37 protein-coding genes and 1 tRNA gene are annotated in these 41,221 nt (G+C 31.1%); 20 read left to right on the top strand and 18 right to left on the bottom strand.

Annotated features, from left to right (window positions below; all coding sequences use genetic code 11):
- A partial coding sequence (locus RMO70_RS09025) for a reprolysin-like metallopeptidase (protein WP_310556109.1) occupies nt 1–2,399 on the bottom strand: 2,399 nt, incomplete at its 3' end.
- Between the two features lie 243 nt (nt 2,400–2,642).
- Here RMO70_RS09025 and RMO70_RS09020 point away from each other — a divergent pair.
- Nucleotides 2,643–4,706 (top strand): T9SS type A sorting domain-containing protein, encoded by a 2,064-nt coding sequence (locus RMO70_RS09020; RefSeq protein ID WP_310556108.1) that lies wholly within the window; start codon nt 2,643–2,645, stop codon nt 4,704–4,706.
- A 97-nt stretch (nt 4,707–4,803) separates the two neighbouring features.
- On the opposite strand, the gene RMO70_RS09015 is transcribed toward RMO70_RS09020, so the two are convergent.
- The gene (locus tag RMO70_RS09015) at nt 4,804–5,178 is read right to left on the bottom strand and encodes a helix-turn-helix transcriptional regulator (RefSeq protein WP_310556107.1); all 375 of its coding nucleotides are present in this window, start codon (nt 5,176–5,178) and stop codon (nt 4,804–4,806) included.
- 146 nt (nt 5,179–5,324) lie between these two features.
- On the opposite strand from RMO70_RS09015, the gene RMO70_RS09010 reads away from it, so the two are divergent.
- The 5 genes from RMO70_RS09010 to bioB all read left to right on the top strand — a co-directional run bounded on the left by RMO70_RS09010 (nt 5,325) and on the right by bioB (nt 12,702).
- The gene (locus RMO70_RS09010) at nt 5,325–6,293 is read left to right on the top strand and encodes a hypothetical protein (RefSeq protein WP_310556106.1); all 969 of its coding nucleotides are present in this window, start codon (nt 5,325–5,327) and stop codon (nt 6,291–6,293) included.
- A 1-nt stretch (nt 6,294) separates the two neighbouring features.
- On the top strand, nt 6,295–9,912 hold the full coding sequence (locus tag RMO70_RS09005) for a PKD domain-containing protein (protein ID WP_310556105.1): 3,618 nt from the start codon (nt 6,295–6,297) through the stop codon (nt 9,910–9,912).
- Nucleotides 9,913–10,003: 91 nt separating this feature from the next.
- Nucleotides 10,004–10,933, top strand: a complete 930-nt coding sequence (locus RMO70_RS09000) for a bifunctional riboflavin kinase/FAD synthetase (protein ID WP_310556104.1) — start codon at nt 10,004–10,006, stop codon at nt 10,931–10,933.
- Nucleotides 10,934–11,022: 89 nt separating this feature from the next.
- Entirely contained in the window at nt 11,023–11,466 is a 444-nt protein-coding gene (locus tag RMO70_RS08995) for a hypothetical protein (protein ID WP_310556103.1), read from the top strand.
- A gap of 138 nt (nt 11,467–11,604) precedes the next feature.
- Nucleotides 11,605–12,702 carry a biotin synthase BioB gene (bioB, locus tag RMO70_RS08990; RefSeq protein WP_310556102.1) on the top strand — a complete coding sequence of 366 codons (1,098 nt, stop codon included), beginning with the start codon at nt 11,605–11,607 and terminating at the stop codon, nt 12,700–12,702.
- Nucleotides 12,703–12,739: 37 nt separating this feature from the next.
- On the opposite strand, the gene RMO70_RS08985 is transcribed toward bioB, so the two are convergent.
- The 4 genes from RMO70_RS08985 to mce form a co-directional block, all read right to left on the bottom strand.
- The gene (locus tag RMO70_RS08985) at nt 12,740–12,946 is read right to left on the bottom strand and encodes a PID-CTERM protein-sorting domain-containing protein (protein ID WP_310556101.1); all 207 of its coding nucleotides are present in this window, start codon (nt 12,944–12,946) and stop codon (nt 12,740–12,742) included.
- A 222-nt stretch (nt 12,947–13,168) separates the two neighbouring features.
- Nucleotides 13,169–13,456, bottom strand: a complete 288-nt coding sequence (locus RMO70_RS08980; RefSeq protein WP_310556100.1) for a GIY-YIG nuclease family protein — start codon at nt 13,454–13,456, stop codon at nt 13,169–13,171.
- A 53-nt stretch (nt 13,457–13,509) separates the two neighbouring features.
- Nucleotides 13,510–13,583: transfer RNA gene (locus tag RMO70_RS08975), tRNA-Ile, on the bottom strand.
- A gap of 45 nt (nt 13,584–13,628) precedes the next feature.
- A complete protein-coding gene (gene mce, locus RMO70_RS08970; protein WP_310556099.1) occupies nt 13,629–14,033 on the bottom strand; it encodes a methylmalonyl-CoA epimerase in 405 nt (134 codons plus the stop codon).
- 107 nt (nt 14,034–14,140) lie between these two features.
- Here mce and rbfA point away from each other — a divergent pair, with 107 nt between their 5' ends.
- The 3 genes from rbfA to RMO70_RS08955 all read left to right on the top strand — a co-directional run bounded on the left by rbfA (nt 14,141) and on the right by RMO70_RS08955 (nt 16,869).
- Nucleotides 14,141–14,533: a 30S ribosome-binding factor RbfA gene (gene rbfA / locus RMO70_RS08965; RefSeq protein WP_310556098.1), complete on the top strand. Its 393-nt coding sequence runs from the start codon at nt 14,141–14,143 to the stop codon at nt 14,531–14,533.
- Between the two features lies 1 nt (nt 14,534).
- Nucleotides 14,535–15,734, top strand: a complete 1,200-nt coding sequence (locus tag RMO70_RS08960; RefSeq protein ID WP_310556097.1) for an FtsX-like permease family protein — start codon at nt 14,535–14,537, stop codon at nt 15,732–15,734.
- A gap of 151 nt (nt 15,735–15,885) precedes the next feature.
- The gene (locus RMO70_RS08955; protein WP_310556096.1) at nt 15,886–16,869 is read left to right on the top strand and encodes a glycosyltransferase; all 984 of its coding nucleotides are present in this window, start codon (nt 15,886–15,888) and stop codon (nt 16,867–16,869) included.
- Here the strand turns inward: RMO70_RS08955 and RMO70_RS08950 are convergent.
- Genes RMO70_RS08950 through RMO70_RS08940 form a run of 3 tightly spaced genes read right to left on the bottom strand, consistent with a single transcriptional unit; the run spans nt 16,841 to nt 19,696 of the window.
- Nucleotides 16,841–17,854, bottom strand: coding sequence for a glycosyltransferase family 2 protein (locus RMO70_RS08950; protein ID WP_310556095.1), 1,014 nt, complete (start codon nt 17,852–17,854; stop codon nt 16,841–16,843). The two genes, RMO70_RS08955 and RMO70_RS08950, sit on opposite strands and share 29 nt — an antisense overlap.
- Before the next feature lie 22 nt (nt 17,855–17,876).
- Nucleotides 17,877–18,692 (bottom strand): glycosyltransferase, encoded by an 816-nt coding sequence (locus RMO70_RS08945; protein ID WP_310556094.1) that lies wholly within the window; start codon nt 18,690–18,692, stop codon nt 17,877–17,879.
- A gap of 17 nt (nt 18,693–18,709) precedes the next feature.
- A complete protein-coding gene (locus RMO70_RS08940; RefSeq protein ID WP_310556093.1) occupies nt 18,710–19,696 on the bottom strand; it encodes an acyltransferase family protein in 987 nt (328 codons plus the stop codon).
- Nucleotides 19,697–20,228: 532 nt separating this feature from the next.
- Here RMO70_RS08940 and RMO70_RS08935 point away from each other — a divergent pair.
- Nucleotides 20,229–21,656: an MATE family efflux transporter gene (locus RMO70_RS08935; RefSeq protein WP_310556092.1), complete on the top strand. Its 1,428-nt coding sequence runs from the start codon at nt 20,229–20,231 to the stop codon at nt 21,654–21,656.
- Nucleotides 21,657–21,748: 92 nt separating this feature from the next.
- Here RMO70_RS08935 and RMO70_RS08930 read toward each other — a convergent pair whose 3' ends face one another.
- Nucleotides 21,749–22,102, bottom strand: coding sequence for a helix-turn-helix transcriptional regulator (locus RMO70_RS08930; protein WP_310556091.1), 354 nt, complete (start codon nt 22,100–22,102; stop codon nt 21,749–21,751).
- A 135-nt stretch (nt 22,103–22,237) separates the two neighbouring features.
- Here RMO70_RS08930 and RMO70_RS08925 point away from each other — a divergent pair, with 135 nt between their 5' ends.
- From RMO70_RS08925 to RMO70_RS08915, 3 genes are read left to right on the top strand one after another with little or no spacing between them, the layout of a single operon-like run.
- The gene (locus RMO70_RS08925; protein WP_310556090.1) at nt 22,238–22,432 is read left to right on the top strand and encodes a hypothetical protein; all 195 of its coding nucleotides are present in this window, start codon (nt 22,238–22,240) and stop codon (nt 22,430–22,432) included.
- Between the two features lie 53 nt (nt 22,433–22,485).
- Complete coding sequence (locus RMO70_RS08920; RefSeq protein ID WP_310556089.1) at nt 22,486–23,232, top strand: GLPGLI family protein; 747 nt, start codon at nt 22,486–22,488, stop codon at nt 23,230–23,232.
- Nucleotides 23,233–23,235: 3 nt separating this feature from the next.
- A complete protein-coding gene (locus tag RMO70_RS08915) occupies nt 23,236–25,920 on the top strand; it encodes a TonB-dependent receptor (RefSeq protein WP_310556088.1) in 2,685 nt (894 codons plus the stop codon).
- 5 nt (nt 25,921–25,925) lie between these two features.
- On the opposite strand, the gene dusB is transcribed toward RMO70_RS08915, so the two are convergent.
- From dusB to RMO70_RS08900, 3 genes are all read right to left on the bottom strand, one after another.
- Complete coding sequence (gene dusB / locus RMO70_RS08910; RefSeq protein ID WP_310556086.1) at nt 25,926–26,918, bottom strand: tRNA dihydrouridine synthase DusB; 993 nt, start codon at nt 26,916–26,918, stop codon at nt 25,926–25,928.
- A gap of 78 nt (nt 26,919–26,996) precedes the next feature.
- Complete coding sequence (locus tag RMO70_RS08905) at nt 26,997–27,947, bottom strand: hypothetical protein (protein ID WP_310556085.1); 951 nt, start codon at nt 27,945–27,947, stop codon at nt 26,997–26,999.
- Nucleotide 27,948: 1 nt separating this feature from the next.
- Nucleotides 27,949–28,539, bottom strand: coding sequence for a hypothetical protein (locus RMO70_RS08900; protein ID WP_310556083.1), 591 nt, complete (start codon nt 28,537–28,539; stop codon nt 27,949–27,951).
- A gap of 72 nt (nt 28,540–28,611) precedes the next feature.
- Here RMO70_RS08900 and RMO70_RS08895 point away from each other — a divergent pair, with 72 nt between their 5' ends.
- From RMO70_RS08895 to thiL, 6 genes are all read left to right on the top strand, one after another.
- Nucleotides 28,612–29,166 carry an alpha-ketoglutarate-dependent dioxygenase AlkB gene (locus tag RMO70_RS08895; RefSeq protein WP_310556082.1) on the top strand — a complete coding sequence of 185 codons (555 nt, stop codon included), beginning with the start codon at nt 28,612–28,614 and terminating at the stop codon, nt 29,164–29,166.
- Between the two features lie 370 nt (nt 29,167–29,536).
- Nucleotides 29,537–31,333, top strand: coding sequence for a translation elongation factor 4 (gene lepA, locus RMO70_RS08890; RefSeq protein ID WP_310556081.1), 1,797 nt, complete (start codon nt 29,537–29,539; stop codon nt 31,331–31,333).
- Between the two features lie 91 nt (nt 31,334–31,424).
- The gene (locus tag RMO70_RS08885; protein WP_310556080.1) at nt 31,425–32,942 is read left to right on the top strand and encodes a hypothetical protein; all 1,518 of its coding nucleotides are present in this window, start codon (nt 31,425–31,427) and stop codon (nt 32,940–32,942) included.
- Between the two features lie 29 nt (nt 32,943–32,971).
- Complete coding sequence (locus tag RMO70_RS08880) at nt 32,972–33,193, top strand: hypothetical protein (RefSeq protein ID WP_310556078.1); 222 nt, start codon at nt 32,972–32,974, stop codon at nt 33,191–33,193.
- An 8-nt stretch (nt 33,194–33,201) separates the two neighbouring features.
- Nucleotides 33,202–33,504: a type II toxin-antitoxin system RelE/ParE family toxin gene (locus RMO70_RS08875; RefSeq protein WP_310556077.1), complete on the top strand. Its 303-nt coding sequence runs from the start codon at nt 33,202–33,204 to the stop codon at nt 33,502–33,504.
- 87 nt (nt 33,505–33,591) lie between these two features.
- Nucleotides 33,592–34,638, top strand: coding sequence for a thiamine-phosphate kinase (gene thiL, locus RMO70_RS08870; protein ID WP_310556076.1), 1,047 nt, complete (start codon nt 33,592–33,594; stop codon nt 34,636–34,638).
- A 65-nt stretch (nt 34,639–34,703) separates the two neighbouring features.
- On the opposite strand, the gene trpS is transcribed toward thiL, so the two are convergent.
- Nucleotides 34,704–35,678, bottom strand: a complete 975-nt coding sequence (trpS, locus tag RMO70_RS08865) for a tryptophan--tRNA ligase (RefSeq protein ID WP_310556075.1) — start codon at nt 35,676–35,678, stop codon at nt 34,704–34,706.
- 73 nt (nt 35,679–35,751) lie between these two features.
- On the opposite strand from trpS, the gene RMO70_RS08860 reads away from it, so the two are divergent.
- Nucleotides 35,752–36,495 (top strand): lysophospholipid acyltransferase family protein, encoded by a 744-nt coding sequence (locus RMO70_RS08860; RefSeq protein ID WP_310556074.1) that lies wholly within the window; start codon nt 35,752–35,754, stop codon nt 36,493–36,495.
- Nucleotides 36,496–36,581: 86 nt separating this feature from the next.
- Here the strand turns inward: RMO70_RS08860 and RMO70_RS08855 are convergent, their stop codons facing one another.
- The 4 genes from RMO70_RS08855 to recA all read right to left on the bottom strand — a co-directional run bounded on the left by RMO70_RS08855 (nt 36,582) and on the right by recA (nt 40,963).
- Nucleotides 36,582–38,903 carry an outer membrane beta-barrel protein gene (locus tag RMO70_RS08855; RefSeq protein WP_310556073.1) on the bottom strand — a complete coding sequence of 774 codons (2,322 nt, stop codon included), beginning with the start codon at nt 38,901–38,903 and terminating at the stop codon, nt 36,582–36,584.
- A complete protein-coding gene (locus RMO70_RS08850) occupies nt 38,900–39,439 on the bottom strand; it encodes a sigma-70 family RNA polymerase sigma factor (protein ID WP_310556072.1) in 540 nt (179 codons plus the stop codon). The genes RMO70_RS08855 and RMO70_RS08850 overlap by 4 nt, the downstream gene beginning before the upstream one ends.
- A gap of 12 nt (nt 39,440–39,451) precedes the next feature.
- Nucleotides 39,452–39,865, bottom strand: a complete 414-nt coding sequence (locus RMO70_RS08845) for a hypothetical protein (RefSeq protein ID WP_310556071.1) — start codon at nt 39,863–39,865, stop codon at nt 39,452–39,454.
- A 93-nt stretch (nt 39,866–39,958) separates the two neighbouring features.
- Complete coding sequence (gene recA, locus RMO70_RS08840; protein WP_310556070.1) at nt 39,959–40,963, bottom strand: recombinase RecA; 1,005 nt, start codon at nt 40,961–40,963, stop codon at nt 39,959–39,961.
- Nucleotides 40,964–41,221: the final 258 nt, after the last annotated feature.

Genomic DNA, 41,221 nt, shown 5'->3' with positions numbered 1-41,221 from the left:
GCAGCCCAAGTTAAACTCAAAACCGTATTTTGACCTACAGCATTGTTTGCAGGAGTAGTCAAACTTGCACCTGCAAAATTCGGACTAAATACCTCCAAATACATAGGAGCTGTTTTTGTAACGGCTCCAGATGTACCCGTTACAATAATGTTCGCTATACCAATTGTTGTACTTGCAGTCGTATTTACTGTCATTGTTACTACACCAGAAGCAGTTAGTGAAGACGGTGAGAACGATACTGATGTATTGGCTGGAATTCCAGTGGCTGTAAACGTTGTTGTTCCTGTAAATCCTGCTAATGCGGTATAATTTATTGGATAGGTAATCGTTGAAACACCTTGACAAACAGGTTTATTTTGTTGTCCCGCAACTCCGTTAAATGCAACTGCAAATGAAGCTGCAGCTGTAGTTGTAGTAAAATTAGCATTGGATACATCTAAAAAAATATTATTGTGGCCACGAACCATTATTCTACTTGTACTCCCAGAGTTATTAGGCATTGTTATAGTTTCGCTTCCATCATTTGGTACTTTACTAGCTAATAAAGTGGAAAATGTGGTTCCTCCATTACTGGAAAAATAAATATCAACATATTTTGTATTTACTATGCCTATATCTGTGTTGGCTTTGTTCCAAGTAACGGTTTGGTTGCTTCCTGGAGCCCATGAAACGTTTGTGTTTGGAGCTGTCATAATAAATGGTCCCGCAGCAGAACTTACTGTTACTTTCTTTAAGTCTGAAGCGGTTTGTCCACCAGTAGCTATATTATCTCTAACGGTCAAAGAAAAATTCAAATCTCGAGATACAGAGGAACAAAATTCCATTGTAGTTGATGTTTGTCCTGTTAAAATATTTGCCAATGGAGGCATAAATCGATTTGGTGAAATTGTTGAATTTTTTGATCTAAACGTAGGCCCAACTAATCTTGCAGCTGTCGGAGCGGTTGCAGAATTGGGATCTTCGGGATCGTTTTGTTCCCAATTATAGGTTATAGCATTACCATCTGGATCAGTTCCTATCCCTTCAAGAATAAATGGTGTAGATCTTGGAATTATATAATCTGCACCCGCATTAGCTGTTGGTGGATTGTTTGAAAAATTAGCAATTTGTGACGCAGGAATATTTGAACTTATTCCAAACTGAACATTGTCTGAAATGTCTCTAATGTTTACATAAGCAAAATAAGCATCACTATTGTTTTGAACACTTGGGTCGCAAATACCTGCATACCCCATAATAGTGGAACCTGATCCTGGCTCAACTTCGGTTAAGCCGCTTCCTGATCGGCAATCTGAGCTGCTTTGGGTGTGAAAACCGCCAAACTGATGTCCCATTTCATGCGCCACAAAATCAATATCAAATGGATCTCCAGTTGGGTTGGGACTTCCTGTCATACCAGTTCCTTTGTGTTCTCCAGAAGGCGGATCTGTATTTGGTCCTGCAACACAACCAATGCATCCAGCATTTCCTCCACCAGAAGTATTAAAATTATGACCAATGTCATAGGACGAAAAACCCACATTAGCATCAATAGTAAATCCCGTTTGATCGTTATATTCTCCGCTCCAAGGGTCCGCATTTACATCACCAAAATAGATCAAAGCATCATTGTTTGCTATAAAAATCATAGTAATTGACAAATCTTTTTCATAAATACCATTTACTCTAGTCATAGTAATGACCATTTGCGCCTGAATGTTTGCCTTTTTTTGAACATCAGTTCCAGTTCCAGCAAAAATATTTCCATATTCTGCAGTGCAAGATTGTGCTAATCGATACGTTCTCAATTTTTTATCGTTTGTGTTTAATCTTTGATTTGGATTTGAGTTTCTATCCTTTGTAATAGAAGGAAGTTTAACATCTGAACCAGTTAAACAATTGAAATCGTCAAGCGGTTTTGTTAATGAAGCTTTATTGTAAACAATGTAAGTCTGCCTGTCTTCCGTGAAAGGATCAATAAAAACGGTGCTTTTTTCTCCAGACAAAATCATTGAATGCAAACCTAATTGTGTTACCGAGAACCGTGCTACAGCTGTTGGATCATCTATACCTTGTGCTGCATACGATTTTATCATAGGAAATTTTGCTTCAAGAGCTGCTTCCATAATTGGCATTTCATAAACTGTGTAGCGTTCTAAGCCTCCTTCCGCATTAGGCAATTCGATTATAATCGATGAGGTGGAACGGGCATCAGTACTTTTTTTAGCGCCAACAAGTTGGCTTTTAAGCAATGCACTATTCAAATTAAAGAGCTTGTATTCCTTGGGTGTGGAATTTCTTTTTATTTTTTTAATTCCTTTGGATTGGCCTTCGTTTACAACACTCCAAATACTTGAAGTTTGTGCTTGTGTTATTACAAAAGTCCATAAACTAATGATTATTAGTACTGTTTTTTTCATTGTGAATAATTTTTAATCTGTAAATTATGAGCTAAATTAGTGTTTTTATAAAAATACACAACTTATTTAACAAGATATAAATGAATCTACTGTATTTGACTGTTGATTTTTAGTTAATTGTCAATCTAAGGTGATAAAACTTAATTTTAAACAATGCTTTTCCTACGTAAAGTCACTTATTAATCAATAAATTTTACGTTTATTCAATTATATATTATATTCGTTGTCTAAAAATTATTCACAATGAAAAAAAATATCTTACTTGGAACATTATTTTTTTGTTTGGTTAACTCAATAACTGCTCAAAAAATCACCAAAGAAAAACCAGTTTTTGAAAAAAACACAAAAAGCATTTCGAATTCGGGATTTGTTAGATGCTCTTCTAATGAATATGAAGAAATGCTCCGAAGCCAATATCCAAAAATGGAAACTAGAGCGCAATTTGAGACTTGGATTTCTAAAAAAATAGAAGAACAAAAAGCGTTTCAAACTGTTTCTTCACAATCGGGAGGAATTATTTATATTCCTGTTGTTGTCCATGTTATTCATAATGGTGATGCCTATGGAGTGAATGAAAATATTACAGACGAGCAAGTAGAATCACAAATCACTGTAATGACTCAAGATTTTAGAAAAATGACCGGAACTCCTGGTTTTAATACCAATCCAGTAGGAGCGGATACACAAATTGAATTTGTTTTGGCTAAAGTAGACCCTAGTGGCAATCCAACTAATGGTATTAATAGAGTAAATCTATGTCAAGAATCTTGGAGCAGAACAGGTATTCAATCTACGGTAAAACCATCTACAATTTGGGATGCAACACAATATATGAATATGTGGTCTGTTAATTTTACAGATACAACCCTCTTAGGTTATGCTCAGTTCCCATCTTCATCTGGTTTGACAGGCTTGAATGCAAATGGAGGTTTATCTACTACTGACGGTGTGGTTGCAAATCACAACACATTTGGTTCAAGAATTCTTGTACCAAGTGGAACTTATGGTGGAACGCAATATGACGAAGGAAGAACTATGACACACGAAGTAGGACATTATCTTGGGTTAATTCACTTATGGGGAGATGGTGATTGTACGGTTGATGATTTTTGCAACGACACTCCAAACTGTAATGGTCAATATTTTGCTGGAGAAGGAACAGGAGGATGTACCAAACCAATACAGTGCGATGGTCTTCAAAGACAAACTGAGAATTATATGGATTATTCAGATGATTCTTGTATGAATATTTTTACAGTAAATCAAAAAACAAGAATTACAACTGTTATGAATAATTCTCCTAGAAGATTATCTTTGAAAACATCTACAAAAGATCTTCCAATTGCACTTTTTGCAAATGATGCAGAAGTAAAAATAGATGCTTATTGTTCTTCTGCTGATGCTACTTGTATCCCTCCAGTTAACCAACATCGCGTTTTTTTATATAACAGAGGAACTGCTAATTTAACATCTGCTGCTATTAGTCATAATGAAGGAGGTGCTAGCGCAATAATAAACTGGACAGGTAATTTAGCACCAAATAAATACGCAACTATAGTTATAAATGCAGTATTAACTACTGGTACTTTTAACGCTTCTGTTTCAACGACAAATGGAGTTACTGACCAAAGAACTACGAACAATACTGCATCTAAAACATTTGTATTTACACCATTCTTAACACCTCCTGATTATTTGTATACAACCTATAATTTTACACTAGTTGGAGATAGATATGGCGAAGAGACCACTTGGAATATTAAAAATGCTACAGGAACAACATTGTACAGTGGTGGACCATACACAAGGTTAGCAGCATCTGGAACACAACCTTTAGTTACCAATGTAGCTTGGAATTTGCCTGCAAATGGCTGCTACACCTTTACAATAAACGATAGTGCAAATGACGGTATTAACTCAACTCCAACCAATTACGGAGCAGGTTTTTATAACTTGAAAGCAAATGCCGGAGCCGTTACTGTTTTTTCTAATACAACTTTTTCAACAGCTACAACTAAACACACTTTTACTAACGGAACTTTATCTACAAATTCATTTGACTTGTTAGATGCGACTGTTTTGTATCCAAATCCAACAACCGACATTTTAAATATTTCCATTTCAAATGGAGTTGGATTACCTTACGATTATGAAATATTTAATAGTATTGGTCAATCCATTCAAAAAAACAAAATCACAAAAGAGTCTGACTTATCGTTAAGTACTTTGCAATTTTCAAGCGGAATCTATTTCCTTAAAGTAAGCAAAGACAATAGCTCAAAAACATTACGTTTTTTTAAAAACTAATTTTTAGCAAATAACAAAAAGGATTGATTTTAGATTGCCCCCAAAAAGTTACACACTATTTGGGGAACTTTTACTCTGTTATCATTACCTGTGTTTGTTATTTCGAGGAACGAGAAATCTCATCCAATTTTCCTCTCAAATACACCACTTCCTCCTTCAAACTCTGAACTTGATCTTGATACGACTTACGTTCGTGCTCAAAAGTCTCATTAATAAACTTTTTGACATTAAAAAATCCTTTTGAATCTTGATTGAACGTATTGTTAAACACCTGACTTTCATCAAAATTAATCAAGTCGTTGGCGCTTATATCAAAAATAGTAGCTAGTTCTTGAATAGTATCTATACTTACTTTGGTTTTGCTGTTTTCAATATCAGAGTAAGCAGGTTGCGAAATCTTAAGTTTTTCTGACATATATTCTTGAGAAAAACCTTTTAACGTTCTTATTTTTCTAATTTTTTCTCCTATCATAGTTATTTATTTTATTTCAAAAATAAGCATAATTTATCAAATAACCTGATACTTTATAAGGATGCGATTTTTATAAAGCTACAATATAATACTAAATTTGCACAGAAATATAAAATATATCAGATAAATAATAATAAAAAGGCTTTATGACAACAACAAAAATGATTTTTTTAGGGATTTTAGGATTGAGTAGTTTATTAAATAATGCTCAGAATGTACAATCAGATGCATTTGCAACTAGTGGAGGATTAAATGCTGGAACCGCAACAGGAAGTACTAACAATACTTTTTATGGGTACAATTCTGGTGCAATTACAATAGGCGGATCAAATAATGCTTTTATAGGATATGATACTGGGAAGCAAAACACTACTGGTTCTCAAAACACATTTGTTGGAGCCGTAGCTGGAGTTTCGAATACAACAGGCTTCTCAAACGTATTTATTGGAACAGGTGCTGGAGCTCTTTCGCAAGACGCACAAAAAAACACTTTTGTTGGAAATTCATCTGGGAGTAGATTAAGAGGAAGTAATAATGTTGCATTAGGTTGGGATGCAGGCTTTAATACAAATGAAGCATCAACTGGAAATATATTTATTGGCGCAAATTCAGGTTTCAATAATAGAACTGCTTTTGAAATTAGCAACAAACTTTTTATTGATAATTCAAAAACACTTACTCCATTAATTTGGGGAGATTTTGCAAACGACGAATTAAAACTAAATGGGAAAGTGGGAATTGGAGCTGTTGCAGTTTTCCCAACTACGGCAGGAACCGTAAATGTGTCAAATTATAAACTTTTTGTAACTGGCGGTATTCTCACAGACGAAATAAGGGTTAATTTAAGTAATGCAGGTACTTGGGCAGATTACGTTTTTGCTAAAAACTATAAACTCCCTACATTACTTGAAGTAGAAAAACAAATACAAGAAAAAGGACATTTAGCCAATATGCCAAGTGCTGAAGAGGTTGCAGCAAACGGAATAGAGCTTGGGGAAATGGCAAAATTGCAACAAGAAAAAATTGAAGAATTAACACTCTACCTGATACAGCAAAATAAAGAAATTAATGAACTCAAAGCAATGGTAAAAACTCTTATTGAAAAAAATAAGTAAAATGAAAAACTTATATATTTTTCTGCTTCTTTTATTAGGAGTAGTTGGGTTTGGGCAAAACAATACGTATTCTTCTGATATTTGCGGAACCGATGAGGTAATGAAATCAATAATTGGTAAAAATCCTGAAATAAAAAAGCAAATGGATTTGCTAAATTTAAAAGTTAGTAATTTAAATCACAAAGCTAGAACTGTAACGCCTTTAAAGCTAACAATACCTGTAGTTGTAGGTGTTGTTGAGGTTTTGGGCGATGGTAGTGATATAGAAAACATCACAGACCAACAAGTAAATAGCCAAATTGCAGCACTAAACATCTATTTTGAACCCGCTGGTATAAATTTTTGCTTGGCAAAAAAAAATGTTGACGGATTTGCTAGCACAGGAATTATCAGAATTCGATCATATGAACAAAACACAAACTTGGATTCAATGGTAACTTTAAACCGAAATATAATTGGATTTGATAATTGTCTTAAAATATGGGTTGTTAAAAACATTGTTGGTTTGGATAATTCATCATCCGTTCAAGGTTTTTCAACTTTTCCTAATACGACAAGTATTTTTGATGGAATTGTAATGAAATATACAGCCTTTGGCGATTTTAATACTTGTGGTTGTAATACACTAGATCCATTTAGTTCAAGTGGAAAGATTTTAGCGCATGAAGTTGGGCATTATTTTGGTCTTTATCATACATTTGAAGGAGGTTGTTCAGGTGCAAATTTAGCAACTTGTTCCACAAGTGGTGATTTAGTTTGTGACACTCCTCCTGTAATTCAGCCCAATAGAGGTTGCCCTATTGGAATTGATACTTGTTCAGACTATTTGAATCGTCCCGATGACATAAATAATTATATGGATTATGTTAATGAAAACTGCATGCTAGGTTTTACAACTGGTCAAATACAGAGAATGAAAGACATAATAAATTTGAGCAGACCACTACTAGTGGACCCAGCTAATATTATTGCAACTGGAGTTCAATGCATATCTACTCAATTAACTGCTAATTTCTCGGCTAGTAAATATTCTGCTTGCTCTAACAATGGTTTAGTCAATTTTTCTGGAAGCAATAATAATCCCGTTGGCTCAACATATTCTTGGGTTTTTGGAGATTCTTCATCAACACAAAATTCATCAACATTACAAAATCCATCTCATCAATTTAATACCGCAAACAGTTTGCCATATAATGTAACTTTATCGGTATCCGATGGATTAAATACGGTAAGTAATACTAAACAAATATTTGTATCTAATTGCTCTCCAATATTAAACACTGAAACCAATTGGACTTTTGGTGTTAGTGCAGGTCTTAACTTTAGTTCTGGAGTTCCCGTGCCAGTTATTACAAACAGAAGATTTAACTATTATTTAGAAGCTTATGGTAGCCAATCAGACAGTCAAGGAAATTTTTTGTTTGATTGCAATGGTGAAGAGATAACAGATAGTAATAACATTAATTCAATAGCACCGTCAGTTAGTGACGGTAAAAGTGCTTATGATGGAGTAGTTATTGTTCCTCACCCATCTGATAGTAGTAAATATTTTACATTTTATCGTTCAGAAGCATCTTCAAGATTATTTGAAAATGGGTTTAGATATAGTGTTGTAAATGTAAGTGGAACTTCTGTAACATCTAATCCCACAAATGTCCTAGTTTCATCTCCAACAGGATTAAATTATATTTCATCTAACGTAGTAGGTAATGGAGTTATAGGAGGGGAAGGAATTGCTGCGGCAAAAGGATGTGACGGTTATTGGATTGTTACTTCAGGAAAAACTACAATAGGATACAATATTTTAGTTTACAAGCTCAATCATTTGGGAGTTGTATCTCTTGCTAAAGAAATACCTATTACTGCTATTGATAATACTCCACCTAATAGCTTATACCCATCATATCTTATAAGTTTTGAATTTTCTCCTGACGGTAATAAATTACTTTTGAATACAGCTGGTGGAATTAATTTACCACATACTTTATTATATGATTTTAATAAATTTACAGGAGACGTTAGCAGTAATTTTTTAGAATTGGGTAACTTTAATGGTTTTGGTATGAGTAATTTTTCATTTAGTCCCAATTCTAAAGTTCTCTATCTTTGCGATAGATTCGGTTTGTATCAATACAATCTGAATAATTCTGATATTTTGGCTAGTAAAAAAACTGTAATGTCAAGCAGGACTCAATCTATTCAAAGAGGTCCTGATGGAAAATTATATATAATAGTCAGACAAGATTCCAAAAAAATGGGAGTAATACATAAACCTAACAATATTATTACTAATTTGGATCCGAATGCTTGTTTTTTTAGTAATGACGGTCCTACTTTTGAGTCTTTTACAACAAATAATGTAAATATAGGATTTAATTTACCTAATATGATTGATGCAAGTACATCAACAGTATTTAACAATACTATAAGTAGTTATGCTAATGGATGCAACAGCTATAAGTTTTTCCCCAATGTATGTGAAACTTCTTTTAATTGGAATTTTGGAGATTCAGCTTCAGGCTCAAATAATACCTCATCATTAACAATACCTGAACATACCTATAGCATACCAGGAACTTATACTATTACTCTTTTGAATAGTGTAACTAATCAATTTATAGCAAGTACATCAGTAATAATCAGTAATGTTAGCACCCCTTTAATACTTGGAAATACTACTGTTAGCATTGGTCAAGAAAGCATTACTAATAATTCTGTTTTATTACAACAAGGTGAAACCATTGTTTGGAGTGCTACAGGTGGAAATATTATAGGATTCAACAATGAATCAAATGTAAGTATAAATTGGAATTCCTTACCTGCAAATCTTGTTGCAACTATAACAAATGCTTCTGGCTGTATTAAATCGAGTACAATTACAATTACTAATATTCCATTGATTACAACAACTTTTAACGCTATTGCGCCAATTTGTTCAGGATTGACAATGTCTCCTTTGCTTACGACATCGACTAATGGAGTTTCTGGATCTTGGTTTCCAGATTTTAAAAATCTCGTTACAACTAGCTATCTTTTTACACCAGCTGCAGGGCAAAATGCTACAACCGCTAATTTAACAATAACGGTATTGCCAATTAGTGATCCTAGTTGTTTAGCAAATTCTTGTTTGCCAAATTTAACATTGTCAGCACCAGAAGCTAATTCAGCTATAACTTACAAACGTGTGAATTGGATTGAGACTATGGCTAATTACACAACCGCTATTAGTCAAAACATTACAATGAAAGCAGGAGATTTTATTAGCTTAAAATCTGGAACACATATAAAATCTGGCTCGCTCTTTTTAGGAAAAACAGAAGCTTGTGTAGCAATTGCTACAAGAATAAGTACACAGGAAAAAGATAATTTTAATAGTAAATCATCGATTATAAATATTTATCCTAATCCTACAAGAGATTATGTAACAATTGGTTCACCTACTTCAATCTTAAAATCAATAATTATTACCTCGTTAGAGGGTAAAATAATCTTTACTAATAATTTTGTTAATAATAACCAGATTGATATTGATGTAAAATCATATGGCAATGGGCTTTATATAGTCTCAATACTTACACAAGACGGTATCATTACAAATCAAAAGCTTCTTAAAAACTAATTTTTTATAGCACATAACTAAAAGGATTGATTCATTTCAATCCTTTTTTTTTGAATAATAACTTAACTTTGCACATCTAAATAAAAACATTTTGAAGGTATTTCAATCCATTTCGGAATTTAATTGTACTAAAAAAACAGTAGTAACTCTTGGTACATTTGACGGTGTTCACTTAGGGCATCAAAAAATAATAAATAGACTTTTAAATAGTTTAGAAAACCAAAATTTAGAAAGCGTTGTATTAACATTTACACAACATCCAAGAAATGTGTTGTATACTGAAACTAAAATTAAACTTTTAAACACCAACGAAGAAAAAGTACAACTGTTAGAAAAAAAAGGGGTTAACAATTTAATTATTCAAAATTTTGACACTGCCTTTTCTGAACTCTCTGGCGAAGAATTTGTAAAAAATATTCTAGTCGAAAAACTTAACATTCAAAAAATAATTATAGGCTACGACCATCGATTTGGAAAAAACAGATTGTCTGATATTCACGATTTGATTTATTTTGGAAAAAAGTATCATTTCGATGTAGAGCAAATTTCTGCACAAGAGATAAACGACATATCCATAAGTTCAACGCAAATTAGAAAATCAATCTCTGAAGGGAATATAAAATTAGCAAACCAATATTTAGGTTATAATTATACTTTTTCAGGCATAGTAGTCAGTGGAAGGCAATTAGGTCGTACCATAAATTTTCCGACAGCAAATCTAGTTTTGGAAAACAATCAAAAAATAACACCTAAAATTGGGGTTTATATCGTGGAAAGCGTCATTCAAAATAAGAGAATTGAAGGGATGATGAACATAGGATATAAACCTACAATAGATGGAAAAGAAATTAGCATTGAAGTACATTTTTTTGATTTCAATCAAGACATTTATGATCAAAAAATAACCGTCTCTCTTTTAGAATACATCCGAGACGAAATTAAATTTGATTCTTTTGAAGAGTTACAAGTACAGCTTCAAAAAGACAAAAAAATTTCATTTGAGTATTTTAACAAAAAATAATTTTTTTGTTAAAAACTTGTTTTATATTGCTTTTTTAAATAAATTTGATAGACACTTTTTAATTATTTAACAATTTAAATTTTAAAATTATGAGTCTTTCTAAAGAATTTAACAATGGAATATTAATATTTATTTCAATAGGAATATACTTTTTACTTATGGAACTCCTTGGTTTATCTGATGTGTTTTACCTAAGACTATTAAACATATTTATTGTGATTTATTTTCTAAACAAAACCATCAAATCTAATTTTAATGAAGGTAAAACGGAGTATTTAGACAACCTTATTTCCGGAACTTTAACCTCGCTAATTGGTGTTGTATTAAGTGTTGTAGGTTTATTAATCTATATTTCTATGAAAGGTGGCGATGAATATATGAAAAAACTGTCTGCAAATTTTTTGTTTGGTGGTGGTGAGCCCTCAATGAACCAATATTGTATAGGATTGCTTTTTGAAGGAATTGCTTCATCTATAATTATAACATTTACCTTGATGCAATACTGGAAAGACAAACCTGTAAAAGGATTTTAATTCGATTTTAGAGTAGTTAGTTATGTTAAAAATGTTTTTAGAAACTAAAAATTCTAAAAACATTTTTTAGTTTAAGTGCTTATGATAATATAGTTTAAAATGAAATTCCTATTTTTGAAGAATATTTAAGATTTCATTATGGGTATGCAAAAAAATAATTGGACAAAAGAAGAAATAATTTCAATATACAACAAACCGTTGATGGATCTGCTTTACGAAGCGGCTTCAATACATAGAGTAAATCACGATCCAAATGTAGTTCAGGTTTCTACACTCCTTTCTATAAAAACAGGAGGTTGCCCGGAAGATTGTGGTTATTGTCCACAAGCTGCAAGATATCACACAGATATTGAAGGAAATGATTTAATGAGCGTTCAGCAAGTTAAAGCACAAGCTTTGCGAGCGAAATCATCAGGATCCTCAAGAGTTTGTATGGGTGCTGCTTGGCGAAATGTGAAAGACGGTCCAGAATTTGATCAAGTTCTTGAAATGGTCAGAACAATAAACAAGCTAGATATGGAAGTGTGTTGTACACTTGGTATGATAACCGAGAACCAAGCACACCGTTTAGCCGAAGCTGGATTGTATGCCTACAACCATAATTTAGACACCTCTGAAGAGTACTATAAAGAAGTTATTTCAACTCGAGGATTTGAGGATCGTATTCAAACCATCGAGAACGTTCGTAAAACCAATGTAACAGTTTGCAGTGGTGGAATTATTGGTATGGGAGAAAGCATAGAAGATAGAGCTGGAATGCTAGTGGCATTGTCTACACTAAATCCACAACCAGAATCGGTGCCTATAAATGCATTAGTTGCCGTTGAGGGCACACCAATGGAAGAAGAAAAACCTGTAGAAATTTGGGAAATGATTCGAATGGTTGCCACTACCCGTATTGTTATGCCAGAAACTCAAGTTAGACTATCGGCCGGTAGAATGAATATGAGTAGAGAAGGTCAGGCAATGTGCTTTTTTGCTGGTGCAAATTCGATTTTTGCGGGAGATAAATTATTGACTACTCCCAATCCTGATGTAAATGAAGATATGAAAATGTTTGAAATGCTTGGATTAATTCCTCAAAAACCTTTTGTGAAAGTATCCCAACCTGAAACAATTGAAGCAGTTGATTCAAAATTTGAATCTCTAGGAGAAAAGCCTAAGTGGTCAAGACCAAATCATACAATTGAAAAAAATATTGAAATTTCCACAAAAAACAGAAATGAAAAAGTATAAAATAAAGAAAAAGCTTCCTGAAACCAGGAAGCTTTCTTTATTTAGATTGTAATTTAAATTTTTTTATAGAATAAAAACCGTAAATTAATCCTACAATTAGCAAGACCACTACGAATCCATCAACTGGCAATCCAGGTGGCGGTGGCGGTGTTGGTGGTGGTGGACCACCAGGCGCAGCATAAGTCATTAATGCTGGCAACAAAGCCAACAACAATACATTAATTTTTTTTGAATAGATTTTCATAGGGCACAAAAATACAAAAAAATTATTACTATTATAATAAAAAAGCTTAAGTAACAAAAGCTTAACAATGATAAGTCAAATATTTAATACAACCAATTATTTTAATAAAAAAATTAAAAAAAAACCTCTCAATTACTTGAAAGGTTTTTAAAAAATGTGGTCCCACTTGGAATCGAACCAAGCACCTACTGTCCCGATAGCTATCGGGAGAGTCAATTTGCTCTAAATAAATTTTTGAAGTAATTTTTCAATCATTTCTGGATAACGCAAAAGATTTTCTATATAAACCCTGCTTTTCATTTTTTTGATGTGTTTTTCAATCCTAACTCCCTGAGAAACTGTATTGCATAGAATTACTAAATAAACCGACCAATCTAAAGCAATTCCTGTAAATGTTTTATCATAATAAGAACTATTGTGCTTTTCCAACCGAGATAATATACTTTCTTGAGTAAAACCTATGTAATACTTATCTAACGATTTACTATACAAAATATAACAAACTACCATATGGTGTAAAATTAAAAAAACCTCTCAATTACTTGAAAGGTTTTTAAAAATTGTGGTCCCACTTGGAATCGAACCAAGCACCTACTGATTATGAGTCAGTTGCTCTAACCGAATGAGCTATAGGACCTGTTTTGAGGTTGCAATATTACTACATTTTTTACTAATCCCAAAATTAATCTGCAATTTCTTGACATAATTCTATCAAAACGCCATTTGTCCCTTTTGGATGTAAAAAAGCAACCAGCTTATTATCGGCTCCTTTTTTGGGAATTTCATTCAAAACTATAAACCCTTCAGACTGCAATCGTGCTATTTCAAAAACAATATCTTGAACGTCAAAAGCAATATGATGTATGCCTTCTCCTTTTTTTTCAATAAACTTAGCAATAGGACTCTCGGGATTTGTAGCTTCAAGTAATTCAATCTTATTTGGCCCATTTTTAAAAAAAGAAGTTTTCACACCTTCACTTTCTACTTCTTCTTGTTTATATGCTGGAGCCCCAAAAAGCTTCTCAAATAATTGATTTGAAACTTCTAAATTTTTTACAGCAATGCCGATATGTTCTATTTTTCTCATTCTTGAAAATTTTTGAAAATAAAAGGATTTAAAATAACCCCAATTGTTTTAACTCAATAATTATTCAAAGATAAAAACATTACAACTAAAAATCGTATTTTTGCACAATGGAAACAAATAGACAAAAAAAAATAGGCGGTGTCATCCAAAAGGATTTAGTAGATATCCTACAAGGGGAAATTCGTAAAAACGGAATTACCAATCTAGTTATTTCTGTGTCAAAAGTCATTGTAACTACTGATTTGGGTGTTGCACGTGTTTATTTAAGTGTTTTTCCACAAGACAAAGCGCCCGAAATTTTAGAGGCAGTTAAGTCAAATATGTCACTCATAAAGCACGATTTATCTCAACGTGTTAAATTACAATTACGAAAAGTGCCAAATCTTTCTTTTTTTATTGATGATAGTTTGGATTATATCGAAAAAATAGACAATGCGCTCTCGCAACAAGAAAATCCTATCGAAAATAGAGATCTATTAGAAAAAAGAAGAAAATCCTAATTTGAATTTTTCGCTTTACATATCTAAACGTTATATTTTTAGTCGTAGTAAAAATAATACCATCAATATTATTACAAAAATTGCTTCGGTTGGTGTTATCGTTGGGGCAATTGTATTGTTTGTATTTATGTCTATTTTTAGTGGATTAAAAGAGTTTAGCTTATCTTTTAGTAACGATTTCGATCCTGATTTAAAGATAACCCCTAAAACAGGAAAAACTTTTTTTATATCCGAAGCACAAAATAAAAAAATAAGCAACCTCAAAAGCATTGCTTTTTATAGTAAAATTGCAGAAGAACGCGTGCTGTTTTTATACAAAAACAAAGAACAAGTTGCCTCTATAAAAGGAGTCGACAATCAATATAATTTGGTAAACAATGTTACTAAAACTATTTTTAATGGACAATGGTTAGCACCAAAAACCCCACAAGTTGTAGTTGGTAGTATGATTTCGCAAAAATTGTCACTAGGACTTTTTGACTTTACAAATGCATTCGAGATTTATGTTCCAAAACCCGGGAAAGGTATGATTTCAAATCCAGAATCTGCTTTTAATAAATCTATTTTAATTCCCACAGGAATATATTCAGTTAATGATGAAATCGATATAAAATATGTTTTTGCTGACCTACAACTTGCACAAGAACTACTAGAATACAAACCCAATCAAATTACAGGAATAGAAATTGAATTGGATTCTTTATCAAAAGAAGATACGGTAATTTCAAGTCTAAATGAAATTTTTAAAAATCAAGTTGTCATAAAAACACGCGCACAACAAAACGATAGTTTGCACAAAATGCTGAATACCGAAAACACGGTTCTTTATTTAATTTGCACACTTGTTATTGTACTCATATTATTCACCCTAGCTGGCGCAATTATAATGATGATTTTGGACAAAAAACAAAACATAAAAACCTTATTTAATCTCGGAAGCCCTATTAAAGACATCCAGATGATTTTTTTATTTCAAGGAATGATTTTAACTACTTTAGGAGGAATCGTTGGTTTAATCATTGGGATTGCAATGGTTTTAGCGCAGCATTATTTTAAACTAATAATGATAACTGAAACATTACCATATCCTGTAGTATTTCGTTTTGAAAATGTGTTTATAGTACTTGCAACCATACTAATTCTAGGTTTTGCTGCATCACTTATAGCCAGTAGCCGTGTGAGCAAAAAATTATTAGAATAAGTAGAATATTCCAAATAATCTATATATTTGATTTTTAAATCACAAATGGTAATGATTTTTTCTAAATGATTTTATTGAATAAAAAAAAAGTAATTTTAATTTCAAATTTAGTCATTCTTATTATACTATTTTTGTTCTTCAAAAAACAGGTATGGAATTTAATTTAACTCAAGATCATTTAATTTCAAGCTGGATTGGAAATGTTGATAAACCATTAGTGAGTATTTTGTGTGACACTTTTAACCACGAGAATTATATTGAGCAAGCTATTTTGGGTTTTTTATCTCAAAAAACTAACTTTCCAATTGAAATAATTATACATGATGATGCTTCGACTGATGAAACGGTTAAAATTATTAAAGAATATGAAAATAAATTTCCTTTAATTATAAAGCCTATTTATCAAAAAGAAAATAAATATTCAAATAAGAATTTCTCTATTTGGAGCGATTTTACTTTTCCAAAAGCAAAAGGAGAGTTTATAGCACTTTGCGAGGGTGATGATTATTGGACAGATGAACTCAAAATTCAAAAACAAGTTGATTACTTGAAATTACATAATAATTTGTCGATAGTTTGGACTGATTATGTTTTACTTGAAGGAAATACTTTTTCTAAAAATGAATTTAGTTCAAAATTACCAAAAGAGCTTTTTATTGATTTTAATAATTTATTTAATCCTTATTGCACCCTTACCTTGACAAGTTTATTTAGGAAATCGGCTGTAAATATTAAGGATTATAAAAAATTAGAATATTGTAAAGACAATTCTTTATATGCTCTTGCATTGCAAAATGGAAATGGAACATTCTTGAATTTTGAAAGTGCAGTTCATAGAAAACATCCTGGAGGAGTATATTCATTAAGACCCGCTTTTTTTCAAAGATATTCCTCTTACCTTAACGTAAAAGAAATTTTTGAAAAAATTCTTGATGCTAAAACTAAAAACATAAAATTTGTAGTTGATACTTTATTGAAAGAAGCTGCATTTGAAGCATTAAAATTATATGTCAATAATGAAAAATTAAATTCTCAACATCGAATTGCAATTAAAAATTATCTTTTAAGTGTTAGGTTCAAAATGAAATATAGATTTTTAAAACAACTTATCTTAAAAAAATTGATTTCAAAATAACTTTAAGTTTATGTTTAAATTTTAATTCATTAAAAAAATAAAACTCAAATTTCAATACGTAAAATAAAAAATTTAGGTTATTATTCTTCGCTTTAACTATTAATTTACAAATAGTTTCATTTATCTTTTTTTCTAAAACAAACTGATTAAAAATTTTTAATTCTAAATTTTTTTTAATTAATAATTTACCACAATCGATTATTGTTTTTATTTTTTCAGGGGTTTGCCTTTCACTATATTCTAATGATAAGAAATAGCAATCCAAATTTGGTGAGTTCAAATTAATTCCAAATTCTGATAATTGATTGGTTCGAATTAACAAATGAATTTCCTTCCGATTCACATTTGTTGTAATCGTTATGTTCGATTGATGCCAACGATAATTCACTAAAACTTCTTGAATGTTATAAAATTCTGTGCTCTGAATTAATCTGGACCAAAGCTCATAATCGCCCATTACTCTAAATTCATTTTTAAATCTTAAATCCTTTAATAATGATTTTTTAAGCATTACGGTTGGATTACCAATATAACATTCAAGCAAAAAATTGACTTTCAATTCATCATGATATTCATAATGTTTTATTATTTGATCTTCGATATTGTCACCAAATAATTTAAACCAAGAACCGCACAATCCAATATTATCATTGTTTTTTAGCACTGCAATTTGTTTCTCAAATCTTGTTGAAATAGCCACATCATCGGCGTCCATAAAAGCTATAAATTCAGCTTTAGCAAGTTCTATTCCCTCGTTTCTAATTTTAGATGGTCCACAATTTTCTTTTTTATCAATTAAAATTATTCTTTGATCAATTAGCTGAAACTCTTTAATAATTTCTAGGCTATTATCCGTAGAATTATCATTTAATATTATAAACTCAAAATTGTTTAAATTCTGATTAAGAATACTCTCAATTGCTTCTTTTAAATATTTAGAAGCATTAAATACAGGCATTATTACAGAGATTTCAGGAGTTTCCATATTTGAAAAAGTTTCTTTAAAACTATCTGTTTTTTATATTATAAAACAGTTTTCTATACCAAGTATCAAAATATTTATTGTGATATTTGATTGCAATATTATACGAAATAAAAAAATCTGTTAAACTAAGATTGTTTTCTTTATAAAAATCATAGTGTTTATTATAAATGTATAATCTTGATTTATCTGAAATTGAATTGACATTCATATTGTCTGAGAGTGAATCTTTACTGTGTCTTTTTCGATAATAAAATAAAATCTCTGGTATTTTAAAAACTATTTTATTTGTTTTTATTATTTGAATCCACAAATCCCAATCTTCAGTAAAACTTAAATTAGTATCAAAACCACCAATACTTCTAAATAATTCCGTTTTAAAAACTGCACAAATTGGTATGCAATTGTTTATCAAAAAACTAGGCATTTCGAAATCATTTAAACGCCATTTTCCAGTTTGAGCTTCAAAAAATTCAATTTCTGAATAAACAATATCTATTGTTGAATTGTTTTCTAAAACTGCAATACATTTATTGACATAAGTTTGGTGTACTAAATCATCAGCGTCTAGAAACATTATATATTTACCAGATGCTTTAGTTGCTCCGAAATTTCTAGAAAATGAAGGCCCTTTATTTTCTTGATTTAATAAAATACAATTATTATTTACAGCCATGTAATTTTCTATTACAACTTTGCTATTATCAATTGAACCATCATTTACAATAATAATTTCTATATTTTTATGTAATTGATTTTCTATAGAATCTAGAGTTTCTATAATTGTTTTTTCATTGTTATAACAAGGAATTACAATCGATATTTTTATGTTTTCATTCAAAATCACTACTTTTTAATTTAAAAAAAATACGGGAATTTTTTATTTATTTTATCCAGTACAAACCAAATAACTATTGTCAATAAACATATTAATAAAAATTTAAATACCTCAAATTCAATTGGAACATTTGGAAATTTTCTGAAAACATAATAAACTGCATAAAAATGACAAAGATAAATTCCGATTGGTAATGTTGGATTTATTTTTAAAGAAGTTTTAAATTGTCCCTCTAAAACTTTATTAACCAAAATAAGTGAAATTGGCAACGCGGTCAAAAAAATATTAAATGTTCTTTTGCCTAATTGTATATAAAAATAGGATTCTAGGACAATTAGAATAAGTAAAGGAATCAACAAAAAATTAATTTTATTAATTTGAACTTTCCAGTTATCATACAATGTTCCTAATAAAATATAAGGTAAACCATAGAATAAAAAATTTCTTTCTGTCCCTAAATACCATAGTATTTCACGAAGTTTATCAACATTAAAAACCATTTGATATTTCATTATTATTTGTAAAGAATAACAAATAAACAAAAGAAAAAAGGCAATCTGGAGTTTCGTTTTCGTTTCAAAATTTCTAATCAAAAAAATGAAAAAAACTGCTAATATTGTCGCATTCAAGTACCATAAGTGACCAATTCCCCAGAATAAATCAAGAAGTAGTGATTCAAAAGTTATAATGTTTGCATTGTATGCTTTTAAAATAAACTTTAAGTAAATTAGTTGCCAAACAAAATACAATATCGCTAGACGTTTTAAATATTTTACAATATATTTCCCATCTTGTAGCCTGTTTCTTAAAAAATAACCAGTTAAAATAAAGAAAATCGGCACTACTATTCTACTAAAACTATTTAAATGAAGACAAAACATTACACCTGTTTTTGGACCAATCTCAGGAAATGAATTTGGAAGTGAATGAGCAGTTAATAGAAAAAACAACAAAACAGTTTTAAATACATCAATAGAATTGTTTCTACTTTGGTTTTTTACATTCATATTTTGTTAAGTAACATCTTTTGTTAAAGATTGCAAAATTACTAAATCTATTTTTATTTTATCATTTTAATTAATCTAAAAAATCAAATCATTGATGGTTTTCTTTTAAAACTTAAAAAAAGATGGAATCGAATTAATTACTTTTAATAACCCGTTGGGTGTTATTACTGTATTCGTCAGTTCGAGTAGAGAAGCGTATCAAGAACCGCTTTTAATGAAATTTTTCTTATTCTGTAATCCCTGAGCGAATCCGAAGGGCAATTTTTTTAAAAATATCTTATATTTAGCTTGCAACCATACTAATTCTTAGTTCTGCAGCTTCACTAATAGCCAGTAATCGAGTGCGCAAAAAATTATTAGAGTAAATCAGATTATTCAAAATAATATGTATATTTGATTTATATAATACGAACGTCTATGATTTTTTCTGTCTAGTCCTACTCTTATTTTAAACAATAAATAGGACAATACGATTTACTTTTTTAAGCTCAACAACTTTTTTGAGCAAGTTTATCATTTATCTTACTTTATTATGACAGAAACCTTTATATCAAAAAATTTATTTTTACGAATATTTTCAACTCTAAAACAAGCCATAAAAGGCGATGAAAATTTTGACTACACCTCAGGAAGCATAAAAAAAGCCGTTATTCTTCTAGCCATCCCAATGGTTTTAGAAATGATGATGGAATCCATTTTTGCATTAGTCGATTTGTACTTTGTAGGACACTTGAAACAAAGCAGTTTTGCTATTCAAACTGTTGGTTTAACAGAATCGGTTATGACTATAATTTATTCGTTAGCCATCGGAATAAGTATGGCGGCTACGGCTGTTGTTGCCCGTAGAATTGGCGAAAAAGATCCTGTTGCTGCGGCAAAAGCTGGAATGCAAGCCATTATAGTTGCTTTTGTAATCAATGTATTTATAAGTGTTCTTGGCTTTATTTATGCCAAAGACATTCTGCTATTTATGGGCGCTTCTGAGAAAGCCGCAATTTATGGTATAAATTTCACCCGAATTATGATGGGAGGAAGCCTATTTGTAATGCTACTTTTTCTTATTAACGGAATTTTTCGTGGCGCAGGAAATGCGGCTATTGCTATGAAAAGTTTATGGATTGCTAATGCTTGCAATATTATTTTGTGCCCTATGTTAATCAATGGACTAGGACCAATTCCTTCATTCGGATTGGTTGGTGCAGCAATTGCGACAACTATAGGAAGAGGCATTGGTGTGTTGTACCAAATGTATCATTTGTTTAATGGTCGAGGTGTTTTGAAGATTGTATCTTCGTACTTTATACCTGATTTTGAACAAATAAAAGCCATTGTAAAAATTGCTACTCCTGGTGTTTTGCAATTTATAATTGCTTCGTGTAGTTGGATTTTTCTAGCACAACTAGTAGCCACAACTGGCGGCGATAATGGTTCTGCGGGTTATCAAACTGCCTTGCGAATTATGATGTTTTTCATACTTCCAGCTTGGGGGTTGAGTAATGCAGCAGCGACATTAGTTGGTCAAAATTTAGGTGCTAACCAAATCGAACGAGCAGAAAAATCCGTGTTTACAACTGCTAAATACAATGTTATCTTTATGGGAACCATTATGGTTTTTACTTTACTTTTTGGGAGTTACATTGTTTCTTTTTTTACAAATAATGACGTGGTAAAAAACGTAGCTACTGAAGCCTTGCAAACCATGAGTTTAGGCTACATTTTTTATGGAATTGGGATGGTTTTAATAAATACATTTAACGGAGCTGGTGATACTTGGACGCCTACTTGGATTAACTTTTTCGGGTTTTGGTTGTTTCAAATTCCATTGGCTTATTTGTTAGCCAAACATTACAATCTAGGTCCTACTGGAGTTTTTATGGCAATCCCAATTGCTGAAACCGCCATTACACTCGCTAGTATCGTATTATACAAACGAGGAAAGTGGAAAACTATAAAAGTTTAAAAAAAGTAAGGCGCAACAATGTTGCGCCTTACTTTTTTTTAAACAAATTCATAACCCGCATAAACTTCTCGAATTTCATCAAAAATTTTGAATTAAATCTTGAACTTTCTATTTTCTTCTTTTAGAAAATTGTTTTCTTCCACTAATTTTCTAATTTGATCTATAATGTTCTCTGGAAAAAGATTTATAGTTCCATGATTATAACCAACAAAACTTCCGTCATTTTTATCAACATTATTAACTTGTTCTGTATTTTTGGTAAAAAAATCAAAATCTTTATCAAAATAATGACAAACCTTATCCATCAATAAAAAATCTATTTTTTTTGTTTGTTCATTTTCTATGTTAGACAATTTTGCTTGCGAAATGTTCAAAATAGCAGCAAGTTCTGGCTGTGAGAGGTTTTTATCTTCCCGAAGTTTCTTAATTTTAAATCCTACAGACATAATAAATATATAAATAAAACATTACGAATATTCAAAAACAAATAGTGATTATTTAATTCTGAATAGCTAACAAAAATAGTTTTTAAAATCTTTGCTACACAATAAATTTAATATTAATTTTAAAAAATTAAAAACATGAAAAAATTAGTTTTTACAGCTATCGCAATGATAGCGTTTAGCGGAGCTTCAGTGGCAAGCACAGGAAAAGTTAAAAAAGTATACAAAAGAAGCCCTTGTGACGCAGGTTGGATTCAAGCATATGAAAATGCAGGTGGTTGTGCGGCTGGTTGGGCTGCTGGAGATGCTTGGGGAGCATCACACAATTGTTAATTTAACAAAATCAAACATCCAAAGGAATCTTTGGATGTTTTTTAATTTTTTTTATGAAAAAATACTTTTTAATACTGTCAATGTTAACCATACAACATTGTATTGGACAAATAAAATACGGCTCTGTACAATATGGAAAGCTTACTTATAAAGAATTTAGTAAAGATACAGATAAAGAAATGGCAGATTGGATAGCTAAATCTCGTAATGAAGCTGACAAAATCGAATACACATTAAATTTTAATACATCCGAAGCCTATTTTTTTGCTAATAGTTCTTTAACAGAAAATGCTGGCGGTTTTAGTCTTTCAGCCATATTAGGAGGCGGAATGCTAAAATACTATCAAAACAATACCTCAAAAGAATACCGCGAATACCGTGACAGTAAGAGAACAGGAAAAGTAATTGTCAATCTAGAACAAAAAGTAGATTGGACACTTATAAACGAAACCAAAACTATAGATGGCAAATTATGCTACAAAGCCACTTCACCCTACTACCAAGATGGTAACAAGAGAGAAAGTGTAACTATAACTGCATGGTACACACCCGAAATCCCTATCTCATTTGGTCCAGCAGGTTTTGGAGGTCTTCCTGGATTAATTCTAGAATTGCAAGGGCACAAAGGAACATTATATGTAAAAAAAATAAATCTCATATTAGATAAAGCACCGGAAATAGACAAATTAGTATCCCAAAAAGCAGTTACTCAAGAAATCTATTTGCAAATGCTAATGGGAACTTTTTCGCAAGAACAGTTAGATGGAATAAAAGAGGTTGACGATAAACAAAAGAAATAAAAATTGAAATTCCAATTATACAAAAAGCAAATAATACTACTCTTAGTTTTATTTGCTTCTTTTATTTCCCACTCCCAAACTAAAACCATCACAGGGGTAGTTTCTGATACTCTAAATATACCTCTAGAATCTGCGAATGTTATAGCAAAACCATTACAGCCCAACTTTTCCCTTAAATTTGCTATAGCAGATAACAAAGGGCGATACCGATTAGAATTAGAAAATATCGCTTATGAAATTTCAGTTTCGTATATTGGTTATAGAGAAGCGGTACTACGTATTGAACAGAACAGCACACTAACTTCTCATAATTTTGTGCTTAAAAATACGGGCGAAGTTCTCAAAGAAATCATAATTAAGCATAAATTTAAACCTATAATAATTAAAAAAGATACACTTGTATTTGATGTGAAAAGTTTTGCCAACGGTAATGAACGCAAAATGAAAGAAATTCTAGAAAAATTACCTGGTGTAGAAGTTGATAAAAATGGAGGTGTCACGGTACAAGGCAAAAAAGTGACCAAAATGTTAGTGGAAGGCAAATCTTTTTTTGGAGGCGGATCTAAACTTGCAGTCGAGAATATTCCTGCCGATGCGCTTGACAAAATTGAAGTGATAGACCATTTTAACGAAGTGGGTTTTATGAAAAAAGTATCGGATAGCGACGAACTAGCGATGAACGTAAAACTAAAAGAAGACAAAAAAGAATTTGTTTTTGGAGATGTCGAATCAGGAGCTGAAGTGGCTGGCAATAATGGATTTTATCGTGCACATTCAGGCCTGTTTTATTACAGTCCGAAAACAAATATAAGTTTTATTGGAGATAGTAATAATATAGGTAAAAGTATTTTTTCTTTTGACGATTTGATGCGTTTTAATGGTGGAGCAAGTAGTTTTCTTTCAGGGCGTAAATCACTCACCAATCTGTTTTCCTTTTCAAACGACAATAAAGATGTTGTGCAGAATAAATCTCAGTTTAGCGCTGTAAATTTTAGTTACACCGCTTCGCCAAAACTTTTGATTTCTGGATTTGGTTTGTTTTCTAAAGGATTTACTGCATCTCGTAGCGAAAACAGAAATAACTATTTGCAAAACAACTTATTCTCTATAGAAAACAGGTCTGAAAACAACACCACACGTTCACTTTTAGGAACTGCAAATCTAAAATTTGATTATTCTCCCAACGAAAAAGAAAAATTCTTCTACAACACACAATACCAATCAAGCAATAATGCTATTAAATCAAATAGCAATTCGACAACCAATACAAATAGTACTGTTTTTGACAACACGAACAATGCATACAATATTTCGATAAAACAATACATCGAATGGCACAAAAATCTTAACGAAAACCATACAGCAACACTTGTTGTAAACCATAGCTATGAGAAAAGCACTCCTGAAAACAATTGGTTTACAAACCAACCTTTCTTGCTTGGGTTAATTCCTTTACAAAACGACAACAACTATGTTATTAATCAAATCAAAAAAGCTACAAACAACAGTATTGATGCATTATTTAAGCATTATTGGATTCTCAACGATTTTAATCATTTGTATACTAATATTGGAAACAATAATGGAACAGCAAGTTTTCAAACTTCAGAAAAACAAATTATTACTACAGGCACTATAAATGATTTTTCATTGGCTGGATTTGGCAATGCCATAAAATACAATTTGAATGATGGGTATTTGGGTTTGGAATACAAATTTAAAATCGGAAAATGGATAAACAAACCAGGAATTTATTTTCATTTATATCACGTAAATATTGCGCAAATTGCTGGAAATAATTCGTTTTCAAAAACACTTATTCAACCCCAATGGAATAGTGATTATGAGTTTAATCAATCAGAATCCATAAATTTTACATATAAATTATCAAATACTTTTCCTGAAGTAATCCAACTGACAAACAACTTTACTTTGCAGAGCTACAATACTGTTTTTAAAGGAAATGCCTTGTTAGAAAACGAACAATTCCATTCGGCTAATTTGCGATATTCTAAAATAAATATGTACCAAGGAATCAACTGGAACGTTTTGTTTAACTACAATAAAAAAGTAAAAACAATGAGAAATCAAATCGAAATTATCGGGATTAATCAATACAACACACCAATACTTACTGATAATCCTGAAACAAATTGGAGAGTAGTTGGTTCTTTTAGCAAGAAAATTTATAGATTTAGTTTAAAATTAAATACTAATTTGAATTGGTTCAATTACATTCAAACCATAAACAATGTTACAACTTCAAACGATAAAAACAATCAAAAAGTTGGTCTTTCTATAAAAACAGCGTATAGAAAATGGCCTGATTTCAACATTGGTTACACCAAAGGATACAACCAATTATCAGGTTTGACAAAAACCAATTATAAGTCGGACGAATTTAATGCTGATTTCGAATTCACATTTCTTAAATCTTGGACTTTTTATATTGAATATGAAAATTTGAAAAACACCAACAATAATAATCAATCCAATTTTTATGATATTGCCAATTCTTCCTTGCGATACCAAAAGAAAAATAGTCCGTTTGGATTTGAGTTTACCGCCAATAATTTCTTGAATAATGAAGTTAAAAACAACTACTCGTTCTCCGATTTTTTAATCAGTGAACAAACTATATTTGTTTTACCAAGGGTATTGATTCTATCTGTAAGTTACAAACTATAACCAATTTATACAAATGCATAATCCGCATATACATCACGAATTTCATCGAAAATTTTGAATAAATTTTCTGGTTCTTCGGTAGTTACAAGACGTTGTTTGTATTCTTTAAAAGAATGTATGTTTTTGAAATAATTGGTATAATGTCTTCGCATTTCTACAATTCCGAGTCGTTCGCCTTTCCAGTCCATAGACCAAGTAAGGTGATTTTGAGCGGCTTCAACTCGATCTAAAACAGATGGCGGCGGCAAATGTTCACCAGTTGCGAAAAAATGTTTTATTTCGTTAAAAATCCAAGGATAACCAATAGCGGCACGACCTATCATCATTCCGTCGAGACCAAATTTATTTTTATATTCTAAGGCTTTTTCGGGTGAATCGATATCACCATTTCCAAAAATAGGCATTGTGATTCTTGGATTGTTTTTTACCCTTTCGATATGTGTCCAATCCGAATGTCCTTTATACATTTGCGCTCGTGTTCGTGCGTGAACTGTCAAGGCCTGAACACCAATATCTTGCAATCTTTCTGCTACTTCATCGATATTGATGGAACTTTCGTCCCAACCCAAACGGGTTTTTACTGTAACTGGCAAATGGGTATTTTTGATAACGGCTTTTGTCAAACGGACCATCAAATCAATGTCTTTCAAAACGCCCGCTCCAGCTCCTTTACAAACTACTTTTTTTACTGGGCAACCAAAATTAATATCAACCAAATCCGGATTTACTGCATCTACAATTCTGGCAGACATTCCCATTGCTTCTTCATCGCCACCAAAAATTTGAATTCCTACTGGGCGTTCGTAATCGAAAATATCGAGTTTTTGACGACTTTTTATCGCATCTCGAATGAGTCCTTCAGAAGAAATAAATTCGGAGTACATCAAATCGGCTCCGTGCAGTTTGCACAAACGACGAAAAGGCGGATCACTCACGTCTTCCATAGGCGCAAGTAGTAGCGGAAAATCAGGTAATATGATGTTGCCTATTTTGGGCATCGTGATTATTTTTTTTGCAAAGATAGGATAAGATTTTAGATATTTATAAAATCTGAAATTATAGATAAATTAAATCAATTATCTTAACTCGTCTTTCAAAAACCCATCATGCATATTAAACTGGTTATCAAACTCTGTAAAAAGTGAAGACTGTTTTTTATGACGCTCTAGAGTTTTATAAAATCCAATAAAATTATTGTAATGGCTTAAATAAGATTCAAATAAATCATTCTCGTTTCTAATTATAAAATATCCATTTTTGTTAGAACCAATTTTTACTTTTTCTTTTAAAGGTTTTACAATCCAATATTTTATATTACTATCAGATAAATCATCTTTTGAAATTCCTAAATCTCTAAATTTTTTAATTATATCATTTATTTTTATAGGATTTTCACAATTATGATTTTTCTCATCTAATAAATTTAAAAATAACGTTCTCAACGCATATATATCTTTTATAGATGATTGTGAGTAATCTTTTCTACTTCCTTTGCCTAAAACGCCAATAGTTAAATATTTAGACGATTCACTTTCCTTTTTATTGTTATTTAAAAGATTTTTATATTCATCTAAATTATCTGTAAATGAATATAATAAATTGTCATTCATTAAAATATCATTTGTAAAACTCCAAGGATTAGTTTCTAAAACCTTTTTATAATTTAGATTGTCTATGTAATTACTAATAGTAAAATCGATTGTTTCAAGTAACAATTCATCATTTGGATCAAAAAAGTCTCCTAGTTTCTTTATAACATCAATATATAAATTTTGCTCTAAAATTCTATTAGCCTCTTTTAATGAGTCTTCTATTACAATTGGATTTTTTTCATAAATGACACTTAAGCACTCCCAATATAAAGATTTACTAAATTTTAAGCTTTGGTCTTTAAAAACAGTAGAATTTGTGTTTTCCGCTGCAAAATCTAAAACTGAAACTATATGGTCATTTAAATTGTTTTTAAACGACGATGTCCGATAACTATCGGTTAATATAACATCTTCAAATCTAAAACTATTTTGCATTTTATAATTTCTTTATAACTATCTTTTCATTTGGCACGGTTGTTTTATTCAATCCTGTCTGGTGAAAAATATATTTAATGTTTATTTCGTGATTAGTGTCTAAAGTTTCAAAACTTTCTAATTCAAAATCATATATAGATTTTAGGTCATCAATTTCGGTTTTAAAAAAATTCTCTATTATTTTCTTACTAAACCAAGCGTTACTTGAATGTTTAATTATATGAATTCTTCCATTAGCTTTTAAAATTTCACCTGCACGATTAAAGAATTTTTTTGCATTAGCTAATTGATAAAATCCATATTTATAAGGATTACATAAAATTATATTTTCAAATTTTCTTTCAAACTTATATTCAAAAAAATCACAGATATCATCTAAATAATGGCAATCTTCATTTTTATAATCAATATGATTTTTAAAATGTAATACTAACTCTGACGGATAATTTTTATCAGTCAAATAACATTTTGGATATTCTCTTTTACCAAAATTAGTTTTCCCCGCACCAAATTCAATATTAGCAATGTTTAAATTTTTTGGAAAATCAATATGATGCTCAATTTCATTTCCGAATTTATCTAATATTGGCATAGACTAAAATATTTTTACAAATTTACTAAAATTTCGTTACTTTTATACATCTTACTAAAAGTAATTGCCTTGATGGAAATCGACGAGTTGATAAAACAAATTGTTTTAAAAAAAGATATTTTATCTGATTACAGTCAAATAGTGTCTAATTTGAAATCTAATGTTCTATGGGACAATTCTATAAATTCTCGTAAAACTGCCAGTTTTGGAATACCTTACAATTATTCAAACGTATATTATTTAGAAAATGAATTTCCTGATTTTTTAAATCAATTGGTTGAAGTCGTTAACATTAATAATGGATTCATACCAAATAATTGTTTAATAAATTTTTATTTTGAAAGTACTTCAAAAATGGGATATCATTCAGACCAAATAGATATTTTGTATAAAAATACAGGCATAGCTATATTTTCATTTGGATCTACAAGAGTTTTGAGATTCAAAAGTAAAAACAATAAAGAAATTATATATGATGTTCCACTCGAGAATAATAGTTTTTTTTATATGTCTCAAGAGGTTCAGAATTATTGGTTACATTCCATTCTTCCTGATTTAAGTTTGGGTGTTAACGAGCGATTTAGTCTCACATTCAGAAAAATTATTAAAAGTAAGTATGTTTATTAGGAATATTTTAAAATAAATTTATTATTCATCATTTCTTGTTCTACTTTTAAGGCTCGTTTTTAAATAACAACAGCAATAAACAAATAGGTCAAAAATTTCAGATTCTTTATAAAATCTGAAATCAAGAATCGTTAATCAACAATCGAAAGATTTGCCTTATATTTGCAGCATATTTCCTTTTGCGGAATGCCTGCGTGAGGGATTGCAGTGGAAATCCTTTTCTTTTTTGTCATCCTGAGCTTGTCGAAGGGCAAAAAAGAAAAGATTGAAACGAAAAGCCCGACCCTTGTGGTCACGCCCATACTTCGATACTTCCTACGTCAGTACAGGCGTAGCTCAGTATGGAAAATCAAAATTATAGAAAAAGAAGATGAAGCATATTAGAAATTTTTGCATTATTGCACACATTGACCACGGAAAAAGCACATTGGCTGACAGACTTTTGGGTGCAACCCAAACCGTTACAGCTCGTGAAGAAAAAGCCCAATTGCTTGACAATATGGACTTGGAGCGTGAACGTGGGATTACGATTAAGAGTCACGCCATTCAGATGGAATACACCTATCAAGGGCAAGAATACATCTTGAATTTGATTGATACGCCTGGTCACGTCGATTTTTCGTACGAAGTTTCGCGATCTATTGCGGCTTGCGAAGGCGCTCTTTTGATTGTAGATGCGGCACAAAGCATTCAAGCACAAACGATTTCTAATTTGTATTTGGCTTTGGAAAACGACTTGGAAATTATTCCTGTTTTGAACAAAGTCGATTTACCAAGTGCTAATCCAGAAGAAGTTTCGGACGATATTATTGATTTATTGGGTTGCAAACTTGAAGATATTATTCACGCAAGTGGAAAAACTGGTTTTGGTGTCGAAAATATCTTGGCAGCCATAATTGAGAAAATTCCACACCCAAAAGGCAATGTTGACGAACCTTTACAGGCTTTGATTTTCGATTCGCATTACAATCCGTTTCGTGGAATTGAAGTTATTTTTCGTGTAAAAAACGGTCAAATCAAGAAAGGTCAGAAAATAAAATTTATGGCAACTGGGAACGAATATTTTGCCGATGAAATTGGTACTTTGAAACTGAACCAAGTTCCAAAAAGTGTCATTTCGGCAGGAGATGTTGGTTATTTGATTTCTGGAATTAAAGAAGCCAAAGAAGTAAAAGTAGGTGATACACTTACCGATGCTAAAACGCCAACTACCAATATGATTATTGGTTTTGAAGATGTAAAACCGATGGTTTTTGCAGGTATTTACCCTGTAGATACTGAAGATTATGAAGAATTGCGTAACTCGATGGAGAAATTGCAGTTGAACGATGCTTCGCTAGTTTTTGCGGCAGAAAGTTCGGCGGCTTTAGGTTTTGGTTTCCGTTGCGGATTCTTAGGAATGTTGCACATGGAAATTATTCAAGAGCGTTTAGAGCGTGAGTTCAATATGACTGTGATTACTACGGTTCCCAACGTTTCGTATTTGGCTTATACCAAAAAAGAACCAGAAGTTGGAATGATTGTTAACAATCCGACCGATTTGCCTGAACCATCCAAACTAGATAGAGTTGAAGAACCTTATATAAAAGCTACGATTATCACAAAAGCTGATTTCGTAGGAAACGTGATGGGATTGTGTATTGAAAAACGTGGTGTAATTACCAATCAAACATATTTAACGACGGAAAGAGTTGAATTGAATTTTGATATGCCTTTGGCAGAAATTGTATTCGATTTTTACGATCGTTTGAAAACGGTTTCTAAAGGATATGCTTCTTTTGACTATTCGCCTATTGGAATGCGAACTTCTAAATTAGTAAAACTTGATGTTTTGTTAAACGCGACTTCGGTAGATGCTCTTTCGGCATTGATTCACGAGAGCAACGCCTATCACATCGGTAAAAAAATGTGTGAGAAGTTGAAAGAGTTGATTCCGCGTCAGCAATTTGATATTCCTATTCAAGCTGCCATTGGAGCCAAAATTATTGCTCGTGAAACTATAAAAGCCCTTCGTAAAGATGTTACCGCCAAATGTTATGGTGGCGATATTTCTCGTAAACGAAAACTACTTGAAAAACAGAAAAAAGGTAAAAAGAGAATGCGATTGGTAGGAAATGTCGAAATTCCGCAAGAAGCCTTTATGGCGGTTTTGAAATTGAATGATTAATTTTTTTTAGACTTTTAGATAATTGACGAATAGATAAAAGACAAACCTGATGACGAAAGTTGTTGGGTTTTTTTGATTAAAAAAAGTATATTTGAGAGACAGAAAATTGAAAACTATGATTATTGGAGGTTTGAATGATTTCGATAAATTAATTTCCCAAAATGATATTTTTGAGGATGTAGAATTTAATTTAGACAATAAAGAAATGAAAATATATTCTTTTAAATCTGATTGGGTTCAATTTAATGATTGTATATTTAATTGTGAAAAATTATCAATTCTTAATATAACAAAAAACGAATTACAAATAGAGTTTAAAAATTGTACATTTAATTGTGATGTATATTTTGAAAATTGTCACATAGATAGTTTATCCTTTTTAAATACAAAAACTATTAAATCGCTTAAATTGTATAATGGTTTTAAAAGAGAACAAAACTTTACTATCAATAAGTTTAATTTTTCAAATAATATAGAATGTGAATTAACAAATGGTAAAACTCCAATTTTAACAACTTCATTCAGTTTTCACAAAATTTTTTTTAAACAATATTTCGAATTTAATAATGTTAAAAATACCAATGGAATATTTAGTTTTACCGACAACTTAATTGGCGATATTCAATATGAGAAAAATAGTTCGTGTGTTTTTAATTCCTCTAAATTAAGTAATATAAATTTTACTAATAACAAATTTAACACTTATACTTCATTCAAAAATTCAACCTTCTACTTTAATAATGATAATTTTAATAGCAGTGGATCTCATTGGAATGAGTCAAAATTTGAAAGAAATGAATTTAATAAAGTAAATTTTAGTGAGGTTGAATTTGATAAATTTTTAAAATTTGAAAAATGTGATTTCCTAAGTACAACTTGGTTTGAAAGTTGCGTAAATCTGAAAAACACCCATTTAAAATTTGTTGCTTGTGAATTCAAAGGTTTTTCACTTTTTAATGATTCAAAAATAAACTTTCTAGATATTGACAGATGTACATTTCACAAATCATCTTCATTTACTGATGCAGAGTTTAACAAAATAAAGCTTTATGAAGTTAAATTTGGTGGCGGAGCCTATTTTGATGAAATGAAAATCAATAAAGTCATAGATAAAACTTATCTAAAAGATAAAACAAAAATTTTAGAATGGAAAAGAACATTGAGAGCAATCAAACAAGAACTTCAAAAAACTGAAAATAAAATTGATTTTAATAGTTTTCGAGGTTATGAGCTTGCAGCTCATTATAAAGAATTAGACTGGAAATTCAAATCTGGATTTAAAGATAAATTTATTCTTTGGGCGACAAAGTGGTCTTCAAATTTTGGTAGTTGGGTTTGGGCTTTTTGGTTTACCATTATATCTGGATTTTTTTGGTATTCAATTCTTTATAGAATTGAATACTCAGGAAGTTATAATCCAGAGAAAATTGAAAGTTTTTTTATTGGATTGTTTAGATTTTTCCTTGTTACAGATTTTTTTAGTCCATTTGAAGTGGGAAGAATTTATTTGTCGAATTCGTTCAGTTGGATTCCTTTTATATTAGGAAAAATCTTCATCGCCTTTGGAATTTATGAAATGATACAGTCTTTTAGAAAATTTAAAGCGTAATCCAATCAATATTTTACTAAATTTGTACTATGGAAACTATAAAATTAAATATCAATCTTAATGTCAACCAGCTTTTAGAAGCAGTTAAACAGTTGTCCCCCAAAGACAAATTGAAAATTAATGATGCAATTTGGAATGAAGAAGTTGAAATTCCAATTGAACATCAAAAACTAGTATTAAGCCGTGTTGAAAAAGCTAGAAAAAATCCTGAAAGACTTCTAGACTGGGATTTAGTTTCTAAAAATTTATAGTTTCTATTTTGGAATACAAAATTAAAATTGATGAAGATGCTTTATTAGATATAAAAAACGCTTCTTTTTGGTACGGAAATCAATTAATAGGTTTGGATATTAGATACAAAACCCAAGTTATCAAGCAAATCAATAGGTTAAAAAAAAATCCTTACATATTTGCCATTAAATACAATAATATTCGTTGTATAAAAATTGAAAAATTTCCTTTTTTAGTTCATTATTCAATAAATGATGATTTGAAACTAATTGAAATCTTTTCTGTAATTCATACCTCGAGAAGTCCAGAAATTTGGTTGAAAAATAAATAAAAACTAAACTGCAATTCTTAGTATCTTTGAACCTCAAAACATTAAAATTAGCGAACGAAGAGATTGCTTCGTTCCTCGCAATTGACTATGATCGAAGATAAAACCCCACAAAGAACAAGTATAGCACAACTCGGCGAATTTGGTTTGATAGACCATTTGACCAAACAATTTGGAATCACACAAGAATCTACTTTAAAAAGTATTGGTGACGATGCTGCAGTTTTAGATTTTAAAGACAAAAAAGTAGTTGTTTCGACTGATTTGTTGATAGAAGGCGTGCATTTTGATTTGGCTTATATGCCACTCAAACATTTGGGGTATAAAGCCGTTGTGGTCAATGTGTCTGATATTTGTGCGATGAATGCCAAAGCAACTCAAATTACGGTTTCTGTGGCGGTTTCTAATCGTTTTCCGCTGGAAGCCTTAGAGGAATTGTTTGCAGGAATTAACCTTGCTGCAAAAGAATATAATGTCGATGTAATTGGTGGCGACACGACTTCGTCCCAAAAAGGATTAATTATTTCGATTACAGCCATTGGCGAAGCAGATGAAAATGAATTGGTTTACAGAAATGGTGCCAAAGAAACTGATTTATTAGTCGTAACAGGCGATTTAGGAGCTGCTTATATGGGATTGCAGGTTTTAGAACGCGAGAAACAAGTGTTTCAAGTCAATCCAAATTCGCAACCTGATTTAGATGCTTATACTTATCTAGTAGAACGCCAATTGAAACCAGAAGCTAGAAAAGATGTTCGTACTTTATTGTATGCTCTGGAAATCAAACCAACATCGATGATTGATATTTCTGATGGATTGTCATCGGAAATTATGCATTTATGTAAACAAAGTAAAGTAGGTTGTAATTTGTATGAAGACAAATTGCCTCTCGACCCTCAATTTATGAATGTTTGTGAAGAATTTAATATCGATGCTACAACAGTTGCCATCAATGGTGGCGAAGATTACGAATTGTTATTTACCATTGCAATGGAAGATTTTGACAAGATAAAAGGCAATCCAAACTTCACTATTATTGGTCATATGACTCAGGAAAGTGAAGGAATCCATCTAGTAACTCGTGCCAATACTAAAATTGGGTTGAAAGCGAGAGGTTGGGATGCGATTAGTGAGTAATTTATCTTTTTTTGTCATTTCGACGAAAGAGAAATCTAGATTTCTCTTTCGTCGAAATGACAAAGTTAAAACCCTAACTTTGCTCTAACCCTATTCAAAACTCCATTAGCTACAGCAGTCGCTTTTTTAGCTCCTTCTTGAAGTGCTTGCTCTAGTTCTGGTAAGTTGTTCATATAGTAATTGTACTTTTCTCTTTCGGTAGCAAACTTCTCGATAATTAATTCAAACAAAGCCTGCTTTGCGTGACCATAACCATAATCACGATTGGTGTTTTTATAATTCTCCAGCATCACTTCTATTTGAGATTCATTGGCTAACAATTTAAACAATCCAAAAATATTGCACGTTTCAGCATTTTTAGGTTCTTCCAGCGGTGTGCTATCGGTTTCAATACTCATTACTTGCTTGCGAAGTGCTTTATCGTCTAAAAATATATTGATCGTGTTATCACGAGATTTACTCATTTTGTGACCATCGGTTCCAGGAATAAGCATCGTGTTTTCTTGGATTTTGGCTTCTGGCAAAACAAAGGTTTCTCCCATTTGATGGTTGAAACGAGAAGCAACATCACGAGTGATTTCTATGTGTTGCAATTGGTCCTTTCCAACTGGGACAATATTGGCATCATACAATAAAATATCTGCAGCCATTAGCATTGGATAAACAAACAAACCTGCATTTACATCTTCCAATCTGTCGGCTTTGTCCTTGAAGGAATGTGCTAATGTTAATCGTTGGTACGGAAAGAAACAACTCAAATACCAAGACAATTCAGCAGTTTGTGGCACATCAGACTGGCGATAAAAAACCACCTTGTCTTTGTCTAAACCACACGCCAACCAAGCTACAGCTGTGCTATACGTGTTTTCTTTTAATGTTTTTCCGTCTTTTATTTGAGTAATCGAATGCAAATCTGCAATGAAAAGAAACGATTTGTTATTGGATTCGCTTGCCATTGCGATGGCTGGAATGATGGCTCCTAATAAATTTCCTAAATGTGGTGTTCCTGTGCTTTGTATTCCAGTAAGTATTGTTGACATTTTTTTTATGCTATTTTTAGCAAAGTTAATTATTTAATGAAATTATCAATTACTATTCGCTATTTTTGAAGGTATGAAATTAGTTAAAATTATTTTTTGGACTTTGTGGCGCATTTGGTTTTATGTTTTAATGGCTGTGCCAATACTTATTATGTTTCCATTACTTTTTGTTTCTATTCTTAAAGAAACTTGGTATCCCTATTTTTTCAAATTGGCTCGAATTTGGGCAAAAATAATTTTGTTTGGAATGGGATTTTATTACAAAGTGAAAAGTGAACAAGAAATAATCGCTCATAAAAGTTATATGTTTATTGCCAATCACACCTCAATGACGGATATTATGTTGATGCTTGCCGTGGTAAAAAACCCTTTTGTTTTTGTGGGTAAAAAAGAATTGGTCAAGATTCCATTATTTGGATTTTTCTACAAACGCACTTGTATTTTAGTAGATCGAAACAATCCGAAAAGTAAATTAGAGGTGTTTGCACGTGCTCAAAAAAGAATCGATCAAGGGTTGAGTATTTGTATTTTTCCGGAAGGAAAAGTGCCAGACGACGAATCCATTATTTTGGACGAATTTAAAGATGGTGCTTTTCGCCTAGCAATCGAACATCATTTACCTATAGTCCCTTTAGTTTTTGCCGATAATAAAGAACGGTATTCCTATACTTTCTTGAGTGGAAGTCCAGGGAAAATGAGGGTTAAAATATTGCCTTTTATAGAAACTGCTTCTAAAAAAATAGAGGATAGAAAAGTGATTAAAGAAGAATCTAGAGCTCTAATTTACAAACAATTAGTAGCTTTTGAAAACGAATAAAAAAAGTGCCTTGGCGAGGCACTTTTAATTTGTTACTTTTTAGGGTAACACAACTTAACCAAAAAACATTAACTAAAGCAACATAGTTAAAACTTGAAGCTAATTCCAGTGTAAACACCTATTAAATAAGGTTTGAATCCACCTGAATTGGCATTGTATGTATTTATTTGATATTTGAATGTAGGTTCTAAATTAGCCTCAAACGATTTCCAAAAATTGTATTTAAAACCAACTCCAATATTGGTACTGAAATGTATTTTGTTCAAATTATTCGCTTCACCCAATACCGTTGTGAGTCCAGATGAAACAACAGAAACCTTATTTTGATTCAAAAAAAGCGTACTCACACCTGTAATGATGTCGATACCGAATTTTTTATCTAAAATTTTATAAGAAACCTCAACTGGAACTTCAATGTAGCCCATTCGTTGGTTCAAATAACCTTCTTCTTTGTTCTGAAAAGCCAATTCTAAGGAACTTAAAGCTGCTACATCGGCGGTCTTGTCTTCTATTACCATTCCACGAGATTCAGGTCTCATTGTAATAGTTTTGATACTGTTTTTAGGATTTTCGGAAGACAATCTACTTGAATTTAAATCCGCATAATAAGCAATGTCGTTTGTATTGTAGGCTAAATCAAATTTATTTATTCCTGTTCGAATGGATAATTTTGAGGTAATTGCATAATCAATTCCAAGTCCTAGACTTAGGTTGTTTTCGTAGTTTTTAGTATTGTCGACAAATTCTTCATCGATAGGTGAACCTTCAGATGCATTCATAAAAATAGGAGCCACATTGGGTTTGATTTTCCATTTACTCTTTTTTTCTGTAATTATCGGCTGCTCTTTTTCCTGTTTCTCTTTTTCGTTCAAAAGTTGTTCCAATGGATTTTGAACAACAATAGCCATAGAATCTTTAGGCGTGATTTCAGAAAATTCTTTTTGATTTAATTCCAATTTAGATTTAATAGTGGTGGTATTTACAATACTTCCATTGTTTGAATTGATGCCGTTTTTTTCAGAATAATTTACATCTTGATTTTGAATGTTAATATTTGGATTGCCTTTGTCGTCTAATTTGTTTTGTTTGGTATTACAAACCAAATCTGTATTTTCGGAAACAGTATTCTCACTTGATTTTACATTTAGAACTTGCATCTTTTCTGAAGTGATTTTGTCAACGGCATTCGATTTAATTTGATTATCATTACTAACCAAAACTTTGTTTTCAGAAACTGTTTTCTCACTTGTTTTTACATTTTGAATTTGCTTGTTTTCTGAAGTGATTTTATCAATGTTAATCGATTTACTATCTTTATTATTAACCAAAGCTGTATTTTCAGAAACTGTATTCTCACTTGTTTTTGCATTTAGAATTTGTTTGTTTTCGGAAGTGATTTTGTCAACGGCATTCGATTTACTTTGATTATCAATACTAACCAAAACTTTGTTTTCAGAAATTGTATTCTCACTTGTTTTTACATTTAGAATTTGCTTGTATTCTGAAGTGATTTTATCAATGTTAATCGATTTACTATCTTTATTATTAACCAAAGCTGCATTTTCAGAAACAGTATTCTCACTTAATTTTACATCTAGAATTTGTTTGTTTTCGGAAGTAATTTTGTCAACGGCATTCGATTTAATTTGACTATCATTACTAACCAAAACTTTGTTTTCAGAAATTGTATTCTTATTTAATTTAGTAGAAGCACCTAAACTTTCAATTTGCTTATTTTCTAATCTGCTCTTATTAATTAAAGGAGATTTATTTAACACTAAATCAATGTTTTTTTGTTGCTCTATTTTTGAATTTAAAACAATTTCTGTTTTTTGATTTTGAGATCTATTTTTAGTATTTATTATTGTGTTGTCTTTATTTTTTTTGCTTTCTGTTGCAGAAATTCCTGAATTATTTTCTTTATTATATAATTGATTATTCGTATTTAAGGATTTATTTGGGATAACTATATTTCCATCATCAGAATTTTTTTCGGAAATAACTAAACCTGAATTATCGGCTTCAATCTCTTTATGATTTTGAAAACTATTCGGGGCAGGATTATTTTCATTGTTTTTCAATGAATTATCTTTCAATAAATTATCCTTGAGTATTTCGTTTGAATTATTTTTGGCTTTATTTTCAGAATCAGAACTAACTACTTTAGTTGATGTGTTCCCAGTTGTATTTAGTATACTTGAATCTGAAAAAGTACCAATAGCAAAGTAGCCTAAAACAAATGTTGCAGCAATACCTGTAGCTTTAATCCAAAATGGAACTATCCTTTTTTTACTTTTTTTCTTCTCTAATTTTGAGGCAATTTCACTCCAAATATGATCAGATGGAGTTGCTTCAAAATCTTCAAATCGTTCTTGAAATAATTGCTCTATATTTTTTTTATCGCTCATTTTGCTGAAGGAAATATTTTTTCTTGTGATACTTCTATTTTTTCTTTCAATATCATTTTGGCTCTAGCCAAATTTGATTTACTTGTTCCGTCGGTAATGCCTAACATTTCCGCAATTTCCCGATGTGTATATCCATCCATAACATACAGGTTAAAAACTAATCTGTACCTATCTGGCAATTCTTGAATTATTCTTAGTAAATAATCTAAGCTTACATTTTCATCATCAATTTCGAGAACTGTATCGTCAACTACGTCATTGACTAATTCTAAAAAAGTGGTTTTTCGGTATTGCTGTAACACGTTGTTAATCATAATTCGTTTTGCCCATCCATCAAAAGAACCTGTGTTTTTATATTGTTTTATTTTGTCAAAAATAATTAAAAATCCATCTTGAAGGTTATCTTCGGCTTCGGCATAGTTCCTTGAATACTTCAAACACACCGAAAATAATTTAACCGAAAACATTCGGTACAATTGTTCTTGCGATTTGGTATTTCTATCGATACAACCTTGTATGAGTATGGATAAACTCAAATTACTATTTTTTTAATCAACAACTGGAATAACGAATTCTTCATAAATATCTTGATCCGTTGGACTCTTACCTTTCCATATTTTAAATATATAAGAGTCTAATTCTGTAGGTTTAAATTTTAAAATTTGAGTTACAGGAATTGCTGCTGCTGCCAAACAAGAACTGTTTTCTATAACACTAGTTTGTATCGCTATTGTTCTTACATTCAAGTTTTTTTCATAATAAAATCCTTCAAAAATATGACACGTACTGGGTCTTATAAACTGAATCGATAAATCATATTCTTGATTTCTAACAAATTCCGCAGGAAGTGTAATAGTATGAACTGGCAATAACTCCAAATGAAACTTCTGATTTTCTTCTACATTGGGGCTACAACTAAAAATAAGAGTTAACGTTGCTAAAAGCAATAAAAACTTTTTCATAAAAAATATTAGTTTGTTTATAAAGATACGAAAACTAGCAAAAGGTTGCGTTTTAGTATAAAAAAAGCCCAAAATAAATTTTGGGCTTTTCCTTTATGCATTAGATGCTTTAATGAAATCTTTAATTTTAATTTCTAACTCGTCTGCTAATTCTGGATTGTCTTTAATCAATCCTTTGACTGCATCACGCCCTTGTCCAAGTTTTGTATCGCCATAACTGAACCAAGAACCGGCTTTTTTGATGATTTCAAATTCCACGGCCAAATCTAAAATTTCGCCCGTTTTAGAAATTCCTTCACCATACATAATATCAAATTCGGCAGTTTTAAATGGCGGTGCCACTTTGTTTTTAACAACCTTTACTTTAGTTCTATTTCCTAATACATTTTCTCCGTCTTTAATTTGTGTAGAACGACGTATGTCTAAACGAACCGATGCATAAAACTTTAACGCATTTCCACCTGTGGTTGTTTCTGGATTTCCGAACATTACTCCAATTTTTTCACGCAATTGGTTTATGAAGAATACCGTACATTTTGTTTTACTTATAGTTCCTGTTAACTTACGAAGGGCTTGCGACATTAACCTTGCGTGAAGTCCCATTTTAGAGTCTCCCATTTCGCCTTCGATTTCACTTTTTGGTGTCAATGCAGCTACCGAGTCAATAACCACAATGTCAATGGCACCTGAACGTATTAGGTTTTCAGCTATTTCAAGAGCTTGTTCTCCGTTATCCGGTTGTGATATGATTAAATTATCTATATCAACACCTAATTTTTGAGCATAAAAACGATCAAAAGCGTGTTCAGCATCTATAAAAGCAGCTATTCCACCTGCTTTTTGTGCTTCAGCAATGGCATGTAATGTTAATGTGGTTTTTCCTGATGATTCTGGACCATATATTTCGATTACACGACCTCTAGGATAACCATTTACACCTAAAGCTAAGTCCAATCCTAGTGATCCTGATGAAATGGTTTCTACTTCTTCAACGGCTTTATCGCCCATTTTCATTACAGTTCCTTTACCGTATGTTTTGTCTAATTTATCAAGTGTAAGCTGTAACGCTTTTAATTTGGCTTCTTTTTCTGAACTCATTTCGTATGTAATTATTTTTAGTAAAAATAGTGGTTTTATGTGATACTGAGTTAAGAAGTTTTCAACAAAATTTCTTCTAGTGTTAGGTTGTTTGCTTTCTGAAACAAATTTCAAAAATCAAAAAAGCACACTAAGGATTCCCTTGTGTGCTTTTATAAATAACATTTATACTTTTTTATTTAAAAAACTATCTTCTTAGTCACAACTTGACCATTCTCTAATGTTGTTTTTACAATCAAAGCTTGATTGTTTTTTAGT

Source organism: Flavobacterium sp., from assembly GCF_031422135.1.
Classification (GTDB): domain Bacteria; phylum Bacteroidota; class Bacteroidia; order Flavobacteriales; family Flavobacteriaceae; genus Flavobacterium.
Note: the sequence above shows the minus strand (reverse complement) of the source record. Positions and strands in the feature narration are given on the sequence as shown.

Excerpts from the sequence above, each read along its gene's own strand:
- RMO70_RS08940 (WP_310556093.1), bottom strand. The coding sequence starts at position 19,696 with ATGAATGTAAAAAACCAAAGTAGAAACAATTCTATTGATGTATTTAAA.
- RMO70_RS08860 (WP_310556074.1), top strand. The coding sequence starts at position 35,752 with ATGAAATTAGTTAAAATTATTTTTTGGACTTTGTGGCGCATTTGGTTT.
- RMO70_RS08950 (WP_310556095.1), bottom strand. The coding sequence starts at position 17,854 with ATGGAAACTCCTGAAATCTCTGTAATAATGCCTGTATTTAATGCTTCT.
- RMO70_RS08985 (WP_310556101.1), bottom strand. The coding sequence starts at position 12,946 with ATGAAAATCTATTCAAAAAAAATTAATGTATTGTTGTTGGCTTTGTTG.
- RMO70_RS09020 (WP_310556108.1), top strand. The coding sequence starts at position 2,643 with ATGAAAAAAAATATCTTACTTGGAACATTATTTTTTTGTTTGGTTAAC.
- RMO70_RS09005 (WP_310556105.1), top strand. The coding sequence starts at position 6,295 with ATGAAAAACTTATATATTTTTCTGCTTCTTTTATTAGGAGTAGTTGGG.
- RMO70_RS08880 (WP_310556078.1), top strand. The coding sequence starts at position 32,972 with ATGGAAACTATAAAATTAAATATCAATCTTAATGTCAACCAGCTTTTA.
- RMO70_RS08925 (WP_310556090.1), top strand. The coding sequence starts at position 22,238 with ATGAAAAAATTAGTTTTTACAGCTATCGCAATGATAGCGTTTAGCGGA.
- mce (WP_310556099.1), bottom strand. The coding sequence starts at position 14,033 with ATGAGAAAAATAGAACATATCGGCATTGCTGTAAAAAATTTAGAAGTT.
- RMO70_RS08930 (WP_310556091.1), bottom strand. The coding sequence starts at position 22,102 with ATGTCTGTAGGATTTAAAATTAAGAAACTTCGGGAAGATAAAAACCTC.
- RMO70_RS08980 (WP_310556100.1), bottom strand. The coding sequence starts at position 13,456 with ATGGTAGTTTGTTATATTTTGTATAGTAAATCGTTAGATAAGTATTAC.
- RMO70_RS08935 (WP_310556092.1), top strand. The coding sequence starts at position 20,229 with ATGACAGAAACCTTTATATCAAAAAATTTATTTTTACGAATATTTTCA.
- RMO70_RS08895 (WP_310556082.1), top strand. The coding sequence starts at position 28,612 with ATGGAAATCGACGAGTTGATAAAACAAATTGTTTTAAAAAAAGATATT.
- recA (WP_310556070.1), bottom strand. The coding sequence starts at position 40,963 with ATGAGTTCAGAAAAAGAAGCCAAATTAAAAGCGTTACAGCTTACACTT.
- trpS (WP_310556075.1), bottom strand. The coding sequence starts at position 35,678 with ATGTCAACAATACTTACTGGAATACAAAGCACAGGAACACCACATTTA.
- dusB (WP_310556086.1), bottom strand. The coding sequence starts at position 26,918 with ATGCCCAAAATAGGCAACATCATATTACCTGATTTTCCGCTACTACTT.
- bioB (WP_310556102.1), top strand. The coding sequence starts at position 11,605 with ATGGGTATGCAAAAAAATAATTGGACAAAAGAAGAAATAATTTCAATA.
- RMO70_RS08855 (WP_310556073.1), bottom strand. The coding sequence starts at position 38,903 with ATGAGCGATAAAAAAAATATAGAGCAATTATTTCAAGAACGATTTGAA.
- RMO70_RS08845 (WP_310556071.1), bottom strand. The coding sequence starts at position 39,865 with ATGAAAAAGTTTTTATTGCTTTTAGCAACGTTAACTCTTATTTTTAGT.
- RMO70_RS08905 (WP_310556085.1), bottom strand. The coding sequence starts at position 27,947 with ATGCAAAATAGTTTTAGATTTGAAGATGTTATATTAACCGATAGTTAT.
- thiL (WP_310556076.1), top strand. The coding sequence starts at position 33,592 with ATGATCGAAGATAAAACCCCACAAAGAACAAGTATAGCACAACTCGGC.
- RMO70_RS09010 (WP_310556106.1), top strand. The coding sequence starts at position 5,325 with ATGACAACAACAAAAATGATTTTTTTAGGGATTTTAGGATTGAGTAGT.
- RMO70_RS08920 (WP_310556089.1), top strand. The coding sequence starts at position 22,486 with ATGAAAAAATACTTTTTAATACTGTCAATGTTAACCATACAACATTGT.
- lepA (WP_310556081.1), top strand. The coding sequence starts at position 29,537 with ATGAAGCATATTAGAAATTTTTGCATTATTGCACACATTGACCACGGA.
- RMO70_RS08955 (WP_310556096.1), top strand. The coding sequence starts at position 15,886 with ATGGAATTTAATTTAACTCAAGATCATTTAATTTCAAGCTGGATTGGA.
- RMO70_RS08900 (WP_310556083.1), bottom strand. The coding sequence starts at position 28,539 with ATGCCAATATTAGATAAATTCGGAAATGAAATTGAGCATCATATTGAT.
- RMO70_RS09015 (WP_310556107.1), bottom strand. The coding sequence starts at position 5,178 with ATGATAGGAGAAAAAATTAGAAAAATAAGAACGTTAAAAGGTTTTTCT.
- rbfA (WP_310556098.1), top strand. The coding sequence starts at position 14,141 with ATGGAAACAAATAGACAAAAAAAAATAGGCGGTGTCATCCAAAAGGAT.
- RMO70_RS08995 (WP_310556103.1), top strand. The coding sequence starts at position 11,023 with ATGAGTCTTTCTAAAGAATTTAACAATGGAATATTAATATTTATTTCA.